Raw genomic sequence first — 45036 nt, 5'->3', positions numbered from 1 at the left:
GAGCAGTTTAAATCTCTGACTACTGATAACGGTTCTGAATTCGCCTTGCTCTCCCAGATCGAAGAACAAACCTCTTCTGTAGAAGTTTTCTTCGCTCATGCTTTCGCTTCCTGGGAAAAAGGGACGAATGAACGACATAACGGTCTGCTTCGCGAATTTGTTCCTAAAGGCCATTCACTAAGAAACTTAAGATATCAAGAGCTCCAGCTTTATACAGACGCAATCAACGAACGTCCACGTCGAATCTTAGATTATGCTACACCAACAGAATGTTTAGCATCTGAAATAGATAGAATAGTCGCAGCTTAACGAGCTTCTTGTTGCGTCAAAAGGATAGCGTCTTGCCGCAAGCTGTGTCAAGAGCCGCTCTGCTCTTCCTCTTGACACAGCTTATTGCAAGACACACTAAAAGACGTACCAACAATAAGCCAAAAAAATGGAATGGGCATAAGACTAAAAAAAAAGGTCGCCCCATCCCTTGATAACACTGACTTTTTAGTAAATCCATTGTCTACCAAGGTTTTTATAAAAATTTATGCATTTGACTTTACAACTGAGCTTCTCCTCCAATTCAACATTGAAACATAACTTTTCTTTGTTATTTTTTCTTAATATGTTAGGATTGGTTCATAAAGTATATGAATAGATTACCATAGATAAATATAAAAAAATATAAAAAGAGGGAATAAAGATGATCTCAGTCAAGAATGTCAGCATTCAAGGTTTGCCCGTGTTAGAAATCTTTCCGGCTGAACAAGAGAACCAAGCACTTCCTACAGTGATTTTTTATCACGGCTGGACAAGCCAAAAAGAGAGCGCAATGGTAAATGGTTATGAATTAGCAAAAAATGGTTTTCGCGCATTATTGCCAGAAGCTGACTTACATGGGGAAAGAAAGCCATCCAGTTCAGCAACACAAGAAAATATGGATTTTTGGCGTGTCGTCGTACATAATCTTCAAGAAATGGAAAGTATGATTGACTATTACCAGCAAAAAGGATTGATCGATGAAGATCGAATAGGTGTAGCAGGCCTTTCAATGGGTGGCATCACCACTTGTGCAGCCTTGACTCAATTCCCTTGGATCAAAGCAGCTGCGGTATTAATGGGCAGTCCATCCCCGGTTTTGTTTTCAAAATGGCTGCTTCAATCAAAATGGGCTGAAGGAATGGACGTTCCTTTCGACCAAGAAGCATTTGATGAAATGACGGCGCCCTTAAAAAAAATCGCCCTAAATCTTCAACCTGAAAAAATTGCAGAACGTCCAATCTACTTCTGGCACGGAACAAACGATGACCTTGTTCCCTATAAACTGACGGCTGATTTTTATGAAAAAGTAAAAGATGAACCTTATGCCAAAAACCTCCAATTTCAAACAACTAAAGGAGGAATCCATAAAGTTCCTTACACTGTTTCAGTTGAAATGGCCTCTTTCTTTGAAAAAGTTTTATAAAAAGGAGAATGAAAATGACTGCACATTCGAATGATTGGACAGAAGAAGAAAAAGAACTGCTAGAAAAGCAAATTTTTACTGCTCTTGAGCAAGTGATTGATCCAGAATTAGGAATCGATATTGTAAATTTAGGTTTGATCTATGATATCGCGCTGTTTGAAAACGGCCGGTGTGTGATCAGTATGACGCTCACAACAATGGGTTGTCCTTTGTTTGATGTGATCCATGAAGAAATTTTAAAAGCTATGGAAGATGTGCCAGCAATCACCGAAACAGAAGTAAAACTCGTCTGGTATCCGGCATGGGACACTTCAAAAATGAGTCGATATGCTCGTATCGCTTTAGGGATTCGTTGACCAAAATTGTTTCACCATATATGCTGCTCATAATCCTCTAAGAAAGATGAAGAAATCATGAATGAAGACGGGATGAAGCCAACGAAGCGGATCCTGTTTTTTTTGCAAATCGTTTGACCAATATTGACCAAAGGGGTATAATAAAGACATTGAATAGGAAATGAAAGTGGTGAAGCAATTGGATATCAATAAAATGACTTCGACGATGCAAGAAGCATTAGGCGAAGCACAACAAATCGCCATAACGAGGCAACATCAAGAAATCGATATTCCGCATTTATGGAAAGTTTTCTTAACACCTCACCATTTTGCGCGTAATCTTTATCAAAAAGCAGGTTTGAATACAAACCAACTTGAAAATGAAGTAGACCAAGAGTTAGACAAACTAGCTACGGTTTCAGGAACAAATGTGCAGTATGGTCAAACAATGAGCCAAAATTTGTATCACTTATTTTTAGAAGCCGATCAATTACGTGAAGCTTTTCAAGATGAGTTTACATCAACTGAAATCGTTGTATTGGCTTTGATGAAATTAAAGAATTATCCCTTAACCTTATATTTGCATCAACAAGGGTTAACAGAAGCAACCTTGACCGAACAAATCAAAACGTTAAGAGGGGGAGAACGTGTGACTTCACAAAACCAAGAAGAACAATACGAAGCATTAAAAAAATATGGAACGGATCTTGTGCAAGCTGTAAAAAGCGGGAAACAGGACCCTATTATTGGCAGAGATGATGAAATTCGCGATGTTATTCGAATCTTGTCACGAAAAACTAAAAATAATCCTGTTTTGATCGGTGAACCCGGTGTCGGAAAAACCGCCATCATCGAAGGTTTGGCACAACGGATCGTTAGAAAAGATGTGCCGGAAAATTTAAAAGATAAAACCATTTTTTCCCTCGATATGGGAGCTCTGATTGCCGGTGCGAAATATCGTGGAGAATTTGAAGAGCGTCTAAAAGCTGTTTTAAAAGAAGTGAAAAAAAGTGATGGACAAATCATTCTTTTTATTGATGAGATCCATACGATCGTAGGTGCAGGTAAAACAGAGGGCAGTATGGACGCTGGAAATCTGTTGAAACCTATGTTGGCGAGAGGAGAGCTGCATTGTATTGGCGCTACGACACTAGATGAATACCGTCAATATATGGAAACCGATAAAGCGTTGGAAAGACGTTTTCAAAAAGTGTTGGTCAATGAGCCGACAGTAGAAGAAACGATCAGTATTTTACGTGGATTAAAGGATCGATTTGAAATCTATCACAGTGTGAATATTCATGATAATGCACTAGTTGCAGCAGCAGTGCTTTCTAATCGCTATATTACGGATCGTTATTTGCCGGATAAAGCCATCGATTTAGTAGATGAAGCTTGTGCGACCATTCGAGTCGAAGTCAACTCTATGCCGACTGAGCTAGATCAAGTAACCCGTCAGTTGATGCAGCTCGAAATAGAAGAAGCTTCTTTGAAGAAAGAAAAAGACGAAGCAAGTAAACGGCGCTTAGAACGTTTGCAAGAAGAATTGGCAGAGATGCGTGAAAAAGCTAATACACTTAAAATGAAGTGGGAAACTGAAAAAAGTGAAGTTTCTCAACTCAGAGATAAGCGAGAAGAATTGGATAAAGCGCGTCATGACTTGGAAGAAGCAGAAGGAAACTACGACCTGGAAACAGCAGCTGTTCTGCGTCACGGAAAAATTCCTGCTTTAGAAAAAGAATTACAAGACTTAGAACAAGAACAAAAACAACATCAGACGACTTCTGCTCGTCTTGTCCAAGAATCGGTAACTGAAGATGAGATTGCACTAGTTGTGGGACGAATGACGGGCATTCCAGTTAGCAAATTGGTCGAAGGCGAAAGAGAAAAATTATTAAACTTAGCTTCGAGCATTGAAACAAGAGTGATTGGGCAAAATGAGGCTGTAGAAGCGGTAACAGATGCGATCATTCGCTCGCGGGCTGGGATCCAAAACCCTGATCGCCCATTAGGCTCTTTCTTATTCTTGGGACCAACAGGTGTAGGGAAAACGGAATTGGCTAAAACGTTGGCAGACCAGTTATTTGATTCACAAGAACATATGGTGCGGATCGATATGAGTGAATATATGGAAAAACACACTGTTTCTCGTTTGGTGGGGGCTCCTCCAGGCTATGTCGGCTACGAAGAGGGCGGACAATTAACAGAAGCAGTTAGACGCAATCCGTATACGATCATTCTTTTAGATGAGATCGAAAAAGCCCATCCTGATGTTTTCAATATCTTGCTGCAAGTGTTAGATGATGGACGTCTAACAGATTCAAAAGGCAGAGTAGTTGATTTTAAAAATACCGTGTTAATCATGACAAGCAACTTAGGCTCTCAGCTGCTTATTGAAGGGACTAATGAAAAAGGTGAGATTTCTCAGGATGCGCAAGAACAAGTTCAACAACTATTAAAAGCAACCTTTAAGCCAGAGTTTTTGAACCGGATCGATGACACGATCTTATTTAGACCGTTGACCTTTGGTGTTGTAGAAAAAATCGTTCTTAAAATGATCAATGATTTGAATCAGCGGTTAGCGCAAGATGAGATCCATTTAGAAATCGGATCAGAAGCCAAAGCTTGGATAGCTGAACATGCGTATGATCCAACGTATGGTGCACGGCCATTGCAACGGTTTATCACTAAAAATGTAGAAACACCAATTGCAAAAGCGATCATTGCTGGAAAAATCGTACCGCAATCCGCTGTTTTATTAACTGTCCAAAACGATCAATTAGATTTAAAGATCGAGGATCAAACGGTAGAATAGATACTGTATAAAAAGGTCTTTTCTCTTTAAACGTTGGTAAAGAAATTTCCTCCGATCGATGGGCTACTGATGGAAAGTCATGAGAACATATTAAATATTGTAGAACCTATAAAAAAGCAAAGAAAGAGGAGACGGGATGTTAGTAGCTCGTCTCCTCTTTCTTTGCTTGTATGATTCTTTAACTGAATGTTTAGTGAGCGGTTGTTTTGTCGTTTTTAGGAACGACTAAACCGATTAAGATAACGATTACTGCTCCTACTAAACCAATGATTGTTGCAATGAAAAAGTTATACATACCGCCTGTCAGTGAACTTCCGATATAGTTAACCGCTTGGCCGATAAGAAATCCCCAGAACAAGGTCATTAAATACTTCATTACACAAACACCTTCCTTCGATTCCATTCTAACACTTTTTTTCTTGAAGTAAAGAAAAAGGAAGCAAAAAAGAAGACTTCGTAGATCAGTGAGCAAGATAAAAACAGTCGATTTTTTTAAAAAGAAAATAAAAACGTTTAGCAGAAAGATGATCCTATTGCTTTATCAATAAGTTTTGATAAAGCACATCACCATCTTGATGTTTTGGTTTTCAAAAAGGTATAATGAGAGGAAGGAATAAAGGGAGGAAAACGATCATGTCATTTGTTCAGTTGCAAGTCAGCAGTGCTTATTCTTTGTTAAATAGTACGTTATCAATTGAAGCATTAGTCCACTCGGCTAAGGAAAGAGGCTATTCAGCTGTAGCGCTTACTGATACAAATGTGCTCTATGGAGCAGTTGACTTTTACAAGTTGTGTAAAAAAAATCATCTGCAGCCTATTATTGGCTTAACGTTAGAGATACAAGGCGTTTTGTCAAAAGAACAAACCTTTCCATTAGTTTTGTTAGCAAAAAACAATAAAGGCTATCAAGACTTGATCCAATTGTCTTCCAAAAAAATGACTTTAGTCGAACAAGTATTTTCTCCAGAAGAATTGTATGATTATACAGATGACTTAATCGCGATCACTCCAGGAAGAGACGGAGAAATTGAACATTTTCTTTTACAAGAAGAAAATCAGAAAGCGAAAGAAGTTGCTCATTTTTGGAAGAATTGTTTTACAAAAAATAACTTTTACTTAGGACTTCAGCTTCATTCAGAATTGATTTCGATCCAGTCGTCATTGGAATCTCTTGCAGAAACTGAGGATATTTTGCTCACAGCTGTAAATGATGTTCAGTATGAGAATGAGCAAGATGCTTTTACTTGGCAAGTCTTAAGAGCGATTGACAAAGGAACCCAATTGGATAGCGAAGAAGTAGAAAATAAAGGAACCCATGATTTGAGTGAGCCGCAAACTATGATTCAACATTATCAAGCAGCGGGATATCATTCAGCAGCTGAACAAACAGAAAAAATTGCCCAGCAAATCAATATTGAGATTGCTTTACATCAACAATTGCTGCCTAAGTATCCTTTAGCAGAAGGGCTGCAAACAACATCATTTTTAAAAGCGTTATGTATGAGGGGGCTGGAAGAAAGAGTTCCAGATGCAGATGAACGTTATACTGAGAGATTATCTCATGAATTAGACGTCATCAAAAAAATGGGATTTGAAGATTATTTCTTGATTGTTTGGGATTTGATGGCTTACGCTCATCAGGCAAATATTGTGACAGGAGCAGGAAGGGGATCAGCAGCCGGTTCTTTGGTTGCCTTTGTATTAAAAATAACCGATGTCGATCCGATTCAATATGATCTTCTTTTTGAGCGTTTTTTAAATGAAGAACGGTATAATATGCCGGATATCGACTTAGATTTTCCTGATAATCGTCGAGAAGAAATGCTGACCTATGTTAAAGAAAAATATGGTTTTACACATGTCGCTCAAATCATTACATTTGGAACACTGGCTGCTAAAATGGCTATCCGAGACACAGCACGTGTTTTTGGACTAACTCAGCAGGAAGCAGGACAATGGTCAAAAGCGATCCCTAATCAATTAGGCATGACATTAGAAAAGGCTTATCATTCTTCTAAAGCTTTACAACAGCTCGTTAGAAAAGACAGACGCCATCAGCTGTTGTTTGATTCAGCAAAAAAAATTGAAGGATTGCCGCGGCACATTTCAACACATGCGGCTGGCGTTGTGATTAGTGACCAGCCATTAACACAAAACATTCCTGTCCAAAAAGGAAGTGGGCAAATTCTCTTAACGCAGTATGCGATGGGAAACGTGGAAGAAATAGGATTATTAAAGATGGATTTCTTAGGGCTGAAAAATTTGTCTATTTTAGACAATGCCTTAAAAGTTATTCGTTATGAAACGGGAAAAGCACTTCAATTACAAGATATTCCTATGAACGATGAACAAACGTTAGAGGTGTTTAAAGCAGCCGATACAGTAGGCATCTTTCAGTTTGAATCAACGGGCATCAAACATGTTCTTCAACGCCTGCAGCCAGAATCTATTGAAGATGTTGCGGCTGTCAACGCTTTGTATCGTCCAGGACCGATGGAACAAATCAACCCATTTATTCAAAGAAAGAAAGGTTTGGCTCCAATCGAATATCCTCATCAAAGTTTGAAGGAGATATTAGAAGTGACGTATGGTGTCATGGTCTATCAAGAACAAGTCATGCAAGTCGCTTCAAAGATGGCCGGTTATACACTAGGGCAAGCTGACATTCTTAGAAGAGCCATTGGTAAAAAGAAAAAAGAAATGATAGATCGTGAAAGAACACATTTTATTACAGGTGCTGTACAAAACGGCTATCAAGAAGAAGATGCTCAGAAGGTTTATGACTATATCGAACACTTTGCTAATTACGGCTTTAACCGTTCACACGCTGTAGCCTATTCGTTTATAGCTTATCAGATGGCCTACTTGAAAGCTCATTATCCGCAAGCCTTCTTTATCGCCCTATTAAATTCCGCTGCCCATCAATCTGAAAAATTAAAGGACTATTTGTTTGAAGCGCGCAGCAAAAAAATTTCAGTCTATCCGCCAGACATTAACCAAAGCCAAGCTTTCTTTACTCAAAAAGAAAACGGCATTTTATTTGGATTCAGTTCCATCAAAGGGTTGCGAAGAGATATGATTGCTGAAATTATTCAGAATCGTAAGAAAGATGGGCAATACAAAGACTTCATCCATTTTTTAAGAAGATTAGATACAAAATGGCTAAAAGAAGACTATTTACGACCATTGATTTATGCAGGAGCATTTAATGCTTTTGATCAGTCTATTGGTACATTGCTGCGCTCACTTGAAAGTATGATTTCCAGTGTGACATTAAGCGGCAATAATATTGAACTTTTTGAGATCTTGCAGCCAAAATATATTGAAGGACCTGATTTAACGATCGAAGAAAAACTAGAAGCAGAAGAAAAATACTTAGGCATTTACTTGTCGGGTCATCCTGCAGAAAAGTATGAATCTATCCTAAAAATGAAACAAGGTACATTGATCAAAGACTTGTTGCCTGGAAAAACAGAAAAAATCATTGGTTTAGTTAAATCTGTCAAAAAGATCACAACAAAAAAAGGGGAACCGATGGCATTTATGGAAGTCAGTGATCTATCTGGCAGTTGTTCGGTCACGCTTTTTCCTAAAGTCTATCGTCGTTACGTTCAAGAGACTGTGGAAGGAAACCTTCTATTTATTGAGGGAAAGGCAGAAAAGAAAGCAGAACAGGAAATACAGCTGCTTGTTTACCAAATGGAACCTGCTGAAAAATTGGCAACATCTTTTGACAAAGGGAAGTTCTTTATTCGTATAACGGATGAACAACATCGATCTGATAAACTCAATCAAATAAAACAACTGCTGCAGTCTTATAAAGGAACGATTCCTGTTATTCTTTATTATGAAAAGGAAAATAAAACCATTATGCTGTCAGAATCATTCTGGGTTTCAAATGAACAGACCTTGAAAGAATCGGTTGAGCAAATACTTGGAAAAGGTAATGCGATTTTTGTATCATCATAAATATAATGAAAAATAGTTTTTTCACATAAATTCCTATTTCTTAAGACAATTGCTTTTAAAAATGGTAGAATGACGTTGTGGGTGTATGATCCATGAAAACAGAAGGATATGCAGATACATATCAATCTTTTCATGCAGAATACATTAATTTTTTTATGAGGTGAGTGTACATTATGAAGCGTATTGCTGTTTTGACAAGCGGGGGAGACGCTCCTGGAATGAATGCAGCTGTTCGTGCTGTTGTCCGTAAAGGGCTGTATGAAGGAATGGAAGTCTACGGTATCAATTATGGATATGCAGGTCTGGTAGCCGGAGACATTCGTAAAATGCATCGCAGAGATGTCGGAGATCTGATTTCTAGAGGCGGAACCTTCTTATACTCGGCTAGATACCCTGAATTTGCAACAGAAGAAGGACAGTTGAAGGGAATTGAACAACTGAAAAAATTCGGTATCGAAGGTCTGGTTGTAATTGGTGGAGACGGTTCTTACCGTGGTGCTTTGGCGTTGACGAAACATGGTTACCCAACGATCGGCTTACCTGGAACGATCGATAATGATATTGCGGGAACGGACTTCTGTATCGGCTTTGATACAGCAATCAATACTGTGTTAGACTCATTAGATAAAATACGGGATACTGCAACAAGTCACGTTCGGACCTTTATCGTAGAAGTTATGGGACGTAATGCGGGAGATATTGCTTTATGGGCAGGTGTTGCAGGCGGCGCAGAACAAATCATTATTCCTGAAAAAGAGTTTGACATGTCAGAAGTTGCTGAAGAAATCAGAAAAGGTCGCGAAAGAGGAAAGAAACATACCATCATCGTTCTAGCTGAAGGTGTGATGAAAGGAAACGAATTTGCTGATAAACTTTATGAATACGGCGATTTTCACCAACGTGTAACTGTATTAGGGCACGTTCAACGTGGCGGTTCTCCAACAGCTCGTGACCGTGTATTGGCAAGTAAATTTGGTGCTACAGCTGTTGATATGCTGAAAGATGAAAAAGGCGGTTTGTGTCTGGGTCTTGTCAATAATCAAATCGTGGCAAACGATATTATTGAGACTCTTGGCAAGAAAAAACATATGCCTGATGTATCCTTATACCAATTGAACAAAGAAATTTCATACTAAAAAATGTTAGGGGTAGTAAAGATATGAAAAAAACTAAAATTGTATGTACCATAGGACCAGCAAGTGAATCTGTTGACTCATTAGTCAAAATGATAGAAGCTGGAATGAACGTGGCTCGTTTGAATTTTTCACATGGAGACTTTGAAGAACACGGCAATCGTATTAAAAACATTCGTGAAGCATCTAAAATCACAGGAAAAATGGTAGCAATTCTTTTAGATACAAAAGGTCCTGAAATTCGTACACATAACATGAAAGATGGAAAAGTTCAATTTCAAATTGGCGATGTCGTTCGTGTAGCAATGGAAGAAGTAGAAGGAACGAAAGAAAAATTTTCAGTTACTTACCCAGAATTAATCAATGATGTAGAACCTGGAGCTCATATCTTGTTAGATGATGGATTGATTGATCTGCTTGTAACCGATATTGACAAGGAAAACGGAGAAATCGTGACATCTGTTAAGAATGCGGGCGTCCTTAAGAATAAAAAAGGTGTTAACGTACCAGGCGTATCTGTTCAATTACCTGGTATCACAGAAAAAGATGAAGCAGATATTCGTTTTGGTTTAGAAAATGATATCGACTTTATCGCTGCAAGTTTTGTACGCCGACCAAGTGACGTTTTAGAAATCACTAAAATTTTGGAAGAAGTAAACATGACACATGTTAAAATTATTCCAAAAATTGAAAACCAAGAAGGCGTAGACAACATCGATGAAATTTTGAAAGTTTCTCAAGGTTTGATGGTTGCACGTGGCGACTTAGGTGTTGAAATCCCAACTGAAGAAGTTCCAATCGTTCAAAAAGAAATGATTGCAAAATGTAACAGATTAGGATTGCCAGTTATTACTGCTACACAAATGTTAGATTCTATGCAAGTGAATCCGCGTCCAACACGTGCAGAAGCTAGTGACGTTGCCAATGCTATTTTTGATGGAACAGATGCTATTATGTTATCCGGTGAAACAGCTGCTGGGGATTACCCAATCGAAGCTGTTCAAACAATGGCAAACATTGCAAAACGGACAGAAGAAGCTTTGATTGGTCAAGATGCTTTTGCATTGAAACTATTCGATCAAGGAGATATGACAGAAGCTATTGGACAATCTGTAGGTCATACTGCACGCAACTTGGGCATCAATACAATTGTAGCCGCTACAGAGTCAGGTCATACAGCTCAAATGATTTCTAAGTACCGTCCTAAATCTGATATCGTTGCTGTTACTTTCTCAGAACGTACACAACGCGGCTTAGCTTTGACATGGGGCGTTTATGCTACTGTTTCTGAAAAACCAGAATCAACAGATGACATGTTCAACCTTGCAACTAAGATCTCTCAAGAAGAAGGATTTGCTAAAGAAGGCGATCTTATCATCATTACAGCTGGTGTTCCTGTAGGCGAACGTGGAACAACGAACTTAATGAAAATTCAAATGATCGGTTCTAAGCTTGTTAATGGACAAGGTGTTGGATCTGAATCAGTTATCGGTAAAGCCATTGTGGCAACAAGCGCAGAAGAAGCTAACAAAAATGCTGTAGAAGGCGGCGTGTTAGTGGTTAAGTCAACTGACAAAGATTACTTGCCAGCCATCGAAAAATCAGCAGCTGTTGTTGTTGAACAAGGCGGTTTAACAAGTCATGCAGCTGTTATCGGAATTGCTATGGGCATTCCTGTAATCGTTGGGGCTGAAAAAGCAACTGAATTAATTGAAAACAATGAATTGATCACAGTTGATTCTCGTCGTGGTATTATTTATCGCGGAGCAACTGCTGCTATCTAATCCATTGCGGCCAAAGACTAGTGTCAAATGAGTGGAGCTGGGGGAACCTGGCTCCATTTATTTTTTTCACAAAGATTTCGTTGTAGTGTATAAGAAAACCAACTGGAAACGAATCATATGCGATTGATTGAGAGAAATCTTTAAATAGACAGAGTGATGCTTGTTAATAAAAAATGAAACAAGACAGTATTTGAATGACATAATATTATTATGGTAAACTAAATAAAAAAGGGTGAAAAAAATGAATCATGCTTTAGGACAAGTGATTACGGGAATTGTTACTGACGAAAATGAAAAAGCTTATTTTGTTCAAAAAGAAGGTCTAACCTACCAGTTAGCCAAAGAAGAAGTCGAAAGTCTTCAATTAGGAGACACCGCGAAAGGTTTTGCATATATCTCGCAAAATAAATTGCTCATTTTAACAACACATATTCCAAAAGTACGTATTGGTCATTACGCTTTTGGTGAAGTCGTAGAAGTGCGTAAAGATTTAGGCGTTTTTGTAGCAATTGGACTTCCTGATAAAGAATTGGTTGTTTCATTAGACGACTTGCCGAGTGAAAAACATCTTTGGCCAAAAAAAGGAGATACATTGATGCTCAGCATGAAAGTAGATGAAAAGGATCGGATGTGGGGAGTGCTGGCAGATGATCTTGTTTTTCAATCTATTTCTAGAAAACCTTCTGAAGAAATGCTCAATAAGGACATTAAAGGAGTCGTTTACCGGACTAAGTTAATGGGGACACACGTGTTGACCGATGATTATCTGTTAGGTTTTATTCATCCATCTGAGCGGGACAACGAACCTCGATTGGGTGAGCGTGTTACTGGCAGAGTCATTGGGATAGGCGAAAGAGGGATGCTCAACATCTCATTGAAACCAAGAGCACATGAAGTCATTTCAGAAGATGCGGCTATGCTGCTGACCGTATTAGAAAGATCAAAAGATCAGAGTTTTTCTTATACCGATAAAAGCTCTCCAGAATCAATCAAAGAATACTTCGGCATCAGCAAAGGTCAATTCAAACGAGCACTTGGGAATTTGATGAAGCAAAGAAAAGTGATACAAAAAGATGGCAGAACCTATCTAGTATCAAATAAACACGAAGATCAGTAATAAGATTAAGCAGGAGTCTACTAAAGACTTGTGATGAAGAAAGGCGAATCAGCAAATAGAAGGAGATTTTTTCATGAAAGAAGACATCGAAGAGTATGTCCGCTTTTTGAGAATCGAACGTGGTCTATCTGAAAATACCATTGAAAGCTATCAGCGGGATCTTAAACAATATCATCTTTTTTTAGAAAAGAATCAGCTAACCAATTGGGAACAAATTGATCGTTATACGATTCTATCTTTTTTACAATATTTAAAGGAAGAAAAAAAGTCTTCTGCTACTGTTATTCGAATGGTATCTAGCTTAAGAAGGTTTCACCAGTTTTTAAAGCAAGAACAACTAGCTCAAAATGATCCGATGTTATATATTGATACGCCTAAAAAAGCACAATCTCTTCCTAAAATTTTGTCATTAAAAGAAGTAGAGACACTTATTATGACACCTAATGAAAATGAGGTTTTAGGTCTGAGGGATCGGGCGATTTTAGAAGTGATGTACGCTACTGGTTTAAGGGTGTCTGAATTGGTTGAACTGAAACTCACGGATCTTCATTTGTCTTTAGGTTTGATTCAAACGATTGGAAAAGGAGACAAAGAGCGAATTATTCCTTTAGGAGATATGGCCATTGAATGGGTCGAAAAATATTTGAGATACAGTCGCACAAAACTTGAAAAGCCTGATAAAAGATCTCCTTATCTTTTTTTAAATCATCATGGAAAGAAACTCACGCGCCAAGGAATCTGGAAAAATTTAAAAGGGCTGGTACAAAAGGCTGGAATCAAAAAAGAGGTCACACCTCATACGTTGAGACATTCATTTGCAACTCATTTGTTAGAAAATGGAGCAGATCTGCGAATCGTTCAAGAATTGCTTGGACATGCTGACATTTCAACGACCCAAATTTATACGCATATTACAAAACAAAGAATGGCAAAAGTTTATCATCAATACCATCCAAGAGCATAATAGAAATCAAGAAGATTTTATGAGATAATAGAGAAGCAAATATCACCATCAAGGAGGAGAGCAAATGAAGTACAATCGCGTTCACTTAATTGTTATGGACTCTGTAGGGATCGGAGAAGCACCTGATTCAGCTAAATTTAATGACACTGGTGCTGATACCTTAGGACATATCGCTGAAAAAGCAGGATTAAATATTCCTCACCTAGAAAAACTAGGCCTTGGGAATATTCGTCCGCTCAAAGGCGTGAAAGAAGATCCTGAAAGCAAAGGATACTATACAAAACTGGAAGAAGTCTCTGTCGGTAAAGACACGATGACTGGCCACTGGGAAATCATGGGATTGAATATCCAGACACCCTTTCGCGTTTTTCCAAATGGATTTCCAGAGGAGCTGATCAAAAAAATCGAAGAGCATACAGGTCGCAAAGTCGTGGCAAATAAACCAGCCAGCGGTACAGCTATCATTGATGAATACGGAGAACACCAAATGAAAACCGGTGATTTGATTGTATATACTTCAGCTGATCCTGTCTTGCAAATTGCAGCTCATGAAGACATTATCCCTTTAGAAGAGCTTTATAGTATCTGTTCTTATGTCAGAGAAATCACAAAAGATGATCCATATATGATCGGGCGTATCATTGCTCGTCCATATATAGGAACGCCAGGAAACTTTACACGTACAAGCAATCGACACGATTACGCACTTGACCCCTTCGGTAAAACTGATCTGAATTACTTAAGTGAAGGCGGAAAAGACGTGATCGCTATTGGAAAGATCAATGATATTTTCAATGGGCAAGGGATTACAGATTCTGTTCGTACGAAGAGTAACATGGATGGTGTAGATCAGTTATTAAAAGTGATGGATCGTGATTTTACGGGAATAAGTTTCTTAAACTTAGTAGACTTCGATGCGATATTCGGACATCGTCGTAATGTAGAAGGATATGGCAAAGCCATTGAAGAATTTGACAACAGAATCGAAGAGATTCTAGGTAAATTAAGAGAAAATGATTTACTGATGATCACAGCTGATCATGGAAATGACCCAACTGCTCCAGGAACAGATCATACTAGAGAGTATGTTCCTTTGCTGGCTTATTCTCCGTCTATGGAAGGCAGAGGAGCATTGCCGCAAGGACACTATGCAGATATTGGTTCAACGATTGCTGAAAACTTTGGAGTAGCAAATACTGGATTCGGCAAGAGCTTTTTGGATCTTTTAAAATAAAACTTTGGAGGATAATATGACGACTCAAATACATGAACAAATTAAAGAAGCTGCATCTTTTATTCAGCAACAAGGTGTTGAACAACCAGAGATTGGACTGATTCTTGGATCTGGTCTTGGCGAATTAGGAGACGAGATCGAAAATCCAGTAATCATTCCTTATCATCTTATTCCACATTTTCCTGTTTCAACTGTATCAGGACATGCCGGTCAATTAGTTTATGGTGTATTAGGTGAAAAAAAAGTTTTGGTCATGCAAGGGCGTTTCCATTATTATGAAGGATACCAATTGGGAGAAGTAACATTTCCGGTTCGGGTGATGAAAGCATTAGGCATTCATTCGATCATGGTTACGAATGCAGCTGGCGGCATTAATGAACAATTTTCTCCTGGTGATTTAATGATGATCACTGACCAAATCAATTTTACGGGCGTCAATCCTCTTTATGGACCCAATGATGAAGAAATGGGACCAAGATTTACAGATATGAGTCAGGCCTATGATTTGGTTTATCAAGATGTCGTGCGAAAAGTTGCAAAAGAAGAAAATATCCATCTGCAAGAAGGTGTCTACATTGGATTTTCAGGACCAACATATGAAACACCTGCTGAAATCAAAATGGTAAGAAACTGGGGAGCAGATGCTGTAGGGATGTCAACGGTTCCTGAAGTAATCGTTGCTAACCATGCTGGTCTGCGAGTAGTAGGTATTTCTTGTATCACCAACTTGGCTGCCGGTATGCAAAAAGAATTGAACCATGAAGAAGTTGTGGAAACAACAACGCGCGTAAAAGAAGAATTCAAAAGATTTGTTAAAAGCATCTTAAAGAACATGTAAAAAGATCGACTGAGATAAATGGTTGAATGATAGGTGATGTTTGAAGTCCTATCCTACAAGAGGATTTCGGTCATGCTATAATGAAAGTTGCTATGAGCACACAGATGATTTAGCATCACCATCAAACAAAAAAGAGCCAATCTGGCTCTTTTTTGTTTGATACCCTTAATGAGAATAGTGTTACAGCAGCAAACAACTAAGATTTGTAGAGCTTTTTCATGTCTTTGTTATTGCTGTAGAAGAGAAAGTCTGTCACCTATACATAAAGTTGCTGGATAGAAAATGAAGAGGTGTTAACGATACAAGTCTCCGGCTATTTTTGTAAAACAGAAAGCTCAAAATGGAATTTTAAATTTCACAACGCTTTCAATGAAGGTTTTGCAGTAGAAAATTGTGGCGTCCTTATGGCAGGCTTGTATTGTGTAATTGGCCTTCTTATGATAAAGTAATCAAGGTATATCAAACGACAAAAAGATAGAAATGATAAATAAAAGACAATGAATAACTAAACAGTCATCAAATGAAAGATTGCGATAGAGTCAAAAGATCAAAAAAGATACTAGTAATGATCATAGCAAATGTTTCCACTTGCTTATCTCTAACAGACAGTATGCTCCTAGCAATCAAAAAAGCATCTACAACATCCAGATAGTTGTTGTATGCCAAGTAAGTATTGATGAATTGGGAGGAAAACATGTTACAAACCTATAAAAAAGACTATAAGAAGATCACGATGGGATTGCTTTCTTTGATACCTGATCTAAAAGATATTCATCGTTTAAACGATGAATTAGAATGGTATAACAGCGAAGAAAATCGAAAAATCTATTTGTGGCGCAGCGAAGAAACAGATGATTTTATTGGTGTGATCGGTATTGAATTATCGGAAGAAATTGTACTGCTACGTCATATTTCCATCAATCCATCTTTTAGAAAAGAAGGCATCAGCCATGAAATGCTTTATGCACTAGAAGAACTTTATCCAAACCAAAAAATTATCGGTACGTTAGAGACATCTGGTATTATTGCAAAATGGGAGCAAGAAAAGAATAAAGAAGAGTTATAAAAAGGTGAGAACATGACAGATATTACAGTAAAAATAGATGGTTTTGAAGGACCATTAGATTTACTGCTGCATTTGATCCAGCATCTTGAAATGGATATCTATGATATTCCAATAGCAGAAATCACTTCTCAATATCTTGCTTATATCCATACGATGAAAATGTTGGAACTTGATGTAGCTGGAGACTATCTTGTCATGGCAGCGACGCTAATGGCTATCAAAAGTAAAATGCTTTTACCAAAACCAGAGTTGGATGAAGAAGAAGAATTTTACGAAGAAGGGATAGACCCTCGTGATGCTTTAGTTGAACAGTTGTTGGAATATCAAAAATATAAGCAAGTAGCTACTGTTTTAAAACAAAAAGAAGAAGAAAGAAGCTTTTATTTTACAAAAGAACCAACAAATCTTGAAGATTATCAAAAGGATATACCGCTTGAACCTGATAAGATCAATACGATTGATCTTGTACGCGCTTTTCAGGATATGTTGAGAAAAAAGAAAAACCGTGTGCCGTTGCAGACCAAGATCACAGCTGAAGAAGTCACGATGGAAGATCGAATGAAGAGCATCTTGCATCGCTTAACGCCCAATAAGCCACTGTTATTCACAGATTTGTTTGAAGTGCAATCAAAAAAAGAATGTGTTACAACTTTCATTGCTTTATTGGAATTGATGAAAGATCAACAAGTGGCCGTTCATCAGCATTCAAACTTTGCAGATATTACCGTTTCGTTAATGATGAAACAGAGATAGGAGCGAAAGCTATGGAAGAAGCAGCAATCGAAGCTTTGCTTTTTGTTGCAGGCGATGAAGGCCTGACTTTGGAAGAAATTGCTAGTTTATTAGATATATCAACACAGTCAGCATTTGCTCAACTGATGTCTTTACAGCAAATGTATGCCTCTTCTAAAAGAGGTCTGATGCTGCTTGAAGCAGGTGAAAAGTATGAACTGGCGACAAAAAAAGATTTTTCTGAGATCGTAAAGAAATATGCTTCCTCTCCATTTGCAACAAGTTTATCTCAAGCTGCTCTTGAAAACTTAGCGATCATTGCCTATAAACAGCCGCTTACAAGACTAGAAATAGATGAAATCAGAGGTGTGCATTCCGGTGCATCATTGCAAAAACTTGTTTTAAGAGGATTAATAGAAGAAAAGGGAAGAATGGAAGCCCCAGGAAGACCAATTCTGTATGGAACCACCCAGTATTTTATGGATTATTTTGGTTTGAAAACCTTATCTGATTTGCCTGATATTAAGGACCTAGAGCAGACAGATGAAGAAGAAAGCGAAGCAGATTTATTTTTTGAACGTTTTAAAGGACAGTTTGCTGATTCTATTGAGGAAGAACAAGAGGAATTATAGGTAAGGAGAGGATAAGATGGAACGCTTGCAAAAAGTTATGGCGCATGCAGGAGTTGCTTCACGAAGAAAAAGTGAAGAGTTGATCAAAGAAGGCAGAGTAAAAGTGAATGGTGAAACGGTTACTGAGTTGGGCAAACAAGTGTCTCATTCAGATAAAATAGAAGTCGATGATATTCCGGTAGAACGTGAAGAGCCTGTTTATTTTCTAATGAATAAACCGAGAAATACGATCACAGCTGTTGCAGATGATAAAGGCAGACGGGTAGTAACAGACTTTTTCCCAATGATTGAACAGAGAATCTATCCAATCGGCCGGCTCGACTATGATACAACAGGTGCCTTGATTCTGACAAATGACGGAGACTTTGCACAACAACTGATGCACCCAAAAAATATGGTGAAGAAAACTTATATTGCTAAGGTCAAAGGGATCGTTACCAAGAAAGCTATTCGCCAATTAGAAAAAGGTGTTGTGATCGATAAAAGAAAAACAGCTCCTGCTAAAACCAAAATCATCTCAACAGATATTCAAAAAGATACAACAATGGTCGAACTGATCATCCATGAGGGAAGAAATCATCAAGTAAAGAAAATGTTTGATGCAGTGGGTTATCCAGTGAAGAAACTTACAAGAGAAGCCTATGGTAATCTATCCGTCAAAGGATTGAATTCAGGAGAATGGCGAGAGTTGAAACATCACGAAGTCAATCAACTTAGAGAGCTAAGTAAAAAAGAAGGATAGACTTTTTTTATAAGTTGAACAGAACCGAAAAAGTTTGGAAGCAGTTTCCAAACTTTTTTATTGTGTCCGTTACATAAGGATATAAGGCGAAAATAAACAAGAGGAATGGCACAAATTTGAAAGAAACGTTTCCTTATGGAAGAATCAAAACCAAAATGTTGATAAACATGAGATAAGTTCGGTATAATAAAAAAGAATTATAGGATACACTTTGTGAAAGGGTGTCATGTTGAATATGGAAAATGAAGAAATATCAATTTTAGTTGTAGATGATGAGGAGCGGATTCGCCGGCTTCTAAAAATGTATCTCGAAAGAGAACACTATCAGATCACAGAAGCTGAAGACGGAGAAGAAGCCTTGAAAAAAGCTTTAGAATATGATTATGATCTCATCTTACTCGATTTAATGATGCCAAAAATGGATGGTATTGAAGTAGCTGAAAAACTTCGAGAAGAAAAAACGACGCCGATCATGATGTTGACGGCTAAAGGAGAAGAAGTCAACCGTATTCAAGGCTTTGAAGTGGGAGCCGATGATTATATCGTGAAACCATTCAGTCCGCGTGAAGTTGTTTTAAGAGTATCAGCAATGTTAAAAAGAACGCATGTGGCAAAAGAAAAAGAATCTTCTGATCCTGACTTGATCGTTACAGAACATATCGAGATCGATAATCGCTCTCATTCTGTTTTAGTGGATAAAAAGACAGTGAACTTAACACCAAAAGAATACGAATTGCTTCTCTATTTAACACGCTCTCCAAATCAAATATTTGGTCGTGAGCAATTGCTGAGAGAAGTTTGGAAGTATGAATTCTTTGGTGATCTGAGAACCGTTGATACACATGTTAAGCGCTTAAGAGAAAAGTTGGCGAAACAATCGCAAGAAGCTGCTAAATCTATCGTAACGGTGTGGGGATTGGGTTACAAGTTCAGCGTCCAATCAGAAGAAAGCAAGAAATAGGATGATTCCTTATGAAGTTTAATGGATTAATATGGCGCATTTGGTTTATTTCAATGTTGCTCATTGGATTCTGCTTTATCTCAACCACTTATTTTTTTGACTTGCTGTATCAGGAACGAATCGAAAAGCAATATGTCAGTGATTATGAAGATATTATTTTAGATATGGAAAATACACTAGAAAGCAATGAACAAGTTTCTAGGGAGTATGTCCAAAACTGGAATACTTCCCACAAACACATTAGTATGGCTTTGTATATCGATGACAAGCTGCAGACTCCAGCGCTTCAAGAAATTGTTTCAAATAGAGCAGATTACGATGATACGATTACTGCAGCGATTCAACAAGCGATCGAAACAAATAAAGACAGTCGAGATATTGGTTATATCAAAACGAAAAAAAATCCTAAAACGCCTTATATCTTAAGCATCAAACACGTTCAGGTAGATGGAAACGACAACGCATTCATTGTTTCTTTTGCCGGTTTTTCTTTTTTGGATGATATTCAAGGGAATATGCATAAATGGGCTGCAAGCCTTTTTGTTCTTTATGGGCTATTAGCTGTTTTGTTCTATCTCTTTTTGAAGAAACGATTAGGCGAACCATTAAATGAGTTGAAAGATATCGCCTTTGATTATGCGGTGAATGATTTTTCAAGACAAGCGCCGGTAGAACATAAAGACGAACTGTCACAGTTGTCAATGGCGATGAATAAAATGGCCAAATCCTTAGAAACAACAGGTACTGCAACGCGGCAAGAAAAAGAATTGTTAGCCAATATCGTGTCTTCTATTTCAACGGGAATTCTGTATTATAATCAAGATAAAACGCTGTTGCTATCTAATCCAAGTGGAGTGGAATTCTTGGAGCATGCAGACAAAGAACAAACGGCTGTCGAACTTCACGTACCGGATTTTCTTAAATCAAAAATTGATGAAGTGATCCGTATTTCGGGAAAAGTTGAATTCGAATATACAGCAGATGATTGGTATTATGAAGTTTCTTTAATACCGCTATTTGATGAAGATTTGACTTCTGTTCGTGGTGTTTTAGTATCTGTCCAAAACATCACGAAGGAAAGACGCTTAGATAAGATGCGTGTAGATTTCATCAATAATATTTCTCATGAACTGCGTACACCTCTGGTTATGATTCAAGGATATAGTGAAGCAATTGTGGATGACGTAGCTGAATCACGCGATGAAAAAAATGAAATGGCACAAATCATTGGAGAAGAATCTAAGCGAATGAATCGGATGGTCAATGAGATGCTTGATTTGTCGCGTATGGAAGCCGGATACATCCAACTATTTAAAGAAGAGGTTGATTTAAAAGCATTCTTTACTCAGTTGCTTTCTAGGTTCCATACAATGGCCAGCAATGGAGGCATTACACTTTCTTTAGAGATAGAAACTGGTTTAACAAGTTACTTTATGGATAAAGATAAAATGGATCAAGTATTTGTTAATTTGATCAATAATGCGATTAGACATACGATAATGGGGCAAAAGGAAGAAGGATCTGTAAAAGTCTGGGTTCACTTCGATCATTTGGTTGATGATATTTTAATTGAAATTATCGATAATGGAACAGGGATCCCAGAAAAAGATGTTCCTTATATTTTTGACCGTTTTTATAAAGCAGACAAATCACGAGCTACTCAAAGTTCTAACCGAATTGGAACCGGAATCGGATTGTCTCTTGTGAAAAGCATCGTTGAAGCGCATGAAGGATTTGTTGATATCAAAAGCAAAGAAGCGCAAGGTGCTACCTTTAGGGTACATCTGCCCTACGTTGAAGAAAATGAGCAAATTAATGACAAAGGCCGCGACTGAGATATAAAAGTAGTTGCATCTTAGTTCGTTTACCTGTATAATAGATACGTAAAAATAATATAAATAATGATTCGTCTTCAGGGGCAGGGTGCAATTCCCGACCGGTGGTAAAGTCCACGAGCTGACTATTTTTTAGGAGGCTGAACTGGTGAAATTCCAGTACCGACAGTACAGTCTGGATAAAGAAGATAGAGTTTATTTGAATATTTTGTATTCAATGCTCTGTTTGATTTTTCTCTGGAGAAAAGTCAGACGGAGCATTTTTAATAAACTTCAATCCCTCTTGCTGATGGATCCTTTTAGGAGGATTTTTTATGCAAAAAAGAAATACGAAAAAAATGATAGGTGTTGCAATGTTAGGTGCTTTGGCAGCTGTGATCATGAACTTTGCTTTTCCAATCATTCCAGGGCTGTCCTTTTTAAAGATTGATTTTAGTGATCTGCCAATTTTGATCGGTATGTTTTTATTTGGTCCTTCTGGCGGCATCGGTGTTGCTTTTGTCCGCTCCATTTTGCATTATGTGCAGACAGGAGGAGACGCCGGATTTCCAATAGGAGATACAGCTAGCTTTATTGCTTCCATCTGCTACGCTCTGCCGATTTACTATGTGATGCGTTCAAAAGGAACAGCCCTTAAAGAAATGGCTTTAGGAGGATTGGCAGGTACTCTCTCATTGACAGCAGTGCTAACGCTTCTAAATTACTTTGTTCTATTGCCACTTTATGCGCTTGTTTTCAACTTGGATGTGGGCCCGATTTTCGATTATCTTATTCTTGGAATCGTACCATTTAATCTAATAAAAGGCTTGATCATCAGCACGGTATTCGTTGTGTTATTCGTCAAACTTGAGCCTTGGATCGAACGCAATCAAACTAACCCAAACCATTGCAGAGCTTAAGAAAAATAATAAAGGGTTATACAATATATAACCTTGATCAGTAAAAAAACATTTTTTTAATGCTAAACCCGTTAGAATCCTATTTCTAGAAATTTCAGTAGCCTATCGACCGGAAGAAATTTCTCTACAACGTTAGAAGAGGAAGATTCTAATAAAAGGAGCCAAGGAGACTATATTCATCCTTGGCTCCTTTTGGATTTTATTGAAAAATCTATGAATGTTGACGAAAAATAACAGAAAAGGTGCTATTTCTGGTATAGTAAAGAGGAGAAGAAACGACAAAATAATGTTTAAGAAGCAAAGATAAGGTGAACAACAGTGAAGACACTTTCCTATTTAGATTATTTTATTCTTTCATTGCTGAAGGATCTTCCTATAAAAGCAACGAGTTTGTTTTATATTTTAAAAGGCAAAAGAACGGCTTCCATGCTGTATAAAGCATTAGAAACTCAATTGACGCCTGTTTTTGGGTTGTTTCCTTCTTTAGAAAAACAACAATATGATCAAGCCGTTCAACAATATCTCCTAAAGAACTATGTAGCTTATGCATCTTCCGAAAAAGAGGATTTGATACTAACACAAGAAGGAAAAGAAGCAGTTGAAGCTTATTTTAAGACTCACTATAAGCCAACTGCTTTAGAACATTTAAAAAAAGGCAAACTCCTAATGAATTTTCAAAAAAAGAGTTTATTTTTGATCCAAGTCTTTTCGGAACTACGCTATCATAATAGAACGTACATACCGATCGAAAGAGATTATTTTCTTCAATTATGGGTGAAACAATGGCTTCAAAAACAAAACATTGAGCGACAGGAATTGGCGCTAGCATTTGGGGAAGAATGGGGTCAGCTGTTAGATCAATTAGCAATGGATAGTGCACAACAAATCGTTTTGACGATGACTGGACATACTCAAGTCGGACAAACTAGAAACCAATTGGCTTACCAAAGCAAAAAAGAATCGATGGAGATTGAACTTCAAATACTGGACAGCTACTACGTCTTCCTTCTCAATATAGACAAGAGACCCGCAACTTTTCCTCTGCTGTACAGCATCATTCAAGAGGAACAGTCTCTTTATCCTTATGGCTTGGGTAAAAGTGTGCAGCTAACAAAAAACTATTTAGAAAAAGGCTATGCGCTCGATGAAATAGCTTCTAGGAGAAATTTAAAAAACAGTACCGTTTCAGAACATATCATCGAATTGGCGATCATTTGCGAACAAGAACAGTTTTTAAATAATATTCCAACATCCATATATGAGAAACTAAATAAAATCTTAGAAAAAGAAAAAGATTTATCCTTTGCTCAAGTGAAGGAATCCTTTTCAGAATTACCATTTCTTTGGTATCGTTTAGTTCAAATAGAGAGGTTAAAGAAACATGTATAGAGAAGAACAGTTAAAAAAATTGTTGCAGGTGAAGTTTGGCTATCCTGAGTTTCGCGAAGGACAGCAAGAAGCGATTGAAGCTGCTTTAAACGGCGATCATACCTTGGTGATGTTGCCAACAGGGACTGGAAAATCAATCTGCTATCAACTGAGCGGATATTGTTTAGAGGGGAAAGTACTTGTGATATCTCCTTTACTGTCTTTGATGCAGGATCAAGTAGAGCAAATGAAACAAAAGGGTGAAAAAAGGGTAGTTGCATTAAATAGTCTGCTCTCTAATGAAGAGAAAAAGTATTTATTAGATCATCTTTCTATTTACAAATTTATCTATTTATCTCCTGAAATGCTTCAACAAGAAAAAGTGATGCGCGCCTTAAAAAAACAAAACATAGCCCTTTTTGTAGTGGATGAAGCGCATTGTATCTCACAATGGGGAATGGACTTCCGACTAGATTATCTTCACTTAGGTTGGGCTCGAAAGCAGCTCGGTTCTCCGCTAACAATGGCATTGACAGCTACGGCAACGAAACGTGTAAGGAAAGAAATACTTTCTAGTCTGGACCTTGAAAAAGAGCCTTTTCAAGAAATCGTTTATTCTGTAGATCGTCCAAATATCGTATTGGATGTGATCCACTGTGACCAGAACAAAGATGAACAAGTATTGGAAAAAGTTGCATTTCTTGAACCGCCGGGAATCATTTACTTTTCTAGCAAAGCAGCAGCAGATGAGATGGCTGAGAAAATAAATCAACAGACTTCTTTTTATGCAGAGAGTTATCACTCAGACATAGATTCAGCTGATAAAATTAAAATTCAGCAACAATTTATTCGAGATGACATCGATATTATTTGTGCGACAAGTGCTTTTGGAATGGGCATCAACAAGAATAATATTCGTTATGTCCTGCATTATCATCTACCAGCAAGTCCTGAAGACTATCTTCAAGAAATCGGAAGAGCAGGCAGAGATGGCAAAAAAAGCATTGCTGTATTGTTCTATGAATCGGGCGACTATGCTATTCAAAAGTATTTTCAAGATGAATCACTACCGACGAGAAAGATGATTGATTGGGCTTACCGCAAACAAAATATGCAGCTTCTAGATGCAAACGAGATTCAAAAACGTATGGCTGCTTACTTTGTTGATCAGCATATAGACCAACAAACTGCTTATCAAACAGTTATGGAACGAAAAAGGATCAAAGAAGAACAATTGAGCTATATGATACAGTATAGCGAGACCAAAGACTGCAAAAGAGCGTTTCTATTACATTACTTTGGAGAAAGAGCTATGGAAACCACCGAAAATTGTTGTTCTTCTTGCAGCATTGACTGGACAGATTTTGAAAAAACAATGAAGACAAAAGAAAAAAAGGCAAAAGAAGTGACAAAAAATTGGCAAAAAAGTTTTAATGCGCTCTTTTTGTTTTCATATTTTTAAGGAAAACCACTAAAGCATGTGATATAATGATGCTGAACTCGGAAAGGAGGGGTATGATATGGGGAGAAGAAAATCAAAAAAAGTACACGAGAAAGAGGAATTATGGTCGCGTAAATTTGATGATGAAGAAGATGTAAACAAGAACTACTCTCGAACGGAACGTAAAAAAGCCGCTAATAGTGTGTCTCCAGTTATGACATCGCTTGTCATTTTTTTGGCCCTCTTTATTATTTTACCTACTAGTGTCTATTTGTGGTATTCAAGTAATACAAGCAAAGCAGATCAATCACTTGATCCTGATGACAGTATCGTAATCACTCAAAATGAAAGTAGTAGCGCAAGTAGTGAATCGATAAGTTCAGCAGCATCAGACATATCTAGCCAAGCGTCTTCTGAAGAATCTAAAGAGGAAAGCAGTGTAGCATCAGAAGAAACAAAAGTGGCAGAAAAAGCTGAAGATACTCAAAAAGCTAAGAATAAAGAAAATACACAAACAGAACCTAAAAAAGAAACTAAAAAAGTGACACAAGAAGAACCTAAGAAAGAAACTACAGAAACAACTTCTAAAAGTGAAAAAAAACAACCTGAAACAACTGAAAAAACAAAAAAAGAAGAACAATCTGGCTCTACTTACACTGTTAAAGCTGGAGACAATCTTTATCGTATTGCGTTGAATCACAATATGACAACCGATGAATTGAAAGCTTTAAATGGGTTATCTAGTGACAATGTCAGCGTAGGCACGGTACTTACTGTAAAATAAACAAAAACAAAAAGCTGGGATAAATCTCTCAGCTTTTTCGTGTATAATGATGATAGTGATCAAAGAAGAATAGACAACTCGTTATTCTTTTCTGATTCATTTTTAGATAGGAAAGTAGGAATGTAAGTGGTAAGTCAGTTGAAAATCGCTATTGATGGTCCAGCTTCGGCTGGAAAAAGCACAATCGCCAAGTTGATCGCAAAAGATTTGAACTATATTTATTGTGATACAGGGGCGATGTATAGATCTTTAACCTATGCAGCAATAAAAAAGAATATAGACCCGGCTAATGAAGAAGCTCTTGCGGCATTACTAAAAGAAATGACTATTTCATTTAAGGCCGGTAAAGAACAGCAAAGCGTCTTTGTCAATGGCGAAGATGTAACGGAAGAGATTCGCCAACCAGACGTTACCAACCAAGTCTCAGCAGTATCTGCTCATAAAAAAATTAGAGAAGACCTTGTTCGGCGCCAGCAAGAAATTGCTGAAGATGGCGGAGTTGTGATGGATGGTCGAGATATCGGCACAGCTGTTTTACCAAATGCCGAAGTGAAAATTTTTATGGTCGCCAGTGCCGCAGAAAGAGCTGAACGTCGCTATAAAGAGAATCTATCAAAGGGGATCGAGACACCACTGCTGGTTTTGCAAAAAGAAATCGAAGAGCGGGATTATAAAGATGCTCATCGACAAGTATCTCCATTGGTACAAGCGGAAGATGCCATTTTGATCGATACAACGAATCTCTCCATTTTAGAAGTTGTTGAAAAAATTAAAGGAATCATTGAAAAAAAACAAGAACAAGAATAAATTTCAAGATAAAAAAGCCGTTTTGGTAGCATTATCTTAATAAATTCGTTAGAATAAGACATATAGGATTTATTTGGCTAATAGGAGGAAGTAAGATGACTGAAAATGAAAATATGCACGAATTAGAAGAACAACAATCAATGTCTGACGTAATGAAAGACGTTGAAGAAATCAATATTGGCGATGTTGTCCAAGGAGAAGTATTGGCCATCGACGAAAATAAACAAGCAATCGTTGGATTGGGTGGCGGTCTTGAAGGTGTAATTCCTCACAATGAATTATCTGCATCTCCTTTTGAAAAAGTGACAGATGTTGTAAATGTGGGCGATACACTTGATTTGGTTGTTATCAAAGAAATCAAGGATAAAGAAAATGGCAGCTACTTGTTGTCTAAACGCCGTATTGATGCTAAAAAAGTTTGGGAAAATATCCAAAATGATTATGAAGAAGGCCGCATCATCGAAGCACCTGTTACAAATGTTGTAAAAGGCGGCTTGGTTGTTGATGTGGGTGTACGTGGATTTGTACCTGCTTCTATGGTAGAAGTTCATTATGTTGATGATTTCTCTGCTTATAAAGGTAAAACATTATCCTTTAAAATCATTGAAATCGAACCAAGTGAAAATCGCTTGATTCTTTCTCACAAAGCAGTTGTAGAACAAGAAAACGAAGCGAAAAAAGAAGAAGCATTAGAACGTTTAGTTGAAGGAGAAACGGTTACAGGAACAGTTGCTCGCTTAACGAACTTCGGTGCATTCATCGATCTAGGCGGAGTAGACGGATTGGTTCATATTTCTCAAATTTCATATGAACATGTTAACCATCCTTCAGATGTTCTAACTGTCGGTGAAGAAGTCAATGTTAAAATCTTATCAGTAGATAAAGAAGAAGGCCGCATTTCATTATCTATTAAAGATACACTTCCTGGACCTTGGGAAAACATTGAAGAACGTGCTCCTGAAGGAACAGTGCTTGAAGGAACGGTTAAACGTTTGACTAGTTTTGGCGCTTTTGTAGAAGTTTTCCCAGGCGTTGAAGGTCTCGTTCACATTTCTCAAATTTCACATAATCACATTGCTACTCCTCATGAAGTTTTATCAGTAGGAGATCAAATCAAAGTGAAAGTATTGAGCGTTAACCCAGATGAACAACGTTTGTCATTAAGTATCAAAGCTTTGGAAGAAAGACCTGAACGTAAGCAAGAAAGAAAACCTGAAACTAAAGCACCAGTCGAGCTTGATGAAGAAGAAACAGGGTTTACTTTAGGCGATTTAATCGGCGACCAACTATCTGATTTATCAGATGAATCTTCTGACGAAGAAAAATAATCAGTTTTCTGTCAGATAAACTAGTTGGAGCAGGAAACAAAGCTTGTTATAACTTTTAACACGAGCTAAACATTAGCATAAAAGAATGTAGTGCTAAAAGCACTTCTAGTTTGAGGGCATGTGGTTCCGTTATAGGTGCTGCATCCCTCTTTTTTTGGTGACTTAAAGCTCATTTTAAAAAGATGATGGGAATTGCCATGAATGCGTTCATAAAATGATTGGCAACCTAAAAAAAAGCAAAATAAAAAAGATTTATATAGGAAAAGTGACAATTTTTTTTCATTTATAAGGGAATAAGACAAAAAAGAGTTGCAAGTTTGTAACAAGTTGCATAAACTAAGATAAGGAAATTTTTAAGATAGGAGGCAACCATTATGGCAAAACCAGTTATCGCCATTGTTGGTCGTCCAAACGTTGGAAAATCTACCATTTTTAACCGTATTGTCGGTGACCGTATTTCAATCGTGGAAGACGTCTCAGGTGTAACAAGAGACCGCATTTATGCACCGGCCGAATGGCTTGGGAAAGAATTTAGTGTCATCGATACAGGTGGGATCGATATCGGTGATGAACCATTTTTAGAACAAATTAAACAACAAGCAGAAATTGCCATCGAAGAAGCTGATGTTATTATCTTTATTACAAGCGTTAGAGAAAGATTAACAGATGCAGATGAACAAGTTGCACAAATGTTATATCGCAGCAATAAACCAGTTTTATTGGCTGTCAATAAGGTAGACAATCCAGAAATGAGAACAGATATTTTTGATTTTTACGCACTTGGATTGGGAGAACCTTATCCTGTTTCTGGAAGTCATGGTTTAGGACTTGGAGATCTTTTAGATAAAGCTATTAGTTATTTTCCTTCAGAACAGGAAGCAGATGAAGATGAATCAATCATTAAGTTCAGCTTTATTGGAAGACCAAATGTAGGGAAATCTTCTTTGATCAATGCTCTTTTAGGTGAAGAACGTGTCATCGTTTCAAATGTAGCCGGAACGACTCGTGATGCGATTGATACTTCTTTTACAGCTGCAAGTGGATCAGAATTTGTCATGATCGATACAGCAGGGATCCGCAAAAAAGGAAAAGTTTACGAAAATACTGAAAAATATAGTGTGTTAAGAGCCTTAAGAGCGATTGAACGTTCCGATGTGGTCGTGATGGTGTTGAACGCTGAAGAAGGCATTCGTGAGCAAGATAAAAAGGTAGCCGGCTATGCACATGAAGCTGGTAAAGGTGTGATCATCCTAGTCAATAAATGGGATGCCATTGAGAAGGATACCAACACACTGAAGAAGTTTGAAGAAGACATTCGACATGAATTTGCTTATTTGAGCTATGCGCCTATTTTGTTTGTTTCAGCATTGACCAAGCAACGACTCAATCAGTTACCTGCATTGATTGAAAAAGTAAGCCGCAACCAAAAACTGCGGATCCAGTCTTCAACGCTTAACGAAGTGATTTTAGATGCTGTAGCGATGAATCCAACGCCTACAGACAAAGGCAGAAGATTGAAAATTTACTACACAACACAAGTAGCGATTAAACCACCAACTTTTGTTGTATTTGTTAATGATCCTGAACTGATGCATTTCTCTTATGCCCGTTATTTAGAAAATCGGATTCGTGATACTTTTGACTTTGAAGGCACGCCGATTCGTGTCGTCACACGGAAAAGAAAATAAAAAAAGAAAGCATTTTAACACAGTTCATATAGAACTTCAACTTTTTTATCATTTTATCGAATTTGCTTTGAAATTTTCCTTAAAAAGCTTAAAAATCATTGCAGTATCAGCATTTGTGTGATATCTTTTTAAATGAAATGTCATTTAAATAAACGAATTTCATTTCACTACGCTGTTGTTTTTGGACCACTCAAAAATAGCAGTTGATGTTTATTTACTTAACGAACATCGATTCTTCTGTTCGAGGAGGTGAAATATAAATGGCTAACAAAGCACAATTAATCGAAAACGTTGCTGAAAAAACAGGACTAACTAAAAAAGATGCAACTACAGCAGTTGATGCAGTATTTGAATCTATTCAAGAGTCTTTGAGTAATGGTGAAAAAGTACAAATCATTGGATTTGGTAACTTTGAAGTACGTGATCGTGCAGCACGTAAAGGTCGTAACCCTCAAACAGGGGATGAAATCGAAATCGCTGCAAGTAAAGTACCTGCATTCAAACCAGGTAAAGCACTTAAAGATGCAGTTAAATAATTTAAATGTAAAAACCCTTGATTCGTCAAGGGTTTTTATTATGTTTTGAGAATATTCATTTTTAAAAGGGGCAAAAAAGGAGCAATTTTTATAAATCACTCGCTTCTAGTTGTTCACAACAAATTCATGCGAGAACACTTCAAAAAATTCAGCGTATTGACAGTTACTTGTGATTCTCCTGCAGTTTTACAACTATTCAAACAGATCTAGAGTTTGTTCTATTTTAATTTACATTCCCAGCCTAATCCTAATTTCAATTTCTCCAAAACATCAGAATAATTAAATTGTCCATCCGATTCGTTTATGAGGTAATCTAACATATAACCTGTGGCTTCGTTCTCCATCTTAGATCGATAAACAGGATTATTATATAGAATTGAGGAGTCTTTATGATTTAATGCGTGCCCTAACTCGTGAAGAATGACTTCCTTTTGTTTTTCTTCATTTAATTCTTGGTTAACAAACATCATTTTTAACTTTGAATTATAGTAACCATTTTTTTCGAGTTTGATCATGACTAATTCAATTCCATTATCTTTGAGTAAAGTATAAATGCTATCCATATAGGCCACCTCACTTGTTGCTGAATCTTCCTTGAAGATAAGCACGAATCGCTTCCCTATCATGATCAGTCATAGGTTTTCCGTCAAAACTCATCATGCCATCTAATATTTCATCTAAATCCGTAGATTGTTGTTTTTTAGTAGGAAGTGCCTTTTCTGTCCGTCCCAATAAATAATCTACTGAGACATCAAAATAATCTGCTACTTTTTTTATATTCTCAGCTTTAGGAGAGACTTTATCCCATCTACGGATCTGCCCATTAGATATCCCGATTTTGCGTTCAATTTCTGCAAACGTAGTCTGTTTTGCGTCAGCTAAGTCTTTTATTCGTTGTACAGTTCCCATTAGTATCACCTTTCAAAAGCTTACAAACCAGATGGTAATATTTAAGTCATTTTTAGTTGATAAATAACTTAAATGCTACTATACTATATTCATAAGCTAGTTTGTTAACGGATAAGCCAATAAAAATGCTTTTACCTAAGTTTTTCAACGTTTGTTCATAAGCTATTTTTACGCTTATTTGTTATGGATAAATATTAGCATAAAAGCTATTTACAGTCAACGCAAAGCTTTTAAATTAGCTTAAAATTTGTTTGCTCGTTAGAAGGGAAAAAGATAAAAAAATTCAAGCTCTAAGAAATAGAATGTTTTTGTATCTGGAGAAAAAAAGATCGACTGACAAAATAAAAGGAGTTAATGCATGATGTTAAAAGGAAGCGACGAGTATGAGTATTGAATGGCTGATTGGACTACTAATTGGCGGTGGAGGAGCAACTGGTTTATTGTCAGCTTTCTTTACCCGAAAAAGTGCTAAGGAAAAAAGAGAGATAGATTTATTAGATAGAGCATTTAAAGAAATAGAAAGACTAGATGTACGCATTAAAGAATTAGAAGCGGCATTGGCTAAAAAGAACGGAGAGAATGAAAAATTCAAAATGATTATTGACGGACTTACAGAAGATAAATTGAATCATAAAAAAGATATCAAGAAACTGAAAGGAGATTAAAAATAATGTTCTTAATCAACTATTATTTCGACGTCTTAAAATGAATAAAACAGGTTTAAGTCGATCTGATAGGAGAACGTTCTGCTCATTCAATTTGCCAACCTTATCTTGTATAAAAATACGAAGGCTACTAAGGAGCTGCAGGTTCGTATGAAATAAGAAAAAATACTCGTCGCAACGTCTCGTTCTGTTTGCTCTGTACCATTTCGCTAAAATGCAGGATATAAATCAAGTTCAATGCAAATGAGAAGGATCTGCCCAGCGAATATCATCGCTCATTTCAAAAAAAAAAACAAAGAGAATCAAAAATGTAAAACACTGTCAGCATAAACGCACAAGCTTTTTTTCACTCGTTAATGGGCTCTGTTGACGACGAATACATATTTTTGCTTAAAGGCAAAATATGCTATAATAAGGAAATAACAAATGAAGAGAGAAGAAGTTTGCACGATCTCAAGAATTATAGAGCGAAAGAGGTTTTGGATATGTCTCATGGACAAAAAATGATCCAGTTTTTGCAAGATAAACAATTAGAACAGGCAACAGCAGAGTTTAACCTGGCTTTACAGCACGATAACAAAGAAGAGCTTTACCTCTTAGCAGATTCTTTATATGAGTTAGGTTTTTTAAAAGAAACAAGAACAATCGACTTACAATTATTGAATGCTGATCCGTATAATGATGAGTTGAAAATCAGTTTGGCTGAAATAGCCATTGAAGAAGACGATGTTGATCAGGCGATGGAATGGCTAAGCCAAATAGGAGAAACAAGCCAAGCTTATCCTCAATCTTTAATGGTTCAAGCGGATATGTATTTTGTACAGGGATTGTATGAAGTGAGTGAGCAAAAACTACTACAAGCACAAGACATTTTAGGAGATGAACCTGTCATTCAATTTGCTTTGGCTGAGCTGCATTTTGCCATGGGAAAAGATGCTCAAGCGATTCGCGGTTATGAAGCGTTGATGGAAAAAGGGTATACGGAGTTCTCGGGCATCAATCTGGCTGGACGCAACGGTAATGCTTACAGTGCTTTAGGCGATTTTGACGAAGCAGTCCTCTATTTGGAGCAAAGCATTGAAGAAGATGAAAAAACAGATACGCTGTTTCAACTTGGTTTCACTTATTTGCAAAAGAAAGATAATCAAAGAGCAGTGGAAACTTTATTCCAGTTAAAAGAACTGGATCCTAGTTATACTTCGCTTTACCCTTACTTGGCGGTAGGTCTTGAAGAAGAGAATCGTTTAGAAAAAGCAGCGGAAGTGATTCAAGAAGGGTTGCAATATGATCGTTATAATCCTGACTTGTATCTTCAAGGTGCAAATATTGCCATCAAGTTAGAAAATGAAGAGTTAGCAGAACAATACTTTAAAGAAGCGATCACTTTGGCGCCGGACAATGCAGTTTATCTGCTTGGATACGCCAATCTGTTGTTGAAACAAGAGCGCTATGAAGAAACGATTGCTATGGTCCAAGCAAAACTAAAAGAAGAAGTTGTAGATCCTCAGTTTTACTGGAACCTTGCACAAGCAAATAATGGATTAGAAAATTATGAAGCTGCAGGAGCAGGCTATAAAAAAGCCTATCCATCATTCAGACAAAATACAGACTTTTTAAGAGAATATATCGATTATTTAAGAGAAGAAGGAAACCGTGATATCATTAAAGAAGTCTTAGGGGATTATTTAGTATTGGAACCAACAGATGAAGAGATGGTAACACTATTGGAATCAATCAATGGTAACGACGAATAGAGTAGGGTATAATGGTATCAAAGGGATGACAAGGAGGTTTTTCCTATGAGTATCCAGATTACATTAGAAGCTAAAAAAGCTTTTATCGGTTGGTTTCTAGATCGTCATCAATTAAAAAGAAGAGAATCTATGTGGATACTGAATTATCTGTTAAATCATGATATCGTATTAAACAAGGTTCATTTTGTTGAAGACGTTGAGAAAACACCGCGTGGGATGATGATGTCAACTGTTGGAATGGAAAATGATCCTTTTCTTTTTTACAAAGATGGGAAAGTATTTACAGATCCTGAGCAAGCTTTTCATGAAGTCCGTTTAAACTGGCGTGAAGATATGTATCTAGAGCTCATTTTTAGAGACCCTTGGAAAACCGAACAATATTTAGCTATTCTGGAAGACAACCCTTATTACAAGTGGAATGACCAAGTTTCTCCTGAATTGTCTATTGAAGTAGATCATGCGTTAGAAAAATTGCTGTTAATAGATCAGAAAGACAAACTTCTTGATCGTATTGATCAAGCGCTTGAAACTGGGGATAAAGCAAACTTTATTGCTCTTTCCTCTCAGCTGAAGGATCTTGAAAAAGACCTAACTGAAAAACAAAAAAAGCCTAATCTTTAATGTTAGAATGATGTTATTCAATGTAGTGAAGCGTACAGTAAAAAGACAAAGTGATTTGTAACTTATGTACTAAGTCATATAAAAAAACTGGCGAATAGGTGGCGTATGTTGCAATGTTTAAAAAACAACATTCCAATAAAAAGGATACTGGACAATAAGGTCATCGCCTATATTGTTCGGTATCCTTTTTTATTAGGTTCTTCATCTCCAAACAGGGGTAAGAGAAAAATCGTTTCTTTTTATGCTGAATCTGGATGAGTAAAAAAATCGAAACTTCTACTTGAACAATTTCTTTCTTGGTTTTGGATTGTATGAAAAGCCTTCTCCTAATGCTTCATGAACGGATAGTATCGAAATAAAAGCACTTGAATCTGTTTCTGATATGATTGTTTTTGCAGTTACGATCTCATGCGGACTCATCACACAATAAATAATGTTTTTTTCTTGTTTAGAATAGGCACCTTCTGCTTTCAAATAAGTTACGCCGCGTCCAAGCGTTTCAAGGAGGCTATCAGCTATTTCATCACTATTTTCTGAAATAACTAAAATCCCTTTTGCCGCGTAAGCTCCTTCTTGGATAAAATCAATAATTTGGGTGAAAACAAAGGAAGCTAACAACGTATACATCATATGAGACAAATCAATATAAGATAATGAAGCCAAGAGGACGAGCACATCAAAAGCCAGCAATGTTCTGCCCATTGGAATACCCAACTTTTTTTCAAAAATGCGGGCAATAATATCCGTGCCGCCAGTAGTCCCACCAGCACGATAAATGAGTCCGCTTCCGACTCCGCCTCCCAAGCCAGCTAGAATAGCGGCGATAAATAAATCATGATGCAAAGGAATAGAAACTGGAATCCTTTGCCAAATCCATAACGAGACAGAAAGCATAACGGTGCCAAAAATGGTATAAAAAAAAGACTGATTACCTAGTATTTTCCATCCAATCAAGATCATAGGGATATTCAAAAAGAGAGTGGAATAGGCAGGATCGATATGAACAAGCGAATTCAAGATCAATGAAATCCCTGTGAAGCCTCCCTCTGCTAGTTGATTAGCCATGTTAACATTGACTAATGTAAAACCATAAATGCCACATCCAATGGTGATGATCAACAAATCTTTGATCATTTTTTGATGAATTTTCAAATTATTCCTCCTTTCACTTGTCAATAGAAGCAGTAAATGCATCTTATGACCTTTATTTATAGTAACCTAACTCAAACGTTCTCTCAACAATCCAAAACAAATAGTTTCCATCAGTTTCTTTCTTGATTTTTTGGAAAGGAAAGGAGAAAATAGACGTAATGGACAAAAGAAAGAAGGAATCCGGTGAAAAAAGTTCTTAAAAGAATGCAACATGAAGTGGAGAAGTATACCCAACCATTTTAAGTAAGTTATTTTTCACCCCCTTGGCCTAAATGGCTCGACTTAACAACAGAAATGGGATAGGTTGTTTTTGTTGCTTTTAAGGGCTAATCGTTTAGATATAGATAGGACAGCCGCTTTCCATCAATTAATGGAAAAATAAACCAACGAGATAAAAATCGTTTTGAAAGAAAGGAAGAAGCAGAAGATGAAAATAATTGTAGCAGGTTTTAAAGGGAAAATGGGTGCGACAGCAACAAAGATGGTTTTGGATACGGAGGATTTTGAATTAGTAGGCGTTTATGATCCGTATGCTGAAGAAAATCATTTAAATGAATTGACAGCATTTGCTGATGTAGATATTCCTGTTTTTCATAACAAAGAAGATATTGTCGAAAAGACACAAGCAGATGTTTGGATCGATTTTACTGTTCCAGCCGCTGCCTATGAAAATACGCGTTTTGCTTTAAAAAATGGTATTCGTCCTGTAGTTGGTACTACTGGTTTTAAAGAAGCAGAAGTAAAAGAATTGCAAACTTTAGCAGCTGACCAATCCGTTGGGGGATTGATTGCTCCAAACTTTGCTATTGGCGCCGTTTTGATGATGCAGTTTGCAGCGAAAGCAGCGCAATATTTCCCAGATGTTGAAATTATTGAAATGCATCATGATCAAAAATTAGATGCGCCAAGCGGAACTGCAATCAAAACAGCAGAAATGATTTATGCAGAAAGAGGAACTCATCAGCAAGGCCATCCTGATGAAAAAGAAACCCTTGAAGGTGCAAGAGGTGCTGACTATAAAGGAATGAAGATCCATAGTGTTCGTCTTCCTGGATTGGTGGCTCATCAACAAGTACAATTCGGCAGCACAGGGGAAGGATTAACGATTCGTCATGATTCTTTTGACCGGTCTTCGTTCATGACAGGAGTGGCACTAGGTTGTCGCAAAGTGATGGAAGTCAAAACACTTATTTATGGATTGGAAAACTTGTTATGATTTCTTTAGCTCCTCCTTTTACAAAAGCACTGTCTGTGATGCACAAGATCGAAGCTGCAGGGTTTGAAGCTTATTTTGTCGGCGGCAGTGTTCGAGATACTTTGTTGCATCAACCGATCAATGATGTAGATATTGCAACAAGCGCTCTTCCAGAAGAAATTAAAACGATTTTTCCTAAAACGGTGGATGTTGGCATTGAACATGGAACAGTCATGGTCTTATGGAAAGGCGAACACTACGAAATTACGACTTTTCGGACTGAATCAACTTACCAAGACTTTAGACGGCCAGACGAGGTGACATTTGTTCGTTCTCTGAAAGAAGATTTAAAGAGAAGGGACTTCACTGTAAATGCGCTTGCCATGGACCAAAAAGGTAATATTATTGATTATTTCGATGGACAAACAGACTTAGCGAACAAAGTCATTCGAGCTGTCGGTTCTCCTCATGAACGTTTCCATGAAGATGCTTTGCGCATGATGCGAGCAGTTAGATTTATCAGCCAGCTGGGTTTCAAAATGGAAAAAGAAACCATAGCAGCGATTGAAAAAAATCATGCTTTGTTAGAAAAAATTGCTGTCGAACGGATTCAAGTAGAATTTTTGAAAATGCTCATGGGCATAGGAAGAAAAAATGGCTTATTGATTTTTATCGAAACTGGATTATTTAAATATTGTCCTGGGTTAAGAAATCATGAAAAGGCACTGGAGGCTTTCGCTAAAAACCAACTGAACCTCAGCACTTCACTTTCTGCATGGACATTTTTGCTCTTTTACTTAGAGGTGAAGAGCGAGGAAGTGGAACCTTTTTTACGTGCTTGGAAGTGTTCTCGTAAAGAAATTCAACAAGTCGAAACAGCTTATCGAGCACTAAAAGTACGCATGAATCGCTCGTTAGACCGTTTGGAGTTGTATCAAACAGGGTTAGAAATTGCACTTGAAGTGGAGAAGATGGCTGAAAGTTTTGGCATACCCGTTTATCCGCTTCAAGTAAAAGAGACCTATGAAAGCTTGCCGATCAAGAGTAAAAAAGCATTGGCGATTACTGGTAATGACTTGATCTCCTCTTTAAAGATCGAACCTAGCAGAGAAATAGGTTTACTTTTGGAAAAAGCAGAAAAAGCCGTGTTGGAAGGAAAAGTAGGTAATGAAACCATTCAGATTTTAAATTGGTTAAAGGAAGAACGTTAAGAAACTTTTTGAAAGCTATTTTTTGATGGATCCATCAAAAAATAGCTTTCCTTTTTCTACCCTGTCTAGTATTTGTCAGGACATACGTGTTATGATAGATGAGATGTAAACTATGTAAAGAAACAGGTGAATCGTTGTGATGAAAACACCGACCTATGCAGTAGTAGATATAGAAACAACGGGTGGAAATGTTTCCTCTGGCGACCGCATTATTCAGTTTGGTTGTGCACTCGTTGAGGATCACAAAGTTGTCCAACAGTTCTCTATTGATATCAATCCTTCAAGAAAAATACCGAAAGAAATTGAATATCTTACTGGCATCACGACTCAGTCTGTTGCCGCAGCCCCTTACTTTGAAGATGTAGCCCCAACACTTTTTCAACTGTTAGAAGGGTGCATTTTTGTGGCACACAATATTCAATTTGACTACGCCTTTCTTTCAAATGAATTTGAACGTTGTGGGTTACCAGCTTTAACCCTGAAAGGAATGGATACAGTTGAACTGGCGCAGATTCTTTTGCCGACAGAAGCTAGTTTTAGTTTAGGTGACTTGGTAGCTAGTCTTGGGCTGACACATGAACGACCTCATCAAGCAGATAGCGATGCGTTAGCAACAGCAGAGCTATTTTTGTTGTTATCAGAAAAAGTTGAAACATTACCGCTTGTAACGGTGGAAAAATTAGTTGAACTCTCTCAACATGGTATTATGCAAAATCAGGAGTTCTTTTTAATGCATCTTGCAGAAATGAAAAGAAAGGTAAAGCCATTACCTGATCATCTTTTCATCAAAAGTGGATTAGCACTTCAGAAAAAGAACAGTTCACTCCCTCAAGAGGATTTTCATGAGCGTCCTTCTTTTCCTGAAACGTTAGAAGATAAAAAAAGGCTTTTTGGTTCAGCATTATCCATTAGAGAGCCGCAAGTCCAAATGATGGACGAGGTCTATCGTTACTTTTCGAAAAAAGAGACCAAGCACTATGCTATTGAAGCAGCAACAGGGGTCGGAAAAACAATCGGTTATTTATTGCCAGCCGCTTACCTGGCTAGCAAAGAAAATCCTATAGTGATCAGTACGTATACAACATTGCTGCAAAAGCAGCTGGTGACTAAAGATGTTGCTCAAGTTTGTGCGCTTTTGCCTTTTGAATTATCAGTAGCTGTTTTGAAAAGCAAAAGTCATTATCTTCATTTGATGAAATTTGAAAGTTTGCTCAATGAACCGATTGAGCAAAAATTAGAAGCTGTGTATCGGATGCGGGTATTGGTATGGTTGACAGAGACCACAACAGGTGACTTGGATGAATTGAATCTGACGAATTATGAGCAGGCTTTTTGGAATAAAGTGAAACATCGTGGTTGGCTCGATGAAGCTAAAGAAGACAAATGGTATGAAGATGACTTTTATATTCATGCACGCAAACAAGTGAAAAAAGCGAGTATTATTGTAACAAACCATGCTTTTTTATGTCATGACTTGATAAAAGAACAACAGGAACTTCCGCCTCTTCAGCGATTGATCGTAGATGAAGCGCATCATTTGGAAGAAGTAGCTGTCCAGTCAACAGCTGAATCTTTAAAATATTATCGATTGCAAAAAATATTTAAGTGGCTTGGAAAAAAAGACGATGAAAAAAGCTTTATTGGACAGTTTGAAGCCATTTCTTCCAGGATGACAGAGCCCATCACTCATTTTCTGGATCATTTAGAAATGACGAGTTACTTTTTAAACGAAGAATGGTCTTTTTTTATTGATCACTTGCTTCATGAAGCTCGAAATCAAAAAGAGATTCGTTTTTCTGGTCAAGAAAGCACGGACGTTTTTTTTGATCCCGAAACTTTTCAATCAGTGTCTTTTAAGAAATCAGTCAAAAAAATGATTTCTTTGATGGAAGAAATCATTTATCTAAGCCGCAATATAACTAAAAAAATGATGAAAGAAAAAACAGTTTTATCTTCTAGTGAACAATATCTTTTGAATGACTTTTATGATTTGTTAAATGAATTTCAGCAGCAAAATAATTTGTTTAGGATTGCATTCAAACAAAAAAATGAACAATATGTAACATGGTTTTCTTTTAAAGAAAAGAGTCCAAAAAACAGCTTTACGATTTATTGTAACAGGATCGACAATCCACAAATACTGAAAAAAGAGTTAGTAGACAAAATACCTTCTATTGTCTATACAGGAGCAACACTACAAGTTAATGACAGTTTTCTCTTTTTTGAACAACAAATAGGAGAAAATAACTTAAAAACACTCTGTCTTGACTCACCGTATGATTATCAAAAACAAGTTCGTTTTTGGCTTCCAAAAGATCTTAAACCGATACGATCTCTATCAAAAGAACAATATGCAAAAATGATCGTGTATTATTTAGAACTCCTTAGCCAGAATTCCACTGAAAATGTCTTAGTACTATTCACATCATATGATACGCTACAGCGTGTTTATTATCAGTTACAAAGAAACTCGGCCTTCTCAGGAAGAGAGCTGTTAGCACAAGGAATTTCGGGCAGTCGGGAAAGAATGTTGAAACGTTTTTTCAGGTCTCAAGGCAGCATATTACTAGGAGCTGCAAGTTTCTGGGAAGGGGTCGACTTGCCTGGAAGAGCCTTACAAGTTTTAGTTGTTACTCGATTACCGTTTGACTCCCCTGATCGACCTTTTGTGAAAGCGAAATACCAATGGCTAGAAAAACAACACCTTCATCCTTTTGCGGCCGAAGCGTTACCAAAAGCTACTTTACGTTTAAAACAAGGACTAGGAAGATTGATTCGTTCAGAAAAGGACAATGGCATCCTTCTTTTGCTAGATGACCGAATTGTATCGACAACATACGGTCGTTCTATCCTGTCCGCTATGCCGAAAGGGCTGCATCTGGAAGAAATGACGGCTGAAAATATGCAAGAAGAAATCAGAACATTTTTAAGAGAATAAATAAAATTTTGAATATTTGTCAAGAATAACCCTTGAAATTTTGGTATAATGTAAAAAGCAAAAAGTATGAAAAACTTAAAAAGTAGGGAAACAAAGTGAAAAAAGGCATCTTTTTAACAGCTATCATTTTGATGGTTACCCTTATTGTGTCCGCTATTTCTATTTATACGATCGGTCAATCTCCGTATAAAGAAGCGAAGCAAGAAGCACTTGCAGTTGCGAAAAAAGAAGCAGGAGTGACAGACGTAAAAGAATTTTATTGGTACAATGGTTCTAAGACTTATTTTTCTGTTGTCGGCAACACAGCTGAAGGTGCTGGTAAAGTTGTTATCATTGATCAAAAAAATGGAAAAGCAACGGTTTTAAATCAAAATGAGACCATCACAAAAAAACAGGCGATCCAGCTGACTGTCCAAGCTAAGAAGCCGAAAAAAATCCTTTCAGCTAGAATCGGGATCGAAGAAAAAGTACCTGTTTGGGAGGTAGCATATAAGCAAGATAACGGCCGCCTTGGTTACTATTTTATCACCTTGAAAACTGGAGACTGGATAAAAGACATTGGAAACATATGAAATCTATTTTCATTTTCCTTGTGATTGCGATACAATATTAACATTATAAGAAATTTCTGATATAAAAGGAGACAAGAAACGTGGATCGAATTAGAATTATAGACTCGAAAAATTATGTTGAAAAAGAAGTTGAAATTTCCGGATGGGTTGCAAATAAACGCTCAAGTGGAAAAATTGCTTTTCTAGAAATACGTGATGGTTCAGCATATTTCCAAGGTGTGATCGTAAAAAGTGAAGTTGATGAAGAAATCTTCAGCCTTGCAAAAAGTATCAATCAAGAAACTTCTGTGCTGGTTCGAGGAACCATCCAAGAAGACAGCCGTTCTAAATTCGGTTATGAAATCAATATCCATCAGCTCACTGTAGTTGGCGAAAGTGAAGGCTATCCGATTACACCTAAAGAGCATGGAACAGACTTCTTGATGGATCATCGTCATCTTTGGTTACGTTCATCTAAACAACATGCCATTATGCAAATTAGAAATGAAGTGATTCGTGCAACTTACGAATTCTTTAATAAAGAAGGGTTCATCAAAGTGGATCCTCCAATTTTAACAGGAAGTGCGGCTGAAGATACAACTGAATTATTCCACACAGAATATTTTGATCAAGATGCCTATCTATCACAAAGTGGACAATTATATATGGAAGCAGCTGTCATGGCTTTTGGAAAAGTATTCTCATTTGGTCCAACATTTAGAGCTGAAAAATCAAAAACGAGAAGACATTTGATTGAATTCTGGATGATCGAACCTGAAATGGCTTTTGTTACACATGAAGAAAGTTTAGAGATGCAAGAAAAGTATGTCGCTTATATTGTTCAAGGCGTACTAGATCATTGTGATCATGCTTTGCATGTATTGAATCGAGACCGCAAAGTATTAGAAAAGTATACACAACTGCCTTATCCACGAATTAGTTATGATGAAGCTGTAGACTTATTGCAAAAAAATGGCTTTGAGGATGTCGAATGGGGCATTGATTTTGGCTCTCCAGAAGAAACCTTCATTGCAAATCATTTTGATAAACCTGTGCTTATTTTAAACTATCCAAAAGCTATCAAAGCATTTTACATGAAACAAGATCCTGAACGGGATGATCTTGTGCTTTGTGCCGACATGATCGCGCCAGAAGGTTATGGAGAGATTATCGGCGGAAGCGTTCGTGAAGAAGATTATGAAAAATTAAAACAACGAATCCATGAGTTCGGTCTTAAAGAAGAAGATTATGAATGGTACCTTGATTTAAGAAAATATGGTAGTGTCCCACACGCTGGATTTGGTCTAGGTTTGGAAAGAACAGTCACGTGGATCGCTGGAATCGAACACGTCAGAGAATCTATTCCATTCCCACGTTTGTTAAACCGTATTTATCCATAATCAAACGGATAAATCGATCTACATTGTTCTACAATTAGAATAAGTAATGAAACGAAAAGGAGTTGTGACCATGTCTCAGCTCCATTTTCCTTTTGTGAAAGTTGGAAAAGGAGAGGGTAATCAAAATGAAAGAACTGAAACAATGGATCAAAGCAGGAAATACAACGATCCCTAATCTACTGCTCATGTATTATCGTCAAATTGGTTTGACTGAAAAACAATTGATTTTTGTGATCCAGCTTAAATCATTTATTGATGCTGGTAATGATTTTCCAGAAATAGAAAAATTGGCGAAGCGAATGCAGTTATCATCTGCAGAAGTTTTTGATCTTCTACATGAACTTACCCAAAAAAAACTGCTCTTTATCCATACAGAAACGGATAGTGAAGGAAAAAGTCGCGACAGTTATCGTTTAGACCAAATATGGGAAAAAGTCATACAATATTTGTCTCAAGATCAAGTCAAACAAAAAGAAATGCAACAATCTCATTCAGAAAAAGAACTGTTTACTCAATTTGAAGCTGAATTTGGTCGTCCACTTTCTCCGATCGAAATTCAAACGATCGGAATGTGGCTAGACGAAGATCACTATTCAATCGAACTCATTGAACTGGCTTTGAGAGAAGCCGTTTTAAGCCAAGTTTATAACTTAAAGTATGTAGACCGCATATTATTAAGCTGGGAAAAGAAAAATATCCGTACTAAAGCTCAAGTGATGCAAGAAGGAAATAAAAAACGGTCCTATCAAACGAATCCTCAGCAAAAGAATACAAATAGTGGTAATGCAGACAATAGACCGAATGTTCCACTTTATAATTGGTTAGAAGAAAATGACTAATTTATAGGAGAGTGAGAAAATGCTGTCGAAAAAAGCAACTGTTGAAGTGATTGAAGCGATGGGAGATATCTTTCCAGACGCACATTGTGAATTGGTTCATAAAAATCCATTTGAGCTACTGGTTGCTGTAATGCTTAGTGCTCAGACAACTGATGCGGCTGTAAATAAAGTGACACCTGACCTTTTTGAAAGTTATCCTACTCCTGAATCATTGATGCAGGCGCCATTAGAAAGTATCATGGAAAAAATCAAAACCATTGGATTATACCGGAATAAGGCTAAGTACATCAAAGGTACTGCTGAAAAGATTGTACTGAATTTTGACGGCGAAGTACCAAAAACAAGAGAAGAATTGATCACTCTTCCTGGTGTAGGAAGAAAGTCAGCGAATGTCGTGATCAGCGTAGCTTTTGGCATCTCAGCGATTGCAGTGGATACACATGTGGAACGGGTGACAAAACGTTTAGGGATCTGTGCTCAACATGCTACGGTTAAGGAAGTAGAGGAAACCTTAATGAAAAAGCTTCCGGCAGAACTCTGGGGAAAGGCACATCATCGTTTGATCTTTTTTGGCCGTTATCAATGTCCAGCTAGGCAGCATAATCATGAAGCTTGCTTGGCTCTTTTGAGAGCGCATATGGCCTCGCCAGAGCTACTTGATAAAGCAAAAAAGTAAAACCTATTTGAATTTAAGGTTGCCAACAAGACAGCCTAGCGTTATACTTTTAGATGTGCTTTATTAGTGGAAGATTACCCAAGTTCGGCTGAAGGGGACGGTCTCGAAAACCGTTAGACGGATACTATTCGTGCAAGGGTTCAAATCCCTTATCTTCCGTTTCGTCGAGGATATTCAATCTCCTTACTCGTTCAACTTCTTGAATGAGTAAGGAGATTTTTTGGTTCTACAATATTTAACGTTGGTCAATTTTGAAAAAACAAAAAGAATAAAAAGTAGAACATATTGCCCATAAAAATGCGGAAATTTTTTTCCAACCAATCATTGCGGTTAGTTGTAAAATGAAATGCATAAAGAAAAAAATATAAAAAAGCCATGTAGATACGGTATACTTTAAAGCGACGAAACCAAAGTAAGGAGTATCTACATGACTAATAACCATTCTAACATAAAACGCAAACAGGCTAAACACTTATCTGATATCCAACGCGGGAGACTCGAAGAAATGGCTAAAGAAGGAAAACTGAGCCAGACAAAAATGGCGTTGGAACTGGGGGTAGATCAGTCAACCGTCTCCCGCGAATTAAGACGTGGAAAAGTCCGCCAAATGGCTTATGACCGCTCTTATTACGAATGCTATTCGGCAGAAGCTGGCTCACGTGTT

The 45036-nt window shown here is 37.3% G+C and carries 40 protein-coding genes, 1 tRNA gene and 1 riboswitch; of the genes, 37 read left to right on the top strand and 4 right to left on the bottom strand.

Annotated elements, in window-relative coordinates:
- The 4 genes from BM057_RS07180 to clpB all read left to right on the top strand — a co-directional run.
- Positions 1–309 (top strand): IS30 family transposase (locus BM057_RS07180; RefSeq protein WP_143074490.1); only part of this gene is annotated, 309 nt, incomplete at its 5' end.
- A gap of 382 nt (positions 310–691) precedes the next feature.
- Complete coding sequence (locus BM057_RS07175; protein ID WP_092092501.1) at positions 692–1453, top strand: prolyl oligopeptidase family serine peptidase; 762 nt, start codon at positions 692–694, stop codon at positions 1451–1453.
- Positions 1454–1467: 14 nt separating this feature from the next.
- Entirely contained in the window at positions 1468–1809 is a 342-nt protein-coding gene (locus tag BM057_RS07170) for a metal-sulfur cluster assembly factor (protein WP_047391478.1), read from the top strand.
- 178 nt (positions 1810–1987) lie between these two features.
- On the top strand, positions 1988–4603 hold the full coding sequence (gene clpB, locus BM057_RS07165) for an ATP-dependent chaperone ClpB (protein WP_047391718.1): 2616 nt from the start codon (positions 1988–1990) through the stop codon (positions 4601–4603).
- 190 nt (positions 4604–4793) lie between these two features.
- On the opposite strand, the gene BM057_RS07160 is transcribed toward clpB, so the two are convergent.
- Positions 4794–4979, bottom strand: coding sequence for a YjzD family protein (locus BM057_RS07160; protein WP_047391479.1), 186 nt, complete (start codon positions 4977–4979; stop codon positions 4794–4796).
- 257 nt (positions 4980–5236) lie between these two features.
- Between BM057_RS07160 and dnaE the strand changes: the two genes are divergently transcribed.
- The 21 genes from dnaE (at position 5237) to BM057_RS07055 (ending at position 30461) form a co-directional block, all read left to right on the top strand.
- Complete coding sequence (gene dnaE, locus BM057_RS07155; protein ID WP_092092498.1) at positions 5237–8572, top strand: DNA polymerase III subunit alpha; 3336 nt, start codon at positions 5237–5239, stop codon at positions 8570–8572.
- A gap of 173 nt (positions 8573–8745) precedes the next feature.
- A complete protein-coding gene (gene pfkA, locus BM057_RS07150; protein ID WP_047391481.1) occupies positions 8746–9708 on the top strand; it encodes a 6-phosphofructokinase in 963 nt (320 codons plus the stop codon).
- A 23-nt stretch (positions 9709–9731) separates the two neighbouring features.
- Positions 9732–11489 carry a pyruvate kinase gene (gene pyk / locus BM057_RS07145; RefSeq protein ID WP_092092495.1) on the top strand — a complete coding sequence of 586 codons (1758 nt, stop codon included), beginning with the start codon at positions 9732–9734 and terminating at the stop codon, positions 11487–11489.
- Positions 11490–11730: 241 nt separating this feature from the next.
- Positions 11731–12606, top strand: coding sequence for a CvfB family protein (locus BM057_RS07140; protein WP_092092492.1), 876 nt, complete (start codon positions 11731–11733; stop codon positions 12604–12606).
- Positions 12607–12679: 73 nt separating this feature from the next.
- Entirely contained in the window at positions 12680–13570 is an 891-nt protein-coding gene (xerD, locus tag BM057_RS07135; protein WP_047391490.1) for a site-specific tyrosine recombinase XerD, read from the top strand.
- A 64-nt stretch (positions 13571–13634) separates the two neighbouring features.
- Complete coding sequence (gene deoB / locus BM057_RS07130; RefSeq protein ID WP_092092489.1) at positions 13635–14804, top strand: phosphopentomutase; 1170 nt, start codon at positions 13635–13637, stop codon at positions 14802–14804.
- 16 nt (positions 14805–14820) lie between these two features.
- Complete coding sequence (locus BM057_RS07125; protein WP_092092487.1) at positions 14821–15642, top strand: purine-nucleoside phosphorylase; 822 nt, start codon at positions 14821–14823, stop codon at positions 15640–15642.
- Positions 15643–16336: 694 nt separating this feature from the next.
- Entirely contained in the window at positions 16337–16708 is a 372-nt protein-coding gene (locus tag BM057_RS07120) for a GNAT family N-acetyltransferase (RefSeq protein ID WP_047391499.1), read from the top strand.
- 12 nt (positions 16709–16720) lie between these two features.
- Positions 16721–17461, top strand: coding sequence for a segregation/condensation protein A (locus BM057_RS07115; protein ID WP_047391501.1), 741 nt, complete (start codon positions 16721–16723; stop codon positions 17459–17461).
- An 11-nt stretch (positions 17462–17472) separates the two neighbouring features.
- A complete protein-coding gene (gene scpB, locus BM057_RS07110; protein ID WP_047391504.1) occupies positions 17473–18072 on the top strand; it encodes an SMC-Scp complex subunit ScpB in 600 nt (199 codons plus the stop codon).
- Between the two features lie 16 nt (positions 18073–18088).
- Complete coding sequence (locus BM057_RS07105) at positions 18089–18814, top strand: pseudouridine synthase (RefSeq protein WP_092092485.1); 726 nt, start codon at positions 18089–18091, stop codon at positions 18812–18814.
- Positions 18815–19049: 235 nt separating this feature from the next.
- Positions 19050–19775: a response regulator transcription factor gene (locus BM057_RS07100; RefSeq protein WP_047391510.1), complete on the top strand. Its 726-nt coding sequence runs from the start codon at positions 19050–19052 to the stop codon at positions 19773–19775.
- Between the two features lie 11 nt (positions 19776–19786).
- The gene (locus BM057_RS07095; protein WP_245741868.1) at positions 19787–21610 is read left to right on the top strand and encodes a sensor histidine kinase; all 1824 of its coding nucleotides are present in this window, start codon (positions 19787–19789) and stop codon (positions 21608–21610) included.
- Between the two features lie 69 nt (positions 21611–21679).
- A riboswitch (FMN riboswitch) is annotated at positions 21680–21804 on the top strand.
- A gap of 120 nt (positions 21805–21924) precedes the next feature.
- Positions 21925–22509: an ECF transporter S component gene (locus BM057_RS07090; RefSeq protein WP_092092483.1), complete on the top strand. Its 585-nt coding sequence runs from the start codon at positions 21925–21927 to the stop codon at positions 22507–22509.
- 318 nt (positions 22510–22827) lie between these two features.
- The gene (locus BM057_RS07085; protein WP_092092481.1) at positions 22828–23898 is read left to right on the top strand and encodes a helix-turn-helix domain-containing protein; all 1071 of its coding nucleotides are present in this window, start codon (positions 22828–22830) and stop codon (positions 23896–23898) included.
- Positions 23891–25339, top strand: a complete 1449-nt coding sequence (locus tag BM057_RS07080; protein WP_047391521.1) for a RecQ family ATP-dependent DNA helicase — start codon at positions 23891–23893, stop codon at positions 25337–25339. Before BM057_RS07085 ends, BM057_RS07080 begins: the two co-directional genes overlap by 8 nt.
- 58 nt (positions 25340–25397) lie before the next feature.
- Entirely contained in the window at positions 25398–26102 is a 705-nt protein-coding gene (locus BM057_RS07075) for a LysM peptidoglycan-binding domain-containing protein (protein WP_092092479.1), read from the top strand.
- A 126-nt stretch (positions 26103–26228) separates the two neighbouring features.
- On the top strand, positions 26229–26909 hold the full coding sequence (cmk, locus tag BM057_RS07070; RefSeq protein WP_047391525.1) for a (d)CMP kinase: 681 nt from the start codon (positions 26229–26231) through the stop codon (positions 26907–26909).
- A gap of 95 nt (positions 26910–27004) precedes the next feature.
- Entirely contained in the window at positions 27005–28237 is a 1233-nt protein-coding gene (gene rpsA, locus BM057_RS07065) for a 30S ribosomal protein S1 (RefSeq protein ID WP_047391526.1), read from the top strand.
- 374 nt (positions 28238–28611) lie between these two features.
- The gene (der, locus tag BM057_RS07060; RefSeq protein WP_092092477.1) at positions 28612–29925 is read left to right on the top strand and encodes a ribosome biogenesis GTPase Der; all 1314 of its coding nucleotides are present in this window, start codon (positions 28612–28614) and stop codon (positions 29923–29925) included.
- A 260-nt stretch (positions 29926–30185) separates the two neighbouring features.
- Positions 30186–30461: an HU family DNA-binding protein gene (locus tag BM057_RS07055; RefSeq protein WP_047391532.1), complete on the top strand. Its 276-nt coding sequence runs from the start codon at positions 30186–30188 to the stop codon at positions 30459–30461.
- A gap of 218 nt (positions 30462–30679) precedes the next feature.
- Here BM057_RS07055 and BM057_RS07050 read toward each other — a convergent pair whose 3' ends face one another.
- Entirely contained in the window at positions 30680–31024 is a 345-nt protein-coding gene (locus BM057_RS07050) for an ImmA/IrrE family metallo-endopeptidase (protein WP_092092475.1), read from the bottom strand.
- 10 nt (positions 31025–31034) lie between these two features.
- On the bottom strand, positions 31035–31370 hold the full coding sequence (locus tag BM057_RS07045; RefSeq protein WP_092092474.1) for a helix-turn-helix domain-containing protein: 336 nt from the start codon (positions 31368–31370) through the stop codon (positions 31035–31037).
- A gap of 383 nt (positions 31371–31753) precedes the next feature.
- Between BM057_RS07045 and BM057_RS07040 the strand changes: the two genes are divergently transcribed.
- The 3 genes from BM057_RS07040 (at position 31754) to BM057_RS07030 (ending at position 34410) form a co-directional block, all read left to right on the top strand.
- Positions 31754–32035, top strand: a complete 282-nt coding sequence (locus BM057_RS07040; protein WP_047391540.1) for a hypothetical protein — start codon at positions 31754–31756, stop codon at positions 32033–32035.
- Between the two features lie 485 nt (positions 32036–32520).
- Positions 32521–33789, top strand: coding sequence for a tetratricopeptide repeat protein (locus BM057_RS07035; RefSeq protein ID WP_092092472.1), 1269 nt, complete (start codon positions 32521–32523; stop codon positions 33787–33789).
- 45 nt (positions 33790–33834) lie between these two features.
- The gene (locus BM057_RS07030; protein WP_092092470.1) at positions 33835–34410 is read left to right on the top strand and encodes a ReoY family proteolytic degradation factor; all 576 of its coding nucleotides are present in this window, start codon (positions 33835–33837) and stop codon (positions 34408–34410) included.
- Positions 34411–34686: 276 nt separating this feature from the next.
- On the opposite strand, the gene BM057_RS07025 is transcribed toward BM057_RS07030, so the two are convergent.
- On the bottom strand, positions 34687–35544 hold the full coding sequence (locus BM057_RS07025; RefSeq protein WP_092092505.1) for a YitT family protein: 858 nt from the start codon (positions 35542–35544) through the stop codon (positions 34687–34689).
- Between the two features lie 445 nt (positions 35545–35989).
- On the opposite strand from BM057_RS07025, the gene dapB reads away from it, so the two are divergent.
- The 9 genes from dapB to BM057_RS06980 all read left to right on the top strand — a co-directional run.
- Positions 35990–36778 (top strand): 4-hydroxy-tetrahydrodipicolinate reductase, encoded by a 789-nt coding sequence (gene dapB, locus BM057_RS07020; protein ID WP_092092468.1) that lies wholly within the window; start codon positions 35990–35992, stop codon positions 36776–36778.
- Entirely contained in the window at positions 36775–37968 is a 1194-nt protein-coding gene (locus tag BM057_RS07015) for a CCA tRNA nucleotidyltransferase (protein ID WP_092092503.1), read from the top strand. The genes dapB and BM057_RS07015 overlap by 4 nt, the downstream gene beginning before the upstream one ends.
- Positions 37969–38107: 139 nt before the next feature.
- On the top strand, positions 38108–40906 hold the full coding sequence (gene dinG / locus BM057_RS07010; protein WP_245741869.1) for an ATP-dependent DNA helicase DinG: 2799 nt from the start codon (positions 38108–38110) through the stop codon (positions 40904–40906).
- A 95-nt stretch (positions 40907–41001) separates the two neighbouring features.
- Positions 41002–41478, top strand: a complete 477-nt coding sequence (locus BM057_RS07005) for a cell wall elongation regulator TseB-like domain-containing protein (protein ID WP_092092464.1) — start codon at positions 41002–41004, stop codon at positions 41476–41478.
- 80 nt (positions 41479–41558) lie between these two features.
- Positions 41559–42857: an asparagine--tRNA ligase gene (gene asnS, locus BM057_RS07000; RefSeq protein WP_092092462.1), complete on the top strand. Its 1299-nt coding sequence runs from the start codon at positions 41559–41561 to the stop codon at positions 42855–42857.
- Positions 42858–42982: 125 nt separating this feature from the next.
- Positions 42983–43696 (top strand): DnaD domain-containing protein, encoded by a 714-nt coding sequence (locus BM057_RS06995; RefSeq protein WP_092092460.1) that lies wholly within the window; start codon positions 42983–42985, stop codon positions 43694–43696.
- A 19-nt stretch (positions 43697–43715) separates the two neighbouring features.
- Entirely contained in the window at positions 43716–44372 is a 657-nt protein-coding gene (nth, locus tag BM057_RS06990; protein WP_092092458.1) for an endonuclease III, read from the top strand.
- A gap of 68 nt (positions 44373–44440) precedes the next feature.
- Positions 44441–44531 (top strand) — tRNA-Ser (locus tag BM057_RS06985).
- A 268-nt stretch (positions 44532–44799) separates the two neighbouring features.
- Positions 44800–45036: helix-turn-helix domain-containing protein (locus tag BM057_RS06980; RefSeq protein WP_143074483.1), on the top strand; the 237-nt coding region annotated here is incomplete at its 3' end.

It is taken from the genome of Pisciglobus halotolerans, assembly GCF_900113675.1.
Lineage (GTDB): Bacteria > Bacillota > Bacilli > Lactobacillales > Carnobacteriaceae > Pisciglobus > Pisciglobus halotolerans.
This window is presented reverse-complemented; position numbering and strand designations above follow the sequence as displayed.

Excerpts from the sequence above, each read along its gene's own strand:
- BM057_RS07175 (WP_092092501.1), top strand. The coding sequence starts at position 692 with ATGATCTCAGTCAAGAATGTCAGCATTCAAGGTTTGCCCGTGTTAGAA.
- BM057_RS07170 (WP_047391478.1), top strand. The coding sequence starts at position 1,468 with ATGACTGCACATTCGAATGATTGGACAGAAGAAGAAAAAGAACTGCTA.
- BM057_RS07160 (WP_047391479.1), bottom strand. The coding sequence starts at position 4,979 with ATGAAGTATTTAATGACCTTGTTCTGGGGATTTCTTATCGGCCAAGCG.
- dnaE (WP_092092498.1), top strand. The coding sequence starts at position 5,237 with ATGTCATTTGTTCAGTTGCAAGTCAGCAGTGCTTATTCTTTGTTAAAT.
- pfkA (WP_047391481.1), top strand. The coding sequence starts at position 8,746 with ATGAAGCGTATTGCTGTTTTGACAAGCGGGGGAGACGCTCCTGGAATG.
- pyk (WP_092092495.1), top strand. The coding sequence starts at position 9,732 with ATGAAAAAAACTAAAATTGTATGTACCATAGGACCAGCAAGTGAATCT.
- BM057_RS07140 (WP_092092492.1), top strand. The coding sequence starts at position 11,731 with ATGAATCATGCTTTAGGACAAGTGATTACGGGAATTGTTACTGACGAA.
- xerD (WP_047391490.1), top strand. The coding sequence starts at position 12,680 with ATGAAAGAAGACATCGAAGAGTATGTCCGCTTTTTGAGAATCGAACGT.
- deoB (WP_092092489.1), top strand. The coding sequence starts at position 13,635 with ATGAAGTACAATCGCGTTCACTTAATTGTTATGGACTCTGTAGGGATC.
- BM057_RS07125 (WP_092092487.1), top strand. The coding sequence starts at position 14,821 with ATGACGACTCAAATACATGAACAAATTAAAGAAGCTGCATCTTTTATT.
- BM057_RS07120 (WP_047391499.1), top strand. The coding sequence starts at position 16,337 with ATGTTACAAACCTATAAAAAAGACTATAAGAAGATCACGATGGGATTG.
- BM057_RS07115 (WP_047391501.1), top strand. The coding sequence starts at position 16,721 with ATGACAGATATTACAGTAAAAATAGATGGTTTTGAAGGACCATTAGAT.
- scpB (WP_047391504.1), top strand. The coding sequence starts at position 17,473 with ATGGAAGAAGCAGCAATCGAAGCTTTGCTTTTTGTTGCAGGCGATGAA.
- BM057_RS07105 (WP_092092485.1), top strand. The coding sequence starts at position 18,089 with ATGGAACGCTTGCAAAAAGTTATGGCGCATGCAGGAGTTGCTTCACGA.
- BM057_RS07100 (WP_047391510.1), top strand. The coding sequence starts at position 19,050 with ATGGAAAATGAAGAAATATCAATTTTAGTTGTAGATGATGAGGAGCGG.
- BM057_RS07095 (WP_245741868.1), top strand. The coding sequence starts at position 19,787 with ATGAAGTTTAATGGATTAATATGGCGCATTTGGTTTATTTCAATGTTG.
- BM057_RS07090 (WP_092092483.1), top strand. The coding sequence starts at position 21,925 with ATGCAAAAAAGAAATACGAAAAAAATGATAGGTGTTGCAATGTTAGGT.
- BM057_RS07080 (WP_047391521.1), top strand. The coding sequence starts at position 23,891 with ATGTATAGAGAAGAACAGTTAAAAAAATTGTTGCAGGTGAAGTTTGGC.
- BM057_RS07075 (WP_092092479.1), top strand. The coding sequence starts at position 25,398 with ATGGGGAGAAGAAAATCAAAAAAAGTACACGAGAAAGAGGAATTATGG.
- rpsA (WP_047391526.1), top strand. The coding sequence starts at position 27,005 with ATGACTGAAAATGAAAATATGCACGAATTAGAAGAACAACAATCAATG.
- der (WP_092092477.1), top strand. The coding sequence starts at position 28,612 with ATGGCAAAACCAGTTATCGCCATTGTTGGTCGTCCAAACGTTGGAAAA.
- BM057_RS07055 (WP_047391532.1), top strand. The coding sequence starts at position 30,186 with ATGGCTAACAAAGCACAATTAATCGAAAACGTTGCTGAAAAAACAGGA.
- BM057_RS07050 (WP_092092475.1), bottom strand. The coding sequence starts at position 31,024 with ATGGATAGCATTTATACTTTACTCAAAGATAATGGAATTGAATTAGTC.
- BM057_RS07045 (WP_092092474.1), bottom strand. The coding sequence starts at position 31,370 with ATGGGAACTGTACAACGAATAAAAGACTTAGCTGACGCAAAACAGACT.
- BM057_RS07040 (WP_047391540.1), top strand. The coding sequence starts at position 31,754 with ATGAGTATTGAATGGCTGATTGGACTACTAATTGGCGGTGGAGGAGCA.
- BM057_RS07035 (WP_092092472.1), top strand. The coding sequence starts at position 32,521 with ATGTCTCATGGACAAAAAATGATCCAGTTTTTGCAAGATAAACAATTA.
- BM057_RS07030 (WP_092092470.1), top strand. The coding sequence starts at position 33,835 with ATGAGTATCCAGATTACATTAGAAGCTAAAAAAGCTTTTATCGGTTGG.
- BM057_RS07025 (WP_092092505.1), bottom strand. The coding sequence starts at position 35,544 with ATGATCAAAGATTTGTTGATCATCACCATTGGATGTGGCATTTATGGT.
- dapB (WP_092092468.1), top strand. The coding sequence starts at position 35,990 with ATGAAAATAATTGTAGCAGGTTTTAAAGGGAAAATGGGTGCGACAGCA.
- BM057_RS07015 (WP_092092503.1), top strand. The coding sequence starts at position 36,775 with ATGATTTCTTTAGCTCCTCCTTTTACAAAAGCACTGTCTGTGATGCAC.
- dinG (WP_245741869.1), top strand. The coding sequence starts at position 38,108 with ATGAAAACACCGACCTATGCAGTAGTAGATATAGAAACAACGGGTGGA.
- BM057_RS06995 (WP_092092460.1), top strand. The coding sequence starts at position 42,983 with ATGAAAGAACTGAAACAATGGATCAAAGCAGGAAATACAACGATCCCT.
- nth (WP_092092458.1), top strand. The coding sequence starts at position 43,716 with ATGCTGTCGAAAAAAGCAACTGTTGAAGTGATTGAAGCGATGGGAGAT.